This window comes from Billgrantia sp. NRB1, assembly GCF_056921725.1.
This window is the reverse complement of record NZ_CM167783.1, coordinates 1,415,353-1,473,023: the sequence shown is the minus strand read 5'-3', so window position 1 is coordinate 1,473,023 and position 57,671 is coordinate 1,415,353. Positions and strand designations below refer to the sequence as shown.

Annotated in this window: 48 protein-coding genes and 1 pseudogene (2 of these 49 only partly in view); 11 read left to right on the top strand and 38 right to left on the bottom strand. The window is 67.7% G+C overall.

Translation table 11 applies throughout. From position 1 onward, the window contains the following. From fabF to ACZIYR_RS06630, 7 genes are all read right to left on the bottom strand, one after another. Window positions 1-543, bottom strand: partial view of a beta-ketoacyl-ACP synthase II gene (fabF, locus tag ACZIYR_RS06660; protein ID WP_483529055.1) — the beginning only. The gene continues 699 nt to the left of window position 1, outside the view; 543 of the gene's 1,242 nt are visible here — the first part of the coding sequence; it begins with the start codon at window positions 541-543; its stop codon lies beyond the left edge, outside the window. A gap of 187 nt (window positions 544-730) precedes the next feature. Continuing rightward, window positions 731-964: an acyl carrier protein gene (gene acpP, locus ACZIYR_RS06655; protein WP_008956801.1), complete on the bottom strand. Its 234-nt coding sequence runs from the start codon at window positions 962-964 to the stop codon at window positions 731-733. Between the two features lie 123 nt (window positions 965-1,087). Further along, complete coding sequence (gene fabG / locus ACZIYR_RS06650) at window positions 1,088-1,831, bottom strand: 3-oxoacyl-ACP reductase FabG (protein ID WP_473032971.1); 744 nt, start codon at window positions 1,829-1,831, stop codon at window positions 1,088-1,090. Window positions 1,832-1,882: 51 nt separating this feature from the next. Then, entirely contained in the window at window positions 1,883-2,836 is a 954-nt protein-coding gene (gene fabD, locus ACZIYR_RS06645; RefSeq protein ID WP_473032970.1) for an ACP S-malonyltransferase, read from the bottom strand. A gap of 46 nt (window positions 2,837-2,882) precedes the next feature. Next, window positions 2,883-3,902 (bottom strand): phosphate acyltransferase PlsX, encoded by a 1,020-nt coding sequence (gene plsX / locus ACZIYR_RS06640; protein WP_473032968.1) that lies wholly within the window; start codon window positions 3,900-3,902, stop codon window positions 2,883-2,885. Window positions 3,903-3,938: 36 nt separating this feature from the next. Beyond that, complete coding sequence (rpmF, locus tag ACZIYR_RS06635) at window positions 3,939-4,109, bottom strand: 50S ribosomal protein L32 (RefSeq protein WP_021820795.1); 171 nt, start codon at window positions 4,107-4,109, stop codon at window positions 3,939-3,941. A gap of 32 nt (window positions 4,110-4,141) precedes the next feature. Further along, complete coding sequence (locus tag ACZIYR_RS06630; protein WP_483528643.1) at window positions 4,142-4,669, bottom strand: YceD family protein; 528 nt, start codon at window positions 4,667-4,669, stop codon at window positions 4,142-4,144. A gap of 160 nt (window positions 4,670-4,829) precedes the next feature. Between ACZIYR_RS06630 and ACZIYR_RS06625 the strand changes: the two genes are divergently transcribed. After that, a complete protein-coding gene (locus tag ACZIYR_RS06625) occupies window positions 4,830-5,426 on the top strand; it encodes a Maf family protein (RefSeq protein ID WP_483528642.1) in 597 nt (198 codons plus the stop codon). Here ACZIYR_RS06625 and sppA read toward each other — a convergent pair. The 3 genes from sppA to ACZIYR_RS06610 all read right to left on the bottom strand — a co-directional run bounded on the left by sppA (window position 5,414) and on the right by ACZIYR_RS06610 (window position 8,207). Then, window positions 5,414-6,505 (bottom strand): signal peptide peptidase SppA, encoded by a 1,092-nt coding sequence (sppA, locus tag ACZIYR_RS06620; protein ID WP_483528641.1) that lies wholly within the window; start codon window positions 6,503-6,505, stop codon window positions 5,414-5,416. The two genes, ACZIYR_RS06625 and sppA, sit on opposite strands and share 13 nt — an antisense overlap. Before the next feature lie 78 nt (window positions 6,506-6,583). Further along, window positions 6,584-7,234, bottom strand: a complete 651-nt coding sequence (locus ACZIYR_RS06615; RefSeq protein WP_483528640.1) for an HAD-IA family hydrolase — start codon at window positions 7,232-7,234, stop codon at window positions 6,584-6,586. A gap of 25 nt (window positions 7,235-7,259) precedes the next feature. Continuing rightward, entirely contained in the window at window positions 7,260-8,207 is a 948-nt protein-coding gene (locus tag ACZIYR_RS06610; RefSeq protein ID WP_473032967.1) for an RluA family pseudouridine synthase, read from the bottom strand. A 796-nt stretch (window positions 8,208-9,003) separates the two neighbouring features. Here ACZIYR_RS06610 and rne point away from each other — a divergent pair. Then, window positions 9,004-12,219: a ribonuclease E gene (gene rne, locus ACZIYR_RS06605; protein WP_483528639.1), complete on the top strand. Its 3,216-nt coding sequence runs from the start codon at window positions 9,004-9,006 to the stop codon at window positions 12,217-12,219. 79 nt (window positions 12,220-12,298) lie between these two features. Here rne and murB read toward each other — a convergent pair whose 3' ends face one another. The 9 genes from murB to ACZIYR_RS06560 are packed head-to-tail and all read right to left on the bottom strand — an operon-like array spanning window position 12,299 to window position 21,102. Then, window positions 12,299-13,312, bottom strand: a complete 1,014-nt coding sequence (gene murB, locus ACZIYR_RS06600; RefSeq protein ID WP_483528638.1) for a UDP-N-acetylmuramate dehydrogenase — start codon at window positions 13,310-13,312, stop codon at window positions 12,299-12,301. Then, entirely contained in the window at window positions 13,309-13,788 is a 480-nt protein-coding gene (locus ACZIYR_RS06595; protein WP_473032964.1) for a low molecular weight protein-tyrosine-phosphatase, read from the bottom strand. Before ACZIYR_RS06595 ends, murB begins: the two co-directional genes overlap by 4 nt. A gap of 2 nt (window positions 13,789-13,790) precedes the next feature. Next, window positions 13,791-14,612, bottom strand: a complete 822-nt coding sequence (gene kdsB, locus ACZIYR_RS06590; RefSeq protein WP_483528637.1) for a 3-deoxy-manno-octulosonate cytidylyltransferase — start codon at window positions 14,610-14,612, stop codon at window positions 13,791-13,793. Next, window positions 14,609-14,818, bottom strand: a complete 210-nt coding sequence (locus ACZIYR_RS06585) for a Trm112 family protein (RefSeq protein WP_473035005.1) — start codon at window positions 14,816-14,818, stop codon at window positions 14,609-14,611. The genes kdsB and ACZIYR_RS06585 overlap by 4 nt, the downstream gene beginning before the upstream one ends. Before the next feature lie 51 nt (window positions 14,819-14,869). Further along, a complete protein-coding gene (gene lpxK, locus ACZIYR_RS06580) occupies window positions 14,870-15,886 on the bottom strand; it encodes a tetraacyldisaccharide 4'-kinase (protein WP_483528636.1) in 1,017 nt (338 codons plus the stop codon). Further along, window positions 15,886-17,634: a lipid A export permease/ATP-binding protein MsbA gene (gene msbA, locus ACZIYR_RS06575; protein ID WP_483528635.1), complete on the bottom strand. Its 1,749-nt coding sequence runs from the start codon at window positions 17,632-17,634 to the stop codon at window positions 15,886-15,888. Before msbA ends, lpxK begins: the two co-directional genes overlap by 1 nt. Beyond that, window positions 17,631-18,059: an ExbD/TolR family protein gene (locus ACZIYR_RS06570; protein WP_473032962.1), complete on the bottom strand. Its 429-nt coding sequence runs from the start codon at window positions 18,057-18,059 to the stop codon at window positions 17,631-17,633. The genes msbA and ACZIYR_RS06570 overlap by 4 nt, the downstream gene beginning before the upstream one ends. Continuing rightward, entirely contained in the window at window positions 18,056-18,772 is a 717-nt protein-coding gene (locus ACZIYR_RS06565) for a MotA/TolQ/ExbB proton channel family protein (protein WP_473032961.1), read from the bottom strand. The genes ACZIYR_RS06570 and ACZIYR_RS06565 overlap by 4 nt, the downstream gene beginning before the upstream one ends. Before the next feature lie 44 nt (window positions 18,773-18,816). Continuing rightward, window positions 18,817-21,102 (bottom strand): DNA internalization-related competence protein ComEC/Rec2, encoded by a 2,286-nt coding sequence (locus ACZIYR_RS06560; protein WP_483528634.1) that lies wholly within the window; start codon window positions 21,100-21,102, stop codon window positions 18,817-18,819. Window positions 21,103-21,259: 157 nt separating this feature from the next. On the opposite strand from ACZIYR_RS06560, the gene ACZIYR_RS06555 reads away from it, so the two are divergent. Further along, window positions 21,260-21,799: a DUF2062 domain-containing protein gene (locus ACZIYR_RS06555; protein WP_483528633.1), complete on the top strand. Its 540-nt coding sequence runs from the start codon at window positions 21,260-21,262 to the stop codon at window positions 21,797-21,799. A gap of 29 nt (window positions 21,800-21,828) precedes the next feature. On the opposite strand, the gene ACZIYR_RS06550 is transcribed toward ACZIYR_RS06555, so the two are convergent. Together ACZIYR_RS06550 and ACZIYR_RS06545 are read right to left on the bottom strand one after the other, a co-directional pair. Next, a complete protein-coding gene (locus ACZIYR_RS06550; RefSeq protein WP_483528632.1) occupies window positions 21,829-22,542 on the bottom strand; it encodes an ABC transporter ATP-binding protein in 714 nt (237 codons plus the stop codon). A gap of 28 nt (window positions 22,543-22,570) precedes the next feature. Further along, complete coding sequence (locus tag ACZIYR_RS06545) at window positions 22,571-23,812, bottom strand: lipoprotein-releasing ABC transporter permease subunit (protein ID WP_473032958.1); 1,242 nt, start codon at window positions 23,810-23,812, stop codon at window positions 22,571-22,573. 175 nt (window positions 23,813-23,987) lie between these two features. Between ACZIYR_RS06545 and ACZIYR_RS06540 the strand changes: the two genes are divergently transcribed. The 3 genes from ACZIYR_RS06540 (at window position 23,988) to ACZIYR_RS06530 (ending at window position 26,846) form a co-directional block, all read left to right on the top strand. Then, window positions 23,988-24,611: a hypothetical protein gene (locus ACZIYR_RS06540; RefSeq protein WP_483528631.1), complete on the top strand. Its 624-nt coding sequence runs from the start codon at window positions 23,988-23,990 to the stop codon at window positions 24,609-24,611. Between the two features lie 117 nt (window positions 24,612-24,728). Beyond that, window positions 24,729-25,784, top strand: a complete 1,056-nt coding sequence (locus ACZIYR_RS06535; RefSeq protein WP_483528630.1) for an agmatine deiminase family protein — start codon at window positions 24,729-24,731, stop codon at window positions 25,782-25,784. Window positions 25,785-25,943: 159 nt separating this feature from the next. Next, window positions 25,944-26,846: a carbon-nitrogen hydrolase gene (locus ACZIYR_RS06530; RefSeq protein ID WP_483528629.1), complete on the top strand. Its 903-nt coding sequence runs from the start codon at window positions 25,944-25,946 to the stop codon at window positions 26,844-26,846. 119 nt (window positions 26,847-26,965) lie between these two features. Here ACZIYR_RS06530 and ACZIYR_RS06525 read toward each other — a convergent pair whose 3' ends face one another. From ACZIYR_RS06525 to ACZIYR_RS06480, 10 genes and pseudogenes are all read right to left on the bottom strand, one after another. Further along, window positions 26,966-27,589 carry a hypothetical protein gene (locus tag ACZIYR_RS06525; protein WP_473032954.1) on the bottom strand — a complete coding sequence of 208 codons (624 nt, stop codon included), beginning with the start codon at window positions 27,587-27,589 and terminating at the stop codon, window positions 26,966-26,968. Window positions 27,590-27,705: 116 nt separating this feature from the next. Beyond that, on the bottom strand, window positions 27,706-28,095 hold the full coding sequence (locus ACZIYR_RS06520) for a hypothetical protein (RefSeq protein ID WP_473032953.1): 390 nt from the start codon (window positions 28,093-28,095) through the stop codon (window positions 27,706-27,708). A 484-nt stretch (window positions 28,096-28,579) separates the two neighbouring features. Next, on the bottom strand, window positions 28,580-31,213 hold the full coding sequence (locus ACZIYR_RS06515) for an RHS repeat-associated core domain-containing protein (RefSeq protein ID WP_483528628.1): 2,634 nt from the start codon (window positions 31,211-31,213) through the stop codon (window positions 28,580-28,582). A gap of 189 nt (window positions 31,214-31,402) precedes the next feature. Then, window positions 31,403-31,807 carry a hypothetical protein gene (locus ACZIYR_RS06510; protein WP_473032950.1) on the bottom strand — a complete coding sequence of 135 codons (405 nt, stop codon included), beginning with the start codon at window positions 31,805-31,807 and terminating at the stop codon, window positions 31,403-31,405. 1 nt (window position 31,808) lies between these two features. Next, a complete protein-coding gene (locus tag ACZIYR_RS06505; RefSeq protein ID WP_483529054.1) occupies window positions 31,809-35,513 on the bottom strand; it encodes an RHS repeat-associated core domain-containing protein in 3,705 nt (1,234 codons plus the stop codon). An 87-nt stretch (window positions 35,514-35,600) separates the two neighbouring features. Further along, a pseudogene (locus ACZIYR_RS06500) lies at window positions 35,601-37,607 on the bottom strand (type VI secretion system Vgr family protein); the annotation flags it as partial. A gap of 469 nt (window positions 37,608-38,076) precedes the next feature. Continuing rightward, window positions 38,077-39,024, bottom strand: a complete 948-nt coding sequence (locus ACZIYR_RS06495; RefSeq protein ID WP_483528627.1) for a Nudix family hydrolase — start codon at window positions 39,022-39,024, stop codon at window positions 38,077-38,079. 76 nt (window positions 39,025-39,100) lie between these two features. Continuing rightward, on the bottom strand, window positions 39,101-40,330 hold the full coding sequence (gene argJ, locus ACZIYR_RS06490) for a bifunctional glutamate N-acetyltransferase/amino-acid acetyltransferase ArgJ (RefSeq protein ID WP_483528626.1): 1,230 nt from the start codon (window positions 40,328-40,330) through the stop codon (window positions 39,101-39,103). A 39-nt stretch (window positions 40,331-40,369) separates the two neighbouring features. Continuing rightward, window positions 40,370-43,111 (bottom strand): preprotein translocase subunit SecA, encoded by a 2,742-nt coding sequence (gene secA / locus ACZIYR_RS06485; protein WP_483528625.1) that lies wholly within the window; start codon window positions 43,109-43,111, stop codon window positions 40,370-40,372. A gap of 95 nt (window positions 43,112-43,206) precedes the next feature. After that, window positions 43,207-43,575: a hypothetical protein gene (locus tag ACZIYR_RS06480; protein ID WP_483528624.1), complete on the bottom strand. Its 369-nt coding sequence runs from the start codon at window positions 43,573-43,575 to the stop codon at window positions 43,207-43,209. Between the two features lie 181 nt (window positions 43,576-43,756). On the opposite strand from ACZIYR_RS06480, the gene ACZIYR_RS06475 reads away from it, so the two are divergent. Both ACZIYR_RS06475 and ACZIYR_RS06470 read left to right on the top strand, forming a co-directional pair. Continuing rightward, window positions 43,757-44,182, top strand: coding sequence for a DUF721 domain-containing protein (locus ACZIYR_RS06475; RefSeq protein ID WP_483528623.1), 426 nt, complete (start codon window positions 43,757-43,759; stop codon window positions 44,180-44,182). A gap of 4 nt (window positions 44,183-44,186) precedes the next feature. Next, window positions 44,187-45,245, top strand: coding sequence for a lysophospholipase (locus ACZIYR_RS06470; RefSeq protein WP_483528622.1), 1,059 nt, complete (start codon window positions 44,187-44,189; stop codon window positions 45,243-45,245). A 16-nt stretch (window positions 45,246-45,261) separates the two neighbouring features. Here ACZIYR_RS06470 and ACZIYR_RS06465 read toward each other — a convergent pair whose 3' ends face one another. From ACZIYR_RS06465 to ACZIYR_RS06445, 5 genes are all read right to left on the bottom strand, one after another. Next, window positions 45,262-47,274, bottom strand: a complete 2,013-nt coding sequence (locus ACZIYR_RS06465) for a recombinase (protein ID WP_483528621.1) — start codon at window positions 47,272-47,274, stop codon at window positions 45,262-45,264. Window positions 47,275-47,458: 184 nt separating this feature from the next. Beyond that, window positions 47,459-49,270, bottom strand: a complete 1,812-nt coding sequence (locus ACZIYR_RS06460) for an acyl-CoA dehydrogenase C-terminal domain-containing protein (protein WP_483528620.1) — start codon at window positions 49,268-49,270, stop codon at window positions 47,459-47,461. Between the two features lie 426 nt (window positions 49,271-49,696). Continuing rightward, the gene (locus tag ACZIYR_RS06455) at window positions 49,697-50,464 is read right to left on the bottom strand and encodes an SDR family NAD(P)-dependent oxidoreductase (protein WP_473032938.1); all 768 of its coding nucleotides are present in this window, start codon (window positions 50,462-50,464) and stop codon (window positions 49,697-49,699) included. Window positions 50,465-50,484: 20 nt separating this feature from the next. After that, window positions 50,485-52,158, bottom strand: a complete 1,674-nt coding sequence (locus ACZIYR_RS06450) for an AMP-binding protein (protein ID WP_483528619.1) — start codon at window positions 52,156-52,158, stop codon at window positions 50,485-50,487. A gap of 196 nt (window positions 52,159-52,354) precedes the next feature. Continuing rightward, window positions 52,355-52,957: a TetR/AcrR family transcriptional regulator gene (locus tag ACZIYR_RS06445; RefSeq protein WP_483528618.1), complete on the bottom strand. Its 603-nt coding sequence runs from the start codon at window positions 52,955-52,957 to the stop codon at window positions 52,355-52,357. A 185-nt stretch (window positions 52,958-53,142) separates the two neighbouring features. Here ACZIYR_RS06445 and ACZIYR_RS06440 point away from each other — a divergent pair, with 185 nt between their 5' ends. After that, the gene (locus tag ACZIYR_RS06440) at window positions 53,143-54,330 is read left to right on the top strand and encodes an acetyl-CoA C-acyltransferase (protein ID WP_483528617.1); all 1,188 of its coding nucleotides are present in this window, start codon (window positions 53,143-53,145) and stop codon (window positions 54,328-54,330) included. 12 nt (window positions 54,331-54,342) lie between these two features. Further along, window positions 54,343-55,116 (top strand): alpha/beta fold hydrolase, encoded by a 774-nt coding sequence (locus tag ACZIYR_RS06435; protein ID WP_473032935.1) that lies wholly within the window; start codon window positions 54,343-54,345, stop codon window positions 55,114-55,116. Here ACZIYR_RS06435 and ACZIYR_RS06430 read toward each other — a convergent pair whose 3' ends face one another. Next, window positions 55,117-55,920 carry an ABC transporter permease gene (locus ACZIYR_RS06430; protein WP_473032933.1) on the bottom strand — a complete coding sequence of 268 codons (804 nt, stop codon included), beginning with the start codon at window positions 55,918-55,920 and terminating at the stop codon, window positions 55,117-55,119. It lies immediately after the preceding gene. Further along, on the bottom strand, window positions 55,911-56,528 hold the full coding sequence (locus tag ACZIYR_RS06425; RefSeq protein WP_483528616.1) for an ABC transporter ATP-binding protein: 618 nt from the start codon (window positions 56,526-56,528) through the stop codon (window positions 55,911-55,913). Before ACZIYR_RS06425 ends, ACZIYR_RS06430 begins: the two co-directional genes overlap by 10 nt. A 144-nt stretch (window positions 56,529-56,672) precedes the next feature. On the opposite strand from ACZIYR_RS06425, the gene arsB reads away from it, so the two are divergent. Further along, window positions 56,673-57,671: the 5' portion of an ACR3 family arsenite efflux transporter gene (gene arsB / locus ACZIYR_RS06420; protein ID WP_483528615.1), read on the top strand. The gene runs 102 nt beyond the window's last position; only the first 999 of its 1,101 coding nucleotides appear in the window; the start codon lies at window positions 56,673-56,675; its stop codon lies off the right edge, out of view.

Sequence of the window (57,671 nt, the reverse complement as noted above, 5' to 3'; positions counted from 1 at the left end):
GCCATAGGCGATGGTGCGGGCGCTGTAACCGATGTTGTGCGTCCCGGTGGTGCAGGCCGTGGTGATGGCGATGTTGGGCCCGCGAAAACCGTGCTGGATCGCCAGGTTGCCGGAGATCATGTTGATGATCGAGCCGGGCACGAAGAACGGCGATACGCGCCGCGCGCCGCCCTTGTTCAGGGCATTGTGGTTATGCTCGATCATCGGCAGCCCGCCGATGCCGGAGCCGATCGCCACGCCGATGCGCGGGGCGTTCTCCTCGGTGCATTCGATGCCGGCATCGCTGATGGCCTGTGCGCCCGCGGCCACGCCATACTGGATGAACAGGTCCATCTTGCGAGCGTCCTTGGGATTTAGGTAGGGGCTGATATCGAAGCCCTTGACCGACCCCCCGAAGCGGGTATTGAAGCCACTGGCATCGAAATGCTCGATGGGGGCAATACCGCTCTTGCCTGCCAGGATGTTGGCCCAGCTTTCCTTGACGGTGTTGCCCACCGGCGTAACCAGACCCAGCCCGGTCACCACTACTCTACGAGCCATCAGCACTCCTCCAGACAACCTTGGTGACACGACCCGTCAGCGGGGTCGCCATTGCGCGCATTATAACGAACATCGCACCGCTTGGGCATCGGCTGCCCCACAATACGAAAAGCCGTCCTGGTGATCAGGACGGCTTTCCACGGCCCTGAGGTAGGGGCCTCTCACTCAGCAAGCAGTGACTACCACGCCTTTACTGATGGGCGTTGACGTAGTCGATGGCTTCCTGAACGGTGGTGATCTTCTCGGCTTCTTCATCGGGAATCTCGGTGTCGAATTCCTCTTCGAGCGCCATGACCAGCTCGACGGTGTCCAGGGAATCGGCGCCCAGATCTTCGGTGAAGGAGGAGCTGTTCTGGATATCCTCTTCCTTGACGTTCAGGCGCTCGGCCACAACCTTCTTCACGCGCTCTTCGATGGTGCTCATTATGACGTACTCCAGTCGTTCACGTTAGCCGTTCTGATGACCAGCCGGGTGGTCCGCAACCTCAAGCTGCGGGGTAGTTTATAGACGCCCCCCCGTCGGCGCAACCGCCGACAAACAAGGGCTTCAACGCATGTTCATGCCGCCGTTGACCTGCAGGGTCTCGCCGGTAATGTAGCCGGCACTCTCCCCGGTGAGAAAGCCCACCGCGGCCGCAATCTCTTCAGGCTCGCCCAGTCGGGCCAGCGGAATCTGGGTCAGCAGCGCCTTGTGCTGCTCTTCGGGCAGGGCCCGCGTCATGTCGGTGGCGATGAAGCCCGGCGCCACCGCGTTGACGGTGATCGCCCGTGTGGCGACCTCACGGGCCAGCGCGCGGGTGAAACCCTCCATGCCGGCCTTGGCGGCAGCATAGTTGCTCTGCCCCAGATTGCCCATGGTCGCCACCACCGAGCTGATGTTGACGATGCGGCCGAAGCGGGCGCGGGTCATGCCTCGCAGACAGGCCTTGGTGACGCGATAGACCGACTTGAGATTGGTGTCGATCACCGCATCCCATTCGTCTTCCTTCATGCGCATCAGCAGGTTGTCACGCGTGATACCGGCATTGTTGACCAGGATGGTCGGTGCGCCGAACTCCTCGCCAACCGCCTTGACCAGCGCCTCCACGCTGGCCGGATCGGTCACGTCCAGGGCGCGACCGCCCCCCTCGATGCCACTGGCACGCAGGTCCTCGTCGATCCTTTCCGCGCCGGCTTCGGTGGTGGCCGTACCGATCACCACTCGTCCCTGGCGACCCAGTTCATGGGCGATAGCGCGGCCGATGCCGCGACTGGCGCCTGTCACCAGGGCGATTCTGCGTTCGCTCGTCATAGCTGTTCCCGATATCCATGCTGTTTGAACTGGGGCTGTCGCCCCGGCGGCTCACTGCCCGGCCTTCTCGCGGGCCAGCTCCAGAGCAGCCTCCAGGCTGTCGGGGTCATTGACCGCCAACCCCTTGGTGCCGCGCGCAATCCGCTTGCCCAGCCCGGTGAGCACCTTGCCCGGGCCACACTCGATGAAGACCTCGGCGCCGCCTGCGGCCATGGCCTCTACGCAGGCGGTCCAACGCACCGGCTGATAGAGCTGCTCCACCAGGCGGGTACGCAGCGTTGCCAGGTCGGCGTGCGGCTGGGCGTCGACGTTTTGATAGACCGTATAGCGCGGCGGGCGCATGTCGAGGGCGCCCATGGCCGACTCGAGTCGCTCCGCCGCCGGACGCATCAGCGCGCAGTGCGAGGGCACCGACACCGGCAGCGGCATGGCGCGTTTGGCGCCCGCCTCCTGACAGGCCGCCACGGCTCGCTCGACGGCCGCCTTGCTGCCGGCGATCACCACCTGGCCGGGCGCATTATAGTTGACGGCAGAGACCACTTCATCCTGAGCGGCTTCGGCGCAGGCCTTTTCCACCACGGCATCGTCGAGCCCCAGAATCGCCGCCATGGCCCCCTCCCCCTTGGGCACCGCCTGCTGCATGGCCTCGCCACGCAACTTGACCAGACGCACGCCGTCGGCAAAGCCCAGCACGCCGGCACATACCATGGCGCTGTACTCACCGAGACTGTGTCCTGCCATGGCGCCGGGCCGAGGCCCTTCCAACTCCTGCCAGACGCGCCAGATCGCCACACTGGCGGTCAGCAGCGCCGGCTGGGTGCAGGCGGTAGCGTTAAGCGCCTCCTCGGGCCCCTCTTGCACGACCTGCCAGAGGTCATAGCCCAGCGCATCGGCGGCCTCCTCGAAGGTGGTTCGCACCACGCTGTAGCGCTCGGCCAGCTCACGCAGCATGCCAATCTGCTGGGAGCCCTGCCCGGGAAAGACGAGGGCAAGGGGTTGAGTCATGTCATTCACCTTTACTCTTGTTGAGTGCTGTCCTGCCTGCTTCTATCTACCGCCGCTGACCGGCACCGAGCTCGCAGGCCAGTCGTGATGGAAGGTCATGGCTAACCTCGCGAGCGGCCCGCAGCACCGCATAGGAGAAGCCGGTGGCTTCGGCCCCGCCGTGGCTCTTGACCACGATGCCGGCCAGCCCCAGCAGGCTGGCGCCATTGTAGCGCACCGGGTCCAGCTCCCCCTTCAGGCGCCGCAGCGCCGGGCGAGCCAGCAGCCCCACCAGACGGCTGCTCCAGTGGGCCTCGAACGTCGTCTGCACGCGCTCGATCAGCATCCGCGCCAACCCTTCGCTGGCCTTGAGCACAGCGTTGCCGACGAAGCCGTCACAGACGACCACGTCCGCTTCTCCGGCGAAAATGCCGTCTCCCTCGACGAAGCCGCAATAGCGCAGCCCCGGTAACGCCCGCAGCCGGGCATCGGCTTCGCGCACGCTGGCGCTTCCCTTGGTGCCTTCGCTGCCGACGTTGAGCAGCGCCACCCGGGGAGCGGCCAGGCCGTCCACGTGCCGCGCCATCACATCGCCCATGCGGGCGAAGTCGACCAGCCGCTCGGCGCCGACGTCGACGTTGGCCCCCAGATCGAGCAGATAGCAGAGCCCTTCGCCGCGCACGGGAATGGCGGTACTGATCGCCGGGCGCGGAATATCCGCCACCGTGCCCAGCTCGCGCCGGGCCAGAGCCATCAAGGCGCCGGTGTTACCCGAGCTGACGCCGGCCGCGGCCCTTTTATCGGCCAGATGTCCGAGCATCTTCGCCATGCTGCTGCGCTCGCCGCGTCGCAGCGCCTCGGAGGGGCGCTGGTCCTGACGGATCGCCTCGGGGGCATGATGGACGGCCAGATGTGAACCTGCCGCGACAAGGTGCCGCGGCAGGCTTTCAAGCTCGGCTTCCAGCAAGGTACGCGGGCCAAACAGATCGATCGACAGTCCCGGCCATGCCCGCACCGCGGCGGCCGCACCGTGAACCGCTGCGCGCGGACCGGCATCGCCACCCATGGCATCGACGGCAATCCGCACGCTCAGGCACCGCGCCGCTTCGACAGCGCGCCGATATTAGGCGTCGACGACCTTGCGGCCACGGTAGAAGCCGTCGGGAGAGACGTGGTGGCGCAGGTGGGTGGTGCCGGTTTCCTTGTCCTGGGACAGGGTCGGGGCGCTCAGAGCGTCGTGGCTGCGACGCATGCCGCGCTTGGAACGGGTCTTGCGGTTCTGTTGAACTGCCATGAGGTGTCACTCCAGAGTGAATCGAGGGTAGATCAGGTTTTGCCCTTGAGGCGACGCAGCACCTCGAAGGGGCTTGCGGGAGTCGGCTCCGCGGACTCGGCCTCCTCACCGCTGCTCAGCTGGTCGCGCGAAACCCCACACTGGGCCTCGTCGTGGTAAACCACCTGGGGCAGACTGAGAATGAGTTCATCCTCGACCACCGCCAGCAGGTTCAGCTGTTCGTCTTCCACCAGCACCGGCTCGTGGGTGCTCGGCAGCTCGGCGGCCAGCGCATCGCTGGTCACCATTCCCAGCAGGAAATCGCTTTCGACGCACTGCGTCAGCGGCTCGAGGCAGCGCCGACAGGGCAGCTGCAGCTCGGCCTCCAGGCGACCGCGAATCTCGCGGCGCCCCTGGGCGTCGATGGCGAAGGTGAGCCACACCCGGCAGTCGCCGACCTGGGCACCGACGTGCTCGGCCAGGCGCTCGAACTGGTCGAGCGCCATCAGGCCCTCGAGGCGCTCGGCGCGGGCCGCGAGCCGATAGGGCTCGACCCGATGGGGAAGTCGTGAAGTCAACATAGGCGCGCAATGATAGGCACTCCCCCCGTCCCTGTCAAAGCCGCCGTCACGGCGGGTTACAATGGTGACGCCAAGGACCGCAACGCCCCGACCCCGCCGGCTCGACACAGGCGATTCACAGGGCGACGTCCCCACAGCCATACGACACAAGGAGCACCGCATGCCGCGCCTCGTTCTCGCTTCCGGCTCGCGCTGGCGACGCCAGCTAATCGATCGCCTGGGCCTGCCCTACACCTGGGCGAGCCCCGACATTGACGAGACGCCACGCCCGGGGGAATCCCCCGAGGCGCTGGTGCACCGCCTGGCGCTGGCCAAGGCCAACCGCGTCGCCGCGGACCATCCCGACCATCTGATCATCGGCTCCGACCAGGTGGCCCTGTTCAACGGCGAGATTCTCGGCAAACCAGGGAACGCCGCCACCGCGCGCCACAACCTCGAACGCTTCTCGGGTCAGCGGGTTCGCTTTCTTACCGGCCTGGCCCTGGTGGATACCCGCGCCAACCGCCACTGGGTCGGCCACGAGCGCTACGAGGTGGTCTTTCGACGGCTGAGCGAGGGCGAAATCGCCCGCTATGTCGAACGGGAGCAGCCGCTGGACAGCGCCGGCAGCTTTCGCATGGAGGGGCTGGGTATCGCCCTGTTCGAGAGGCTCGAGGGCGACGACCCCAACACCCTGATCGGCCTGCCGCTGATCCGCCTGTGCGCCCTGCTGCGCGAAGCTGGCCTGGACCCGCTGGGCGAGCCTCAGGGTAGCTGATAGCGCACCGGCGAACCGCTCGAGGGGACGCCCAGCCATTCCGCCGCGACCCGGCCGAAGCGACGCGTCAGCCGCTCGAAGGGGTCGAGGCGCGGCGTGTAGTCGTGCAGGCGCACCTCGCCCAGGCGCTGGCGCGAGAGCCCATCGAGGCTATCGAGGGCGTCGACCAGACCCAGCTCGACGGCCTGCTCGCCATTCCACACCAGCCCGGAATAGAGGCGTTCATCCTCGACCAGGCGATCGCCCCTTCCCTGGCGCACCGCCTCGACGAACTGCTGATGGGTGGTGTCGAGCACCGACTGCCAGAACTCACGCTGCTCCGGCGCCACCGAGGAGAAAGGATCGAGGAACGCCTTGTTATCCCCGGCGGCATAGACGCGACGCTCCACGCCGAGCCGCTCGATGGCTTCCTCGAAGCCGAAGCTGGCGAAGATCACGCCGATGGATCCGACCAGGCTGGCCGGCGCCGCGACGATCTCGTCGGCCGCCGCGGCAATGTAATAGGCCCCGCTGGCGCCGACGTCCTCGATCACCGCGATGATCGGCTTGTCGCCCTGCTCGCGCAGCCGGATCAGCTCATCATAGATACGCTGGGACTGGACCGGACTGCCGCCGGGACTGTCGATATGCAGCACCACCGCCGCGGCGCGCTCGGCCTCCCAGGCCCGCCTGACCCCCTCGATGACGCGCTCGGCGCTGGCCGGCGACTCCCCGTCGATCACCCCCCGAACCTTGACCACTCCCAGGTGTTCGCGCTCGGGCTCGCGAGCGGTCTGGGTACCGAAGATGCCGTAGAGCGTGGTGGCCAGCGAGCCCAGAATCAGCAGGGCAAAAAAGAAGCGGAAGAACAGCTTCCAGCGCCGCGTGCGACGCTGCTCGACCAGCACCCCGTCGATCCAGCGATCCAGCATCTGCTGCTGCGCCAATCGCTGACGCTCTCGCAGGGTCTCGGCGCTCTCCGGCTCGTGCTGCGTCGCGGCCGCCTCGGCCTGCTTGGCCCCCCTCGCCTCCTTCGCCTGCTCGGGGCTCAGCTGAGGGCCCTGGGTCCAGCGGTCGTCACGCTTGTCATCATCGCTCATGGGCTTGCTGCACTCCTATGACGGTCCTGTTGTCGACACCCTCTCACCAGCTGAGCGAACCTGCCTTCGCCGACTGGCTCAGCGAGCGAGCCAGTCGAACAGTTCATCCACCTCACCGGCGGTAAACACCGGGCGACTCGCGGCAAGCCGCGCCGGTGCATGCACGCCCCAGGTCACCGCGACTCGATCCATCCCCAGGGCCCGCGCCATCTCCAGGTCGTACTCGGTATCGCCAACCATCACCGCCTCCTCGACGCCAACGCCGAGCTCATCGAGCAGCTCCTCGAGCATCTGGGGGTGCGGCTTCGAGCGGGTTTCATCGGCGGTGCGGCTGGCGTGAAACCAGCTGCCGCTGTCGCTCTCTCGGAACACGCGATCGAGTCCCCGGCGGCTCTTGCCGGTGGCCACCGCCAGGCGCCGTTCCTGGCGCTCCCGCAGTCTCGCCACGCCGGCCTCCACTCCGGGAAAGAAGCGCATGGGCGTGGTATCGCCCTGCACGAAATGGAAGGCATAGCGGCTGCGCAGCAGCTCGGCGCGGCCGGGATCGATGCCGGGACAGAGCCGCTCGATGGCCTCGGGCAACCCCAGGCCAATGATATCCCGTACCGCCTCGTCGGCCAGCTCCCCCCAGTCGGCATCACGCGATGCCGACTGCATGCTGGACACGATACGGGCGGCGGAATCCATCAGGGTGCCGTCCCAGTCAAAGATCATCAATCGATAGCGCATCAGGGCTCCGGTCGGTCGGGTAGGCTTATCGGGTCGTCCGCGCTTGCCCAAGCACGGCTTCCAGGTCCTCGGGCAGCGGGGCGCGAATCTGCACCGGACGGCCGCTGGTCGGCTCAGGGAAGGTCAGCGAGGTGGCATGCAGGAACAGGCGGGACAGCCCCAGCCGCCTGGCGAGACTCTCGCCCTCCCGGGAGCCGTACTTGTCGTCGCCCAGCAGCGGATGACCGGCATGGGCAGCATGCACGCGAATCTGGTGGGTTCGTCCGGTTACCGGCTCGGCCGCCACCAGGGTGACCTTCTCGAAGGTCTCGCGCACCGCAAACCGCGTGCGCGCCACCTTGCCGTCGGCATCCACCCGCACCCGACGCTCCCCGTTGCCGGCGTCATAGCGGTCAAGTCGGGCGCTGACGAAGTCGCGTCGTGCCGGCCAGCGCCCGGCCACCAGCGCCAGATACTGCTTGTCCATCCGGTGCTGCTTGAGCGAGTCATTGAGCGCCAGCAGGGCCGGACGCGACTTGGCCAGCAGCAGGCAGCCCGAAGTGTCGCGATCCAGGCGGTGGACGAGCTCCAGAAAGTCGAGATCCTCGCGCACCTGGCGCAGCGCTTCGATCAGGCCGATCTTGACCCCGCTTCCGCCGTGCACGGCGAGCCCTGCCGGCTTGTTGATCACCAGCCAGTCGCGCCCCTCCACCAGCACGCTGCCGGCCAGCAGGTTGCGCAGGCTGTCACTGACCGCCCTGACCGCCTCACGCGGCGCCAGCTTGAGGGGAGGAATACGCACCAGGTCACCCACCGCCAGACGGGTATCCGCCTTGACACGCTTCTTGTTGACCCGCACCTCGCCCTTGCGCACGATGCGGTAGACGAGGGTTCGCGGCACGCCTTTCAGGCGCGCCATCAGGAAGTTGTCGACGCGCTGGCCAGCCTGCCCGTCGCCCACTTCCACCCACTGCACATCGCGTCCTTCGGTCATGTGACTCCCGCTCGAGAAATCGTTGTGAATCGGCATTCTAACGCACTCCGCGGCCCCCTGCGCCAATTGCCGCTCTCACCCATTACTGCTATATTGCCAGCTCGCTCGGATGGATCCCTTCGGTCCCATGGCGCCTGCCCGACAGACACGCAGGCCGGAGCGACGAAATCGGGCCGCAACGACCCCCATCAGAGGTCCTGCCGCCGACGAGTGACGTAATAGCTGCAAGACTCAGAGTTAGGGAAACGCTGAACAAATCGCCGAGCGGAGTGAAGCGCAAGGCGCATGGAGCGCAGGAACCGGAGCCTATGCGGTATAGGTGAGGATTCCGACGGTCCGACGCTTCGGCACCGCGCAACGCAGCGATTTGCCCGTGCAGGCATTTGTGCAGTGTTTCCTTAGGTGAAAGACAGCTCAGGCCAGTGCAACACGCGCTGCCCCGATACGAACAAGCAGTAACGCCACGCCCGGATCCCGGCTCGCCAGCACACTGCTGGCGGGCGGTGGCCACGGGAATCGTTCAACATCGTGCCGGTGGCCGGCGTTGGCGAATCGATGAATGCCAGGTGTCTGGCGGTGACCGCAGGGCCGGATGGGAGAAGCCCCACCGAGACATGTCCTGCCTCCGCCGCGTACTCAACATGATCATCTCGAGCCGGCGCTCTACCTGGGCCGGCTCGAGCGGGCGCTACCGTGCATCCGCGACATGCGCTGAGCTACAAGCACGCAGCACCCAGAGGTTCGCCTTCGTCGTCGCCTTCGGGCGCCCACCGGCGCGTCCAGTTTGCGAGACAACATGAAACGGATGCTCATCAATGCGACCCAGCCCGAAGAGCTGCGCGTCGCTCTGGTCGATGGACAGCGCCTCTATGACCTGGACATCGAATCGGGTGCCCGGGAGCAGAAGAAGGCCAACATCTACCGCGGCAAGATCACCCGCGTAGAACCCTCCCTCGAGGCCGCCTTCGTCGACTTCGGCGCCGATCGCCACGGCTTCCTGCCGCTCAAGGAGATCTCCCGCGAATACTTCCTGAAAGAGACGTCGGGACGCCCCAGCATCAAGGAGGTGCTCAAGGAGGGCCAGGAAGTCATCGTTCAGGTCGACAAGGAGGAGCGCGGCAACAAAGGCGCGGCGCTGACCACCTTTATCAGCCTGGCCGGCCGCTTCCTGGTGCTGATGCCCAACAACCCGCGGGCCGGCGGTATCTCCCGGCGCATTGAGGGCGAGGAGCGTAGCCAGCTCAAGGAAGCCATGGGCCAGCTCACCGTCCCCGACAAGATGGGCGTGATCGTGCGCACCGCGGGCATTGGCCGCTCCACCGAAGAGCTGCAGTGGGACCTCGACTACCTGGTTCAGGTGTGGGAGTCGATCACCGAAGAGGCCGGCAAGCGCCCTGCCCCCTTCCTGATCTACCGCGAGTCCAACGTCATCATCCGCGCCATGCGCGACTATCTTCGCCAGGACATCGGCGAGGTGCTGATCGACAGCCCCGAGGTTCACCAGGAGGCGCTGGCCTTCATCCGCCAGGTGATGCCCTCCTACCAGCAGAAGATCAAGCTCTACGCCGACGAAGTGCCGCTCTTCTCGCGCTTCCAGATCGAGTCGCAGATCGAGACCGCCTATGAACGCGAAGTGAAACTGCCCTCCGGCGGCTCCATCGTCATCGACCACACCGAGGCGCTGGTGTCCATCGACATCAACTCGGCACGCGCCACCCGCGGCAGCGATATCGAGGAAACGGCGCTCCAGACCAACCTGGAAGCCGCCGACGAAATCGCCCGCCAGCTGCGGCTGCGCGACATCGGCGGCCTGGTGGTGATCGACTTCATCGACATGAGCCCGGCGCGCAACCAGCGCGAGGTCGAGAACCGCATGCGCGACGCCCTCAAGCTGGATCGCGCCCGGGTGCAGATCGGTCGCATCTCACGCTTCGGGCTGATGGAGATGTCGCGCCAGCGTCTGCGCCCCTCGCTGGGCGAAACCAGCGGCGTGGTCTGTCCGCGCTGTAACGGCCAGGGCACCATCCGCGACGTGCGCTCCCTGTCGCTTTCCATCATGCGCCTGATCGAGGAAGAGGCCATGAAGGAGCGCAGCGCCCAGATTCGCGCCATCCTGCCGGTGCCGGTGGCCACCTACCTGCTCAACGAAAAGCGGGCGGTCCTGGCCGAGATCGAACGCCGCCAGGGGGTGCAGGTCATCATGCTGCCCAACCCCGACATGGACACCCCTCACTACGACGTCCAGCGCCTGCGTGACGACCATGTCGAGGAAGAGGGCGGCGTAGAAAAATCCAGCTTCGAGCTCTCGGTCGATACCGAGGTCGGCAAGGAGCCGGACAGCAGCGGCAGCCGACCGGTCCAGCGCGCCGAAGCGGCAGTCAAAACGGTGATCCATAACGAGCCGGCGCCCAGCTCCCTGCAGGAGGAGCCTGCCAGCCCCGCCCCTCCAACAGCGCCGGTGCCGGCTGCCTCTGGCGTGCTCGGCCGGCTGGTCAAGGGCGTAGCCAAGTGGCTCGGCGGCAGCGAAGAAGAAGCCGGCAGCGAGCCGTCGCGCAAGCCGAGTCCGCCTCAGCAGCCGACTCAGCGCAGCACGACGAACGGCGAGGAGCGTGGCGGCAGAGGCCGCAACCGCCGTCAGCGCAGTGAGCGCGCCGACAGCCGTGACGACGGTCGCGGCCAGCCGCGTGGCCAGGGGCGTCAGCAGGAGACCCGCGGCGACACCCGTCAGGACGGCGAGAGCCGCGGCGGTCGCCCAAGCCGTGGCGGCCGCGGCCAGCGCCCGGACAGAAACCAGCAGGAGGATGGCCGTCAGGGTGGTCGCGGCCAGCAGGAGAGCGGAAGCCGTCAGGCCGGCCCGCAGTCCGGCGGCCGCGATACAGCGCCCCGCCGCCAGAAGCCGGAGAGTGCCGACAAGGCGCCGGGAAAAACCACCGAGGCGCCGGGAAAAACCACCGAGAAGGTAGCCGAGGCCGCGGAAAAGCCAGAGAACGGCAAGCCCAAGCGCACCCGCAACAACCCGCGCAACCGCTCGCGCCAGCATGCCCTCAACCCCCAGGCCGAGGCCGAGCAGAAGCGGCTGCAGGCACAAGCCGCCGCGGCTCAGCCAGCAGAGGGGGCTGAGGCGCCCAAGGCCGAGACCAAGGCCGAGCCCAAGCCGGCCGAGAAGGCCGCCGAGGCGCCCAAGGCCGACGCCAAGCCTGACGCCAAGCCGGCCGAGAAGGCTGCCGAAGCGCCCAAGGCCGACGTCAAGCCTGACGCCAAGTCGGCCGAGAAGGCCGCCGAGGCGCCCAAGGCCGAGACCAAGGCTGACGCCAAGCCGGCCGAGAAGGCCGCCGAGGCGCCCAAGGCTGAGACCAAGGCTGACGCCAAGCCGGCCGAGAAGGCCGAGAAGGCCGAGAAGGCCGAGAAGGCCGCCGAGGCGCCCAAGGCCGACGCCAAGCCTGAGCCCAAGCCGGCCGAGAAGGCCGCCGAAGCGCCCAAGGCCGACGCCAAGCCGGCCGAAAAGGCCGCCGAGGCGCCCAAGGCCGACGCCAAGCCCGAGCTTAAACAAGAGCCCAAGCCGGCCGAGAAGGCCGCCGAAGCGCCCAAGGCCGACGCCAAGCCTGAGCCCAAACCGGCCGAGAAGGCCGCCGAAGCGCCCAAGGCCGACGCCAAGCCTGAGCCCAAACCGGCCGAAAAGGCCGCCGAAGCGCCCAAGGCCGACGCCAAGCCTGAGCCCAAGCCGGCCAAAAAGGCCGCCGAGGCGCCCAAGGCCGAGACCAAGGCGGACGCGAAGCCCGAGCCCGAAAAGGCCGCCGAAGCGCCCAAGGCCGAGACCAAAGCTGACGCCAAGCCGGCCGAGAAGGCCGCCGAGGCGCCCAAGGCCGAGGCCGAGACAGCCGCCGCCGGTAGCGATGACAGTGACAAGCCTTCAGCGGCATCCCGGCGCCGTCGGCGCCGCGCCCACAACGACCCGCGGGAAATCCGCCGCCGGGAGCAGGAAGGCAAGGCGCAGGACGGCAAGCAGGGCTAGACCAGCCCCTGCACCATAGCGACGACGCCCGCGCAGATTGCGCGGGCGTCGTCCGTTAGGGCCGGCGGCTTTCTTGGGCTCAGCCGGCCAGCCGCGGCTCACGCTCCAGCGTCACCGCGAAGCGGGCGTATACCCGCGCCGCTACCCCCTCGGCAAAGGCCAGCAGCTCGGCGGCACTGCCGCCGCCGAAGTGCACCAGCACCAGCGCCTGGCGCTCATGCACACCGAAGTGACCAGCCCGCCAGCCCTTGAGGCCGCAGCGGTCGATCAGCCAGCCGGCAGCCAGCTTGACCCGTCCATCGGCCTGCACGAATTGGGGCATCTCGGGGTAGTCGGCCAGCAGCGCTTCGGCCTGTGCCCTCTCTACCACCGGATTCTTGAAAAAGCTGCCGGCGTTGGCAAGCGTTGCCGGGTCGGGAAGCTTCTCGCCACGTATCGCACAAACCGCCTCGGCCACGGCCAGCGGCGTGGGCTCTCCCCTTACCCGACTTGCCAGGTCGCCGTAATCGAGCCGAGGCCGCGGCGCTCTCGACAGCCGTAGCACCAGGCGGGTGATGACCACGCGCCCGGCAAGCTCGCCCTTGAAGATGCTGTCGCGATAGCCGAAGGCACAGTCGGCGGGGGTGAACAGCGCGTCGCGGCCATCCTCCAGGTAGCGCAGATGCACCGCCTCGAGCACATCGTCGAGCTCCACGCCGTAGGCGCCGATGTTCTGGATCGGCGCGGCACCGCAGTGGCCGGGTATCAGTGCCAGGTTCTCGACGCCCCACAGCCCGTGGGCGGCTAGCGTCATCACCAGCGCGTGCCAGTTGACACCGGCCTCGGCGTGAACGCGTACGCTACCGGCATCGCCCTCCTCCAGCCACCAGCCGGCCATCGCCGGCTGCACCACCAGTCCAGGCAGGCGCTGGGGCAGGATCAGGTTACTCCCCCCGCCCAGCAGGGTCAGCGGCCAGCCCCGCCGGGCCGCCAACTGTAGCACCTCGCGAAGCGGAGCGTCGCCGTCGGGCGCCGCGAACCGCTCTGCCATGCAGGGCAGTCCCAGGGTGTTGGCCCGCGTCAGGTCGTGTTCGGCAAGGATCGTCGCGCTCAACGCCGCCCCGCCTCGAGACGCTGACGAATTTCCGCCACCAGCCCCCGGGAGGCCGCCTCGATCAGATCGAGTACTTCTTCGAACCCCTGCTCACCGCCGTAGTAGGGATCGGGCACCGCGCGATCCGGCTCGCCGGCGAAGGCCAGGAAAAGCCCGAGATGGGAGGCACAATCGGGCGGTCGGCGCGTCTCCAGGACCGCCAGGTTGTCGTGATCCATGGCCAGCAGGTAATCGAAATGCTGGAAATCCGCGTCGCTGAGCTGGCGGGCGCGCAGCTGGCCAAGCTCGATACCGCGACGAGCCGCAGCCTGCTGGGCCCGTGAATCCGGCGCCTTGCCCACGTGCCACGACCCGACGCCGCAGGAGTCGACCTCTACCCCGTCGGAGAGCCCCTCCGCCGCCAGCTGGCGGCGAAACACACCCTCGGCGGTGGGCGAGCGGCAAATATTGCCAAGACAGACAAAGAGCACACGCATGGTCAGCCTCCTCGCTTGGTTGTGTCCAGCAGCGCTCGCACGCGCTCCAGGTCCTCCAGCGTATCGACGCCGGCAGGGTTGGGTTCGCGTGCCAGCGCCACCTGGATGGCGTGGCCGTGGTGCAGCGCGCGCAGCTGCTCCAGCTGCTCGCGCTGCTCCAGCGGCGACGGCGGCCAGCGGCGATACTCGGCAAGAAAGCCGGCCCGATAGGCATAGAGCCCAATGTGGCGCAGCCAGGTATCGCCCACCAGGGGGGCGGGCAAGGCCTTGCCACGCCAGCTTCCCGGCTCCCAGGCGGCTCTATCCCAGGGCACCGGGGCCCGGGAGAAGTAGAGGGCCCGGCCGGAGTGGGCCCGGACCACCTTGACCACATTGGGGTTGAACAGCGCCTCGACGTCGTCGATCGGCTCGGCCAGGGTGGCAATCGAGGCCGCCGGGTCATCGAACAGCCGCGCCGCCACCTGGTCGATCAAGCCAGGGGGAATCAGCGGCTCGTCGCCCTGGACATTGACTAGCACCGCCTCGTCGGCCAGCCCCAGCCGGTCGGCCACTTCGGCCAGGCGGTCGGTGCCCGAGGGATGGTCATCTCGGGTCATCACCACTTCGGCGCCCCAGGGCACCAGGGCCTCGCGGATGCGCGGGTCATCGGTGGCGACCACCACCCGCGACGCCGCACTCTCACAGGCCCGCCGCCAGACATGGGCGACCATCGGCGCACCGGCAATGTCGAGCAGCGGCTTGCCCGGCAGCCGCGAGGCACCGTAGCGAGCCGGTATCACCGCGACGAAGTCGTTGTCGTCGGCTGTCACTTGCGTCGCCCTCATGGCTCGCCCGTGCGTCCCGGCGAGGGCGGCAACTTCTCGTCGACGTCCATCTGGCGCGCCTCCTCAGGCAGCATCACCGGGATACCGTCGCGAATCGGATAGGCCAGGCCGTCGAAATGGCAGCACAGCTCTTCACGCTCCCGGTCATATTTCAGCTTGCCCTTGCACAGCGGGCAGACCAGCATCGCCAGCAGTTCCTTGTCCATCATTGCACCTCCACACGGGAAATCATCCGCCGCCGGCCTGGGCCCGCGGGGTCACTCAGAAACCGTTCCGTCACTCTGCAACGCCGCGATGCGCCGGGAAAGCCAGGCGCCAAAGCCTGGCGCGGGCTCCGCCTCCACCTCCAGCACCCAGCCGTTGGCCGCCGCAAAGGTCCGACACTTCTCGGCATCCTTGGCGGTCATCACCACCGGCCGACTATCGCCGAACTCGAGATCGGCGCGGCTGAAGCGGTGATGGTCGGCGAAGGGGTGCCCCACTACCTCCAGACCCAGGCCCTCGAGGGTGGCAAAGAAGCGCCCCGGATTGCCGATGCCGGCCACCGCGTGCACCGGCCCGGCAAATGGCGGCGGCGCCACTCCATGGGCCGAGCCATCGGCCAGGGAGCGCCAGCGCTGCGGCGCCAGGCGAAACGCCCAGGCTCCCTCCGGTGGGGGGAAGGCCGGTTCGCCGTTGATCAGCAGCGCATCGACCTGCGCCAGGCGCGTCAGCGGCTCGCGCAGCGGCCCGGCGGGCAGACAGTGTCCATTACCAAAGCCGCGGGCGCCGTCGACCACCACCAGCTCGATATCGCGCCCCAGCGCCAGGTGCTGCAGGCCGTCGTCACTGATCAGGATATCGCAGCCCAGCTCGCACAGCATCCGCGCCCCGCGCGGCCGGTCCGGGTCCACCACCACCGGCAGGCCGGTCTGGCGGGCCAGCATGCGCGGCTCGTCGCCGCACTGGGCGACCGGGGTGTCGTCCAGCACCCGCAGCGGATAGCCGGCCGCCTTGCCGCCATAGCCCCGGGAGACGATGCCCGGCCGCCACCCCTGCTCGCTGAGGTAGCGACCCAGCCAGGCCACCAGCGGCGACTTGCCGGTGCCGCCCAGGGTGATGTTGCCCACCACGACCACCGGCACCTCGGCCCGCCACACCGGGCGCCGCCCGTCACGGTAGGCAGCGGCACGGCGCGTGATCGCCAGCCGATAGAGCGCCGCCAGGGGGCGCAGCAGTGCCAGCCAGGGAGCGCCGCGATAGGCGGCCTCGAGCCAGCGCTCCCCCAGGCCCATCATGACTCCTGAAACTGCAGCCGATGCAGGGCGGCATAGGCGCCGTCGCGGGCCAGCAGCTCGGCGTGGGAGCCCTGCTCGACGATGCGGCCCTGCTCCATGACGAGGATGCGGTCGGCGCGCTCGATGGTGGAGAGGCGATGGGCGATGACGAAGGTGGTACGACCGCGGCACACCTCCTCTAGGGCCGCCTGGATGTAGCGCTCCGACTCGGTATCCAGGGCCGAGGTGGCCTCGTCGAGAATCAGCAGCGGTGCATCCTTGAAGATGGCCCGGGCGATGGCCAGGCGCTGGCGCTGGCCGCCAGACAGCATCACGCCGTTATCGCCCACCACGGTGGCATAGCCCTCGGGCAGCTGCTCGATGAACTCGTGGGCGTGGGCGGCCCGGGCCGCCGCCTCGACCGCAGCCGGGTCGGCGCCGGGCTCACCGTAGGCGATATTGTCGGCGATGCTGGTATTGAACAGAGTGACCTGCTGGGAGACCAGGGCGATCTGGCGGCGCAGTGGGGCCAGCCGGTAGTCGTCCAGGGGCACCTCGTCGATAAGCAGTCGCCCCTGGGTGGGCCGGTAGAAGCGCGGCAGCAGGCCAACCAGGGTCGACTTGCCGCTGCCCGAACGGCCGACGATGGCCACCATCTCCCCGGCCCGCACGCTCAGATCGATCCCCTTGAGCACCTCCGGCTGATCCTCGCCGTAGCGAAAGCGCACCCCCTTGAACACCACCCGGCCGCTGAGGCGCCCCGGCTCCACGCGGCCCTCATCGGGCTCGGCGGGCACCTCCAGCAGGCCGAACAGCTCGGCGGAGGCGGCGATCCCCTTCTGGATCTCGCTGTTGACCTCGGTGAGCTGGCGCACCGGCTTGGCCATCAGCGATGCCGCGGTGATGAAGGCCACGAACTCCCCGGGCGTCATGTCGGCCATCAGCGCCGGCGACATCGCCAGCCACACCAGCACCGCCAGCGACAGCGCCACCAGCAGCTGGATCACCGGGGTGCTGATCGCCTTGGTCAACGCCTCCTTCATGCTTTGCTGACGGTTGTAGTCGCTGGCCGCGGCGAAGCGGGCCTTTTCGAAGGCCTCGGCGCCGTGGGTGCGCACCACCCGGTAGCCGGTCAGCGCCTCGGAGGCCACATGGGTGACATCGCCCATGGAGTGCTGAATGCGCCGTGAGATACGCCGGAAGCGTTTGCTGGCATAGCGGACCACGCCGCCGATCAGCGGGGTCACCGCCAGGAACAGCAGCGTCAGCATCCAGTTGGTCCACAGCAGGTAGCCCAGCAGCCCCAGCACGAAGAGCCCCTCGCGCAGCACGATGGTCACCGCCTTGGTGGCGGCACCGGTGACCTGCTCCACGTGGTAGGTGACCCGCGAGATGAGATGGCCGCTGGAGTGGGCATCGAAGAAGCGCCCCGGCAGGTGCAGCATATGATCGAAAACATTGCAGCGCAGCGCATGGACCACGTTGCGCGCCACGTTGCTCATGAAGTAGGTGCCCAGGAAGGTGCCGAGTCCCCGGGCGGCGAACATGCCCACCACGAACAGCGGCAGGAACAGCCGGAAACTGGCGGTGGGGTCCTGGATGCCGTCGATCAGACGCTTCATCATCTCCGCCAGGGCGGTGCTGGAGGCGGCATAGATGGCATAGCCGAGGATAGCCAGCAGGAAGGAAACCCAGTGCGGTTTCACATAGCCCAGCAGGCGCCGGTAGAGCGTCCAGCCCGAACGTTGGGTGCCGTCTTGAGTCACGGTGTCTCCGTTGGCAGCGGTGGCGCGGTGGCGTCTCGAGTGGCGATACGGACCCGCTGGATACCCAGCGCCCCTGCCTGGTCGAGGGCTCTAACCACGTCGGCATGGGCGGCACGGGCGTCGGCCTCCACCACCAGGCCGTGCTGCCGGGCCGGCTCGGCCTCCGCCGCCAGGGCCTCGGCGAGCCCCGCCGCGGCGAGGTCGCGGTCACCGAGCCGGTAGCCTCCCTGTTCGGTGACCACCAGGGTCACCGGCGACGACTCCAGGTCGGTGCCGGCGACGCTCTCCGGCAGGGTGAGCTCCAGCGCCTGGCGGGTCTCGAAGGTGGTGGAGACCATGAAGAAGATCAACAGCAGGAAGACGACATCGATCAGCGGCGTGAGGTTGACCTCCACCGGATCGCGGCGCCGGCGCACGAACCTCACGAGCGCTTCACCTCCGGCGCGATGCGCCCGTCGGCCTCGCGCCGATCATCCGCGGCCCGAGCGCCGCCGCGAGGCTCGCTCTCCGGGCCTTCGCTGACGCCGAGTTCCCCCTGATAGTGGGCGAGAAACTCGACGACCTGCCCGGCCTGCTCCTCCATGCGCACGGTGATGTCCTCGACCCGGCGCTGGAAATAGCGGTGGAACATCAGCGCGGGGATGGCCACGGTGAGGCCGGCGGCGGTGGTCACCAGGGCCCGGGAGATCCCGCCCGCCAGGTCGGCGGTACGGCCGACGCCGTCGCCGGCCACGATCACTGCGAACACCTCGATCATGCCCACCACCGTGCCCAGCAGGCCGATCAGCGGGGTGATGGCGGCGATGGTGCCCAGCGGGCTCAGGAAGCGCTCCATGTCGTGGATCACCGCGGTGGCGGCCTCCTGCAGCCGAGCGCGCACCTGCTCATGACCCAGCCGCGCATTGCGCAGCCCGGCGGCCAGCACCCCGCCCAGCGGCGAGTGGGCCTCCAGCCAGTAGAGATTGACCTGGCCGCGCACCACCAGGCCGCAGACTTCCTGGCCCAGGCCATACGGGGCGATGCGCCGGACGCGCAGGGTCCACAGGCGCTCGATAACGATCACCGTGGCCACCAGCGAACAGCCCAGCAGGGGCAGCATCAGCCATCCCCCGGCGACGAGCGCATCCATCACGTCCATCCTCACCTCTCCTCACGCGGCCCGGACGGCATCCGGGCAGGCCATCAGTGGGGCGATTCTACCGCATGGCACCCCCCTTCGACACCGCCGCGGCGCCAGGGAGCCTTGCGCTCGGTCGCCGGTGCCACACCGTCGTCACGGCCAAGCCACAGGGTCACGGCGCCATCCTCGGCGGTGCTCCATTGGCAGCTGCCGGCGCGCCGGAAACGCCGCACCACCTCGGCGTGGGGATGACCGAAGGCACTGTGGCGGCCGGCGCTGTAGATCACGTGCTCGGGCGAGAGCCGCTGGACCAGCTGCGGGCCCGAGCTGGTGCGACTGCCGTGATGGCCGGCGACCAGCACAGTGACCGGCCCCTCGACATCGCGCAGGAATGTGCGCTCCACTCGGCGCCCCGCGTCACCGGTGATCAGCAGCCGATGCTCCCCGACGCTCACGTCGAGCACGCAGGAGCGGTCGTTGCTGGAGAGCGCCTGCGTCTCCTTCGGCGGCCACAGCACCCGGTAGCGTATCCCGTCGCGCTCCCATCGCTGTCCGCGACGGCAGGGCGCAAAGGGCACGCCGATCGCTTCGCCCGGCGGGGCCAGAAACTCGCCCACCCGGTGCTGCTCGGCCAGCAGCGGTACGCCGCCGGCATGGTCCAGGTCGTCATGGCTGACCATCACCGCATCGAAGCGCTGCCCCGGCGGCCAAAGAGCTGCCAGCGGGGTAAAGCCGGAACGGAAACGCGGCCCGGTATCGTAGAGCAGCCGGTAGCCGGCGCTGCGCAGCTCCACCAGCTGCCCCTGCCCCACGTCCTGCACCCGGACCCGCAACGTGCCGGGTTCCGGCTCGGGGGGGGCCAGGGTCAGCATGGCGATCGCCAGTAGCGCGCTGCCCCCGAGGCGCAGCCCCATGGTCAGGGCGGGCAGCGACCAGAGCAGTGCCACCAGCCCCAGCATCAGCGCCAGCGGCAGCACCGTTTCGGGGGCCGGCCACCAGGGCGGCAGCCAGCTCACGGCGAAGGCGAGCAGTGCGATCAGCGCCCGGGCCAGGCGCTCGAAGAGCCACCAGCACAGCGCCGACAGGGGGGGCAAAGGGGTCAGCAGCCAGCCTGCCAGCCCCAGCGGCACCAGCAGCGAGCTGACCAGCGGCACCGCCACCAGGTTGACCAGCGGGGCGGCCGGCGCCAGTCGCGCGAAGGCGAGCAGGACGGCGGCGGCCATCAGCGGTGCCAGCAGCAGCTGGGTGCGCACCAGCGCCCAGACCCAGCCGCGCACGCCTCGAGGCCGCGCACGCCCCTGCCAGATCAGGATCAGCAGCGCCACGGCCACGAAGGAGAGCCACAGCCCCGGGCGCCACACCGACAGCGGGTCGACCAGGACCACCAGCCCCAGCGCCAACCACCAGGCCTGCCAGGGCCCGGGGGCGTGGCGCCCGCTTGCCACCCAGAGCCCCACCAGGGTCATCAGCATGGCGCGCATCGCCGGCGGCTGCAGCCCCGACAGCCAGGCGTAACCAACGGCCGCGGCACCGGCCAGCCACCAGGGCCAGGTCGCCAGGCGCCAGCGACCGGGGGTCATCAGCCGCGCCGCACCGCGTGCCACCAGCAGGGTGAAGGTGGCCACCAGGCCCACGTGCAGCCCCGAAATCACCATCAGATGAGTGGTGCCGCTGGCGTTGAGCAGCGCCCAGTCGTCGCGTTCGAGCCGATCGCCGGCGCCCAGGGTCAGCGCCGCCAGCCAGCGACTCGCCGTCGGCGACAGGTCGCGCTCGTCGAGATGGGCCAGCGCCAGGCGCCGCGGCGAGGGCCCCGGGAGCGCCAGCCGCCGCGGCGCCGGCTCGCTTCGCACATAGCCGGTGGCCTGAATGCCCTCCCGCCATAGCCAGGCGCGGTAATCGAAGGCGCCGGGATTGGCGAAGCCCGCCGGCGGACGCAGCCTCACGGTCAGCGCCCAGCGTTCGCCGGGCTGCATGGCTGGGGCCTGGAAATGGCTGAGTCGAATGCGCCGCAGCTCGTCGCAGGGCAGCCGGCCTGCGGCCAGCGGACGGCAGTCGTCGACGCGCACCAGCAGGCGGGTCAGCGCTCCCTGGGTCGTGACCGACTCGAGCCGCCCCTCCACCGCCAGGTCGGCCCGCAGAAGGCCGTCAGGCAGATCCGCCCCCCGGGCCAGCAGCAGCTGCCCCGCCGTCAGCGCCACCACCGCCCCCAGTCCCACCAGACGCCAGCGCCCCGCCGCGACCAGGCCCAAGAGTGCGATCCCCCAGGCCTCCGCTACGCCCGGCGGCGACAGCCAACCCAGCGCCACACCGCCCAGACTCGCCAGCGCCAGCGGCAACGCCACTCCCATACGCACTCCCTTGCCCAGCGGCCGTCGCCCCGGCGAACGGGGACGACGCGCCTTCCCTGGCCTCGCATGCGCGCCCGACCTATTCACGCCACGGCATAGCGACGCCCTCGCCTTCCATGGATAATAGCCCGGTCATCAAGCAGCGAGCCAAGTCGACATGCCGCGCCGATTCCTGCAGCGCTACATGCCCAAGCCCGAGACGCTCAGTCGCCAGCGCTCCCTGCGCTTCATGAGCCATCTGATCGCCGACCCCGGCCTGTGGATTCTTTCGCGGCGCAGCGTCGCCAACGCCTTCTCGGTGGGACTGTTCAGCGCCATGCTGCCGATCCCCTTCCAGATGGTGGTGGCCGCCTTCGGCGCCTGGGTGCTGCGCTGCAACCTGCCCCTGTCGGTGGGGCTGGTGTGGATCACCAACCCCCTGACCATGCCGCTGATCTTCTACGGCAACTACCGACTCGGCGCCTGGCTGATGCAGGCCCCGGCCCGAGAGGCGCCAGAGCGTGTCTCCACGCGCTGGATCGCCGAGCAGATGGCCGACATCCTGCCGGCACTGGCCGTCGGCTCGATGGCCTCGGCGCTTATCGCGGGCCTGCTCGGCAACGTGGTCATTCGCCTGATCTGGCGCTGGCAGGTGTCGCGCAGCTGGAAGCGGCGCACCCAGAAGCGCCGCGGAAGACGGCGCGAACTAGAAGAGTGATCCCGGCCCGAGCGGGTCGGGGTGAGCGCTCAGGCGCGCTCGGGCTGCTCGCTGAGACGCCCGCCGTCCAGGCGCAGCACGCGGTCCTGATGGGCGGCCAGGGCGGTATCGTGGGTCACCACCACGAAGGCGCAAGCGGTGGTGCGGGCCAAATCATCCATCAGCGCCAGAATGCTCGCCGCAGTGGTCTGGTCCAGGTTGCCGGTGGGCTCGTCCATCAGCACCAGGCTGGGGTCGGTGACCAGCGCCCGGGCGATCGCCACCCGCTGGCGCTCGCCCCCGGAGAGCTCCCCCGGCTTGTGAGCGGCGCGCTCGGCGATGCCCACCTTTTCCAGCAGCTCCCGTGCCCTGGCTTCCGCTGCTTTCTTGCGCTGGCCGCGCACGATCAGCGGCAGCGCGGCGTTCTCCAGGGCGGTGAACTCGGCCAACAGATGATGGAACTGATAGACGAAGCCGATGTGCCGATTGCGAAAGCGGCCCAGCGCGGCCTCGCCGAGTTCCAGCAGGGATTCCCCGGCGATGCGCACCTCCCCCCGGCTGGGCCGATCCAGCCCGCCCAGCAGATTGAGCAGAGTGGTCTTGCCGGAGCCGGAGCTGCCGACGACGGCGACTCGCTCGCCGGCCCGCACCTCCAGGGAGAGGCCGTCCAGCACGGTGACATCCTGGGGCCCCTCGCGATAGATTCGCGTCAAATCGTGGCACGCCAGCATCACCTTGCCGCTGGGGGCTGTCGTCTGGCTCATGCTGCTCTCCTGGTTGCGGGTCGCCATATCATTCATAGCGCAGCACCTCGGCGGGCTGGACCCGCGCCGCCCGCCAGGCCGGATAGAGGGTCGAGAGGAAGGTCAGCCCGAAGGCGGCGGCGACGATGTTGCGCACGTCGTCCCAGTGCAGCCGGGACGGCAGGTCGCTGATGAAGTAGACCCCGGCGTCGAGGAACTGGATGCCGAGCAGCGATTCCACTCCACCGATCAGATCGGAGATGGTCAGCGCCAGCAGCACGCCCAGCCCCACGCCCACCAGGATGCCGATCACCCCGATGGCCATGCCCTGCACCATGAAGATGCCCATGATCGAGCGGGGCGTGGCGCCGATGGTGCGCAGGATGGCGATATCGGCGTGCTTGTCGGTGACCACCATGACCAGGGTCGAGACGATATTGAAGGCCGCCACGGCGATGATCACCGTGAGCAGCAGCCCGATCATGCGCTTCTCCATCTGGATCGCCTGAAAGAGGTTGCCGTGGGAGAAGGTCCAATCCACGCCACGATAGCCCGGCCCCAGCTCGTTGACGATGGCCCGGGTCTCGCTGGCCGCGGCGAAGAGATCGTCGAGCTCCAGTCGCAGCCCACCCACGGCGTCGCCCAGGCGCGCCAGCGTCTGCATATCCTCGATATTGGCATAGGCCAGATTGGCATCGAGATCGGCGCCAACGCTGAAGATCCCGCTGACCGTGAAGCGCTTGAGCCGCGGGAAGACGCCGGCCGGGGTGATCGAGGCCTCCGGCACCAGCAGGGTGACCCGGTCACCGACGCCGACGCCCAGATGCCGAGCCAGCATGGAGCCGAGCACCACGTTCCACTCGCCGGGTACCAGGTCGTCCAGGCTCCCCTGGCGCATGTGGCGACCGATGATCGAGACGCGATCCTCCCACTCGGGATGAATGCCATTGACCATGGCGCCCTCGTTGCGCCCGGCCACCGAGAACATGCCCTGCTGCTGAATATAGGGGGCGGCGCCGATCACCCGCTCGCGCTGGGTGAGCTGCTCGGCCAGCGCTTCCCACTCCACCAGGCCGGTGCGCGACTCGATCTTGGTGTGGGGCACCATGCCCAGAATCCGGGTGCGCAGCTCGTGGTCGAAGCCATTCATCACCGACAGCACCAGAATCAGCACCGCCACGCCCAGCATCAGCCCCAGCATGGAGGTCAGTGAGATGAAAGAAATGAAGTGGTTACGGCGCTTGGCGCGCACATAGCGCAGCCCGATCAGCAGTGGCAGGCGGTCTAGCATCATGGCGTTCCTTGTCAGCGGGGGATCATGGTACGGTTTTTTGCTCCGCGCTGCACCGGGGGCACCGCGCGTTTCCGCGATGCTTGCAACTTTGACGGGCACGGCCGACACGCGCCCTGATAGACTGGGCACCTGCCGAGATCTCACGGCCTACCCAGACCACGCGAGAGCCGAGATGTTTCGCACCCTTGCCATGCTGCGCTCGCTGCAGAGCGCCCACGCCTCCCTGCAGGACACGCGGGAAACCATTCAGCGCGCCTGCGACTATCGCTGGCTGCGCCGGGCCTTTCCCCACGGGGTGCTGACCGCGACGTCCCGCCGCCTGCACGACGGTACCCCCGCGATCGCGGTGGCGCTGCCGTTTGCGGCCACGGCGGAGCGCATGGACGGGGGCAACTGGCCCGCGGCGCCGGCCGAGCGCGAGGGCTGCCGGGTCGACGGTGCCCACGCCTGCCGAGCCGCCGGCGCGCCGGCCTACCGCACCCTGGAGAGTCTCTCCCAGGGGCTGGTGCACGGCGCCGTGGGCGTGCTGCCCGATGCGGCCCGCTTCGACTACCTGCTCAACCAGCGGGCCCTGACTCTGACCTGGCGACGCACCGCGAGCCTGCCCGAGAAGCTGGCCCGGTCGCTGCTGGAAACTCTTGACCCCGAAGCGGCCGAGGTGGCCGAGCGCCGCGGGCTGCTGCTGCTCGAGGTCAGCGTGCCCTGTGCCGATGACCGGATCCAGGCCAGCGGCGAGTGGCTCGACGAGCGGCTCGACCAGTACCGCCGCCTGCTGCCCAGCGCCCCGCGCTCCTGACGCCCGGGGGCGTCGTCTCCTCCAAGGACTTGCATCCTGCTCAGGCGCCGCCTACATTTCGCCAGCGCCGACCGACCGGCCGCGCCCCCCTAGACTCCCGACGTAAGGCTCTGCTCCATGGCCAACCGCCTGCTCCCCGAATGGCACCCCCAGGACGCCGTCCAGCTCACCTGGCCGGCGCCGACCAGCGACTGGGCCCCGCTGCTCGAGCGCATCGAGGCCACCCTGGAGGCCATGGTGGTGGCCATCGCCCGCTATCAGCGGGTGCTGATCAGCGTGCCCGATGGCGCGACCCGGCGCCATCTCGCCCACCGCCTGGCCTGCCTGGGCGTGGCCGCCGACCGGCTGACCCTGGTCGTCGCCGACAGCGACGACACCTGGACCCGGGATCACGGCCCGCTGGCCATTGAGCGCGATGGGGAACTCGTCCTGCTCGACTATGTCTTTACCGGCTGGGGCGGCAAGTTCGAAGCCGCCCGTGACAACACCCTGACCCGGCGCCTGGCCGATACCGACGTCTACGCCTGCCCGGTGATCAGCCACGACCTGGTGCTGGAGGGAGGGGCTATCGAGTGCAACGGCGAAGGGACATTGCTCACCACCGAAGCCTGCCTGCTCAACCCCAACCGCAACCCGACCCTGGACCGTGACGCGGTGGAGAACAGGCTGCGCGACGACCTCGGGGCGAGCCGGGTGCTGTGGCTGGCCAACGGCCATCTGGAAGGCGACGACACCGACAGCCATGTGGACACCCTGGCGCGCTTCTGCGACCCGGCCACCATCGCCTATGTGCGCTGCGACGACGAGGCCGACCCCCACTACCCGGCCCTGGCCGCCATGGAGGCGGAGCTCAAGGCGCTGCGGCAGGCCGACGGCAGCCCCTATCGGCTGATCGCCCTGCCCTGGCCGCGGCCCTGCCACGACCCGGAGGACGGCCACCGCCTGCCGGCCACCTATGCCAACTTCCTGATCATCAACGGTGCGGTGCTGGTGCCCACCTACGGCGACGCCGCCGATACCCTGGCGCTGACTGCCCTGGCGGGCGCCTTCCCGGGGCGCGATATCATTCCCATCGACTGCCTGAGCGTGATCCGCCAGCACGGCAGCCTGCACTGCCTCACCATGCAGCTGCCCCAAGGCAGCCTGGCCATCGAGAAGACGGCCGCCACCTGAATCAAGAGGCGCCGGGGACAGGTCGTCGCGGGGGTCCTTTTCCAGGGATGGAAAAGGTAGCGTACAGGGAGGTATTCACAGCGCCTCCGGAAGGCCGGCCCCGCTCGCAGGCTTGTCGCCAGACAAGCCCCGAGAAACGAATACATAGGAGAGTCGATCATGCCCCGCCATCTGAAAGTCGGCCTGGTCCAGCAGCCCGCCTGGCCCGACAAGGCCCGAAGCCTCGCCGAGAGCGAGGCCGGCATCCGCGAGCTGGCCGCCGCCGGCGCCGAGCTGGTCATGCTGCAGGAGCTGCACGCCACCCACTACTTCTGCCAGTACGAAGACACCGCGCTGTTCGACCTGGCCGAGCCTCTGGACGGTCCCACCGGTACCCGCCTGGCGGCGCTCGCCGCCGAGCTCGATATCGTGCTGGTGGGCTCGCTCTTCGAGCGCCGCGCGCCGGGGCTCTATCACAACACCGCGGTGGTCTACGACCGCCAGCAGGGGGCCGTGGGCCACTATCGCAAGATGCATATCCCCGACGATCCGGGCTTCTACGAGAAGTTCTACTTCACCCCGGGGGATATCGACGCCGCGCGCGGCCAGGGCTTCGAGCCCATCGACACCTCGGTGGGGCGACTCGGGCTGCTGGTGTGCTGGGACCAGTGGTATCCGGAAGGCGCACGGCTGATGGCCCTGGCCGGCGCGGAGCTGCTGCTCTACCCCACCGCCATCGGCTGGGACCCGGCCGACGACGACGCCGAGAAAGCCCGTCAGAAGGACGCCTGGACGCTGATCCAGCGCAGCCACGGCGTCGCCAACGGCCTGCCGGTGATCGTCGCCAACCGGGTCGGCCACGAGCCCGACCACTCGGGGATGGGCCGCGGCATCGACTTCTGGGGAGGCAGCTTCATCTGCGGCCCCCAGGGCGAACTGCTGGCCCACGCCGGGGTGCAGGCCGAGCGGCTGCTGGTGACCCTGGACATGGCCCGCGGCGAGGAGGTGCGGCGAATCTGGCCATACCTGCGCGACCGCCGCATCGACGCCTATGGGGATTTGACCCGGCGCTATCGGGATTGACAGTGGAGGCCTGGCCAGACGAGAAGGCGTAGCGCACTTGGCGTTCGGCCTCCTGGCGCAGGTCATTGGCACGCTGCGCGGCTTCAGCTGTCGACAGTTCGCGCCGTCGTAGCCCAGGGTCAGGCGCTCGCCGTTGGGGCCTCGCGCTCGATCAGGTTGCCGGCGCCGTCATGGCGGTAGCGGCTGCCGTCGAGCTGGCTGAGCCGGTTGCTACTGTTGGCCGCGGGTGGGTTGCCCGCTTGTGCCTCCAGACGATTACCGGCGGCGTCCATCGGGTAGCGGTGGGCGTGGTCGCCGTGCTGGCTGGCGATCAGCCGCCCGGCCGGGTCGTAGCGGTAGGCGATGGTGCTGGCCTGGCCTTGGCCCTGCTGGGTGCGGAAGGTCATCCGCCCCAGGGCGTCGTACTGGTAGTGCTGCTTGCCCTGGGCGCCTCCCGTGCTGCTGAGGCTCAACTGGGCGATCTGGCCGAGCTCGGTATAGCCGCGCTCCAGAATCAACGGTTGGGGACTGCCATTGGCGTCCGGTGCGCTGAGGTGGAAACGCCGCCGGGTCTCGCGATGCAGGGCATCGGGCTCCAGGGCGATCTCCAGGCCGAGCTCGCTGGCCAGCAGGCCATGCAGGTGGCCGCTGCCGTAGGTCAGCCAACTGAGCTCGGGCAGGTCGCCGAACTGGCTGGCCTGGGGGGCGCCGGTGGCGGTCAGGGTGTGCTGGTGTTGCCACTGCCAGCCGCTATCTCCTTCCAAGCCGGCATGCCGCTGCTGTTCGCCGCTTGGACGCCCCGCCCCCCAGTGTCAGGATGACTGTCGTGCCCTCTGATACCCTGTTCCTATAAACCGATCAGGGGGGCGAAAGGAGACACTCATGCCTCGTTACTCAGAGGAGCGCCGGCAAGCCAGCGGGGTTGGCCGTTGGGGCCGAGTAGCTGCAGCGGGGTGCCCAGGGCGTCGGTGACGTAGGCGCTAAGGCGGCGCGCTGGCTCACCATCGTGCTGCGTTTCATCGATTCTGAGCATGGGCACGAAGGTGCCCGGTTCGTAGACCACGGTGGTGCGCTGGCGATCGGTTTCCTCATGGACCAGGCGGTCGCCGTCCCAGCCGTAGTGGTGGGTGGCGGTGGTGCCGTTGGTGTGGCGCACGCGCTTGCCGATGCGCCGGCCCAGGGCGTCGTAGCGGTAGTGGGCCTCTCGAGTATGACCGTACGCGCTGGTGTGGGTGAGCGTGACCAGGCCTGCCTGCTGGTCAGCGGGCACTCGGCCACGCTACCGCCAGGGAAGGCAGCGAGGTGCCTTCCCTGGCGGGTAGTGCATGGGTGCAACGTCCGTGTTGCATTTATTGGTTGAGTTCAGGTCAAAGGGTCACACTAATTAAAAAACTCCGGCACACAGCACAAGCAACTGAGAGAAGAAGAACATAACCGAGCTTTGCGCCCAGGCCATCCTGTTTTTAAAGTTTTTCTCCAAAACTATAAAAAAGTCAAAAAGAAAAACACAGGAAGCGAGCACCATATGACAATGACCAAGGCCAGCCTTGGCATTCTCTCAAGCAAGAGTGGCCGGTTTATAAACATGACCCTATATAATGGCGAAAACAGGAAAAACCCAACTGCGAAAAGCAATAGCCTTGGCATCATGGGAAGACCAATGATGCCTATCACATACAAGACATAGAGCGGAAGCATAGTTAAGCCTTCCACCCATTTATTCCTCCAATAAATCGATGAACCCTGCAAATGCATTAATTTCTCCCAGGAACACACATACCCAAACTGTAATACTGATCAGACAAACCATCGCCATCCATATCGTAAAACCTTGACTGCATAACACTTATACTATTAGGTGAGGCAACCCCAAACACAAACACGAAAAGGGGATGGCCTTTAATAAACGCACCTGTGCCAGGATCAATCTTAAGTGTACCACCGGTAACACTCCCGAGCCTGTTGCCTAATGCTGCGTTAGTCAGTCGTTCAAGCGTAGATCTTGGAGCAGGACCTTGTGAAGTAATGGGGGGGCCGGTACGTCCCCGACGTCCTGATTGATCAATATCCCCTGGGCGATTAAACAACCCCAACGGATCCACCATGCCGGTGGGGTTGGTCACATAGCCATACAAGTTCATCCCGCCGTTCAGGCCAATCGGGTCCTGGCTGATGTAGCGGCCCTGCTGCGGGTCGTAGTAGCGGTGGCGGTTGTAGTAGAGGCCCGATTCCTCGTCGTGCCACTGGCCCTGGAAGCGGATGGGTTGGGTGACGTTGCGCTCGGCGCGCTGCTTCTTGACCGCGGCCCAGTCGTCGGGGTCGGCTAGCCAGCGGGGTTGGCCGTTGGGGCCGAGTAGCTGCAGCGGGGTGCCCAGGGCGTCGGTGACGTAGGCGCTAAGGCGGCGCGCTGGCTCACCATCGTGTTGCGTTTCATCGATTCTGAGCATGGGCACGAAGGTGCCCGGTTCGTAGACTACGGTGGTGCGCTGGCGATCGGTTTCCTCATGGACCAGGCGGTCGCCGTCCCAGCCGTAGTGGTGGGTGGCGGTGGTGCCGTTGGCCTGGCGCACGGTCTTGCCGATGCGCCGGCCCAGGGCATCGTAGCGGTAGTGGGCCTCGCGGGTATGGCCGTAGGCGCTGGTGTGGGTCAGCCGGACCAGGCGGTTGGCGCCATCGTAGCCCAGCGTTAAGCGTTCGCCGTTTTGTTGCTCGCGCTCGATCATGTTGCCGGCGCCGTCGTGGCGGTAGCGGTTGCCGTCAAGCTGGGTGAGGCGGTTGTCGGCTTTCACACTGGCGGTGCCGTCCAGACGATTACCGGCGGCGTCCATCGGGTAGCGGTGGGCGTGGTCGCCGTGCTGGCTGGCGATCAGGCGCCCGACCGGGTCGTAGCGGTAGGCGATGGTGCTGGCCTGGCCGTGGGCCTGTTGGGTGCGGAAAGTCATCCGCCCCAGGGCGTCGTACTGGTAGTGCTGCTTGCCCTGGGCGCCGCCCGTGCTGCTGAGGCTCAACTGGGCGATCTGGCCGAGGGCGGTATAGCCGCGCTCCAGAATCAGCGGTTGGGCGTGATCGGCGCTATGCAGGCTACGCCGGGTCTCGCGGTGCAGGGCATCCGGTTCCAGGGCGATCTCCAGGGCGATCTCCAGGCCGAGCTCGCTGGCCAGCAGGCCATGCAGGTGGCCACTGCCGTAGGTGAGCCAGTTGAGCTCGGGCAGGTCGCCGAACTGGCTGGCCTGGGGGGCGCCGGTGGCGGTCAGGGTGTGCTGGTGTTGCCAGCTCCAACCGCTATCTCCTTCCAAGCCGGCATGCCGCTGGCGTTCGCCGCTCGGCCGTCCCGTCTCGTCGAAGACGAACATGACCTCGCCATGGGCATTCTCGGCGCCGGCCAGCTGGCCATCGGCACGCCAGTGGTAGCGTTCGGTGCTGGCCGGGGCGGCATCGGTCTCGGGTAGGTGACGGGCAATCAGCCGGCCGTTGGCGTCGTAATCAAAACGGGTGACCAGCGGCTGGCCATCGGGGCCCGGGCGGTTGACTTCCCTGCGTTCGATCAGCTGGCCGGCGGCATCATAGGCGTAGCGCTGTTCGCGACCGTCGGGGCCGGTCTCGCTGATCAGGCGATCCATCACGTCATAGGCGAAGCGGTAGACCGCGCCGTTGCCCAGGGTCAGCTCGCCGAGGCGCCCGGCCTCATCATAGGCCAGGGTGGTGTGGCTGCCGTCGGCATCGATCCGCTGGGCGGGGCGGCCGTAGTCGTCATGGAAGAGCTGCTGACGGTAACCCTGGGGACCCTCCTGTTCCACCGGGCGCCCCTGGGCGTCGTGGTGGTGGTGCCAGTGGCTGCCGTCGGGCAACTGGGTGGACTGGCGCCGGCCCATGACGTCATGGGTGGTGCGGGTGGTCTCACCCAGGGCATTGGTGACGCTGGCCAGGTGGCCGCGGGCGTCATGGGCGTAGGTGGTGCACCGCTCGGAGCAGTCGGTCTCCGCCGCCAGCTGGCCCAGGGCGTTCCATTCCCGCCGATGGGTCGCCCCTCCTGCATCGGTGACGGCGGTGGGCCGGTCGGGCAGGCGTTCGTCCTCGTAGGCCAGGGTGGTGGTGCCCTCGGGGCCGGTAATTTCAACCGGGTGACCAAGGGGGTTGCGCTGGATCTGCCAGTGCAGGCCTTCGGGGCCTTCGATACGAATGGGCTGCCCCAGGGCGTCGCGCTCGATGGCCCAGCGGCTGCCGTCCGGGGCGGTCTGGGCGATGATCTGGCCCTGGTCATCCCGCTCCATCACGGTCTCGCGGCCCAGCGGGTCGAGGGTGGCGATCTGGCGTCCGGCGCGGTCGTAGCGGAACTCGATCACCGAGCCGTCGGCGCGGGTATGCGCGGTCCAGCGCTGGCCGATCACCTGCCGCCGCAGTCCACGGCGTGACCGGTGGCGAGCAGGAAACAAGGATAAGAAAGACGCATCATGTCCTCAAGGCGTTGGAGGGTCGGCCGTTCTGCCACGCTACCGCCAGGGAAGGCAGCGAGGTGCCTTCCCTGGCGGGTGGTACATGAGTGCGATGTTTTTTATTGCTTGAATCCAGGGGGCATATTAAGCATTGCTCCTAGCATTCAGATTTTTTAAAACCATAGCAACCACCCCTCCTATACTTCCTAGCACTGCTCCGTTTGCCAGCATAAAAATAACCCCTACACTGTCACCAACTGTCATTCCTGTGACAAAATAAATATCAAGGGCTACTCCGGCCATGGCTGCTAGGCAAGAATGGACAATGATTTTTCTTTTTGCCAAAAAACCCATCAACACTCCGCACAAGAACATTAAAAAATACGCAAAATAAACCATAACCACAAGAGTTACCGTCCTGCCCGATATAATATTATTGGACAGAAGGTTGGCAATAGCCTGCCATACATCCTTCGCAAAACGGTATGAGGTTATACAGACCAGATAATGGAATATGATTAACCTTACTTCTGCCTCTATGTTTCTCATGCTATCGCCCTGCATTTTGACACATTTCAATGCCTAGCTCTGGAGTTGCTTCATTCTGCATGAAGCATTCAAACTTGCTCATTCCTCCACAGCTTCTTGCATGTGAAGCGGCCTCCCCAAGCTCAAAAAGAGTGTCTACTAAGTGTGCGTCGGGGTTAGGCCCTCCACTTGAGCAAATTTCATTAATACAGAATGGCCTCGTTTGAAAATATTTGGCTGATATAGACATCCTTTCTCCGTGCTGATCCTCACAAATAGCATGCACATCTTTATAGTCTGCCCAGAGTTTTTCTATCCGTCCTTCTGGCTCAAACACTTCCCAACCTGCGAACTCCCACTCGGATGGAGGTTTAGCTACTGCTTCTCTTAGCACGTTCATATTTTCTCCATGCGCCCCTCGAGCTGCTGGTCCAAATGCAGCGCTTAGGTTGCTTAGCCCCACACCACTCAACCCCAGCGGATCCACCATGCCCGTCGGGTTGGTCACGTAGCCGTACAGGTTGGTGCCGCCGTTGAGGCCAATCGGGTCCTGGCTGATATAGCGGCCCTGCTGCGGGTCGTAGTAGCGGTGGCGGTTGTAGTAGAGGCCCGATTCCTCGTCGTGCCACTGGCCCTGGAAGCGGATGGGTTGGGTGACGTTGCGCTCGGCGCGCTGATTCTTGACCGCGGCCCAGTCGTCGGGGTCGGCGAGCCAGCGGGGTTGGCCGTTGGGGCCGAGTAGCTGCAGCGGGGTGCCCAGGGCGTCGGTGACGTAGGCGCCGATCCGTTTCGTTGCGCCATCGCCGGCTTGGTCGATTCTGAGCATGGGCACGAAGGTGCCCGGTTCGTAGATCACGGTGGTGCGTTGGCGGTCGGTTTCCTCATGCACCAGGCGGTCGCCGTCCCAGCCGTAGTGGTGGGTGGCGGTGGTGCCGTTGGCCTGACGCACGGTCTTGGCGATGCGCCGGCCCAGGGCGTCGTAGCGGTAGTGAGCCTCGCGGGTATGGCCGTAGGCGCTGGTGTGGGTGAGCCGGACCAGGCGGTTGGCGCCGTCGTAGCCGAGGCTCAGGCGCTCACCGTTGGGGGCCTCGCGCTCGATCAGGTTGCCGGCGCCGTCATGGCGGTAGCGGGTGCCGTTGAGCCGGCTGATCTGGTTATCGGCCTGGGCGGAGGCCTGGCCTTCGAGGCGATTGCCGGCGGCGTCCATCGGGTAGCGGTGGGCGTGGTCGCCGTGCTGGCTGGCGATCAGCCGCCCGGCCGGGTCGTAGCGGTAGGCGATGGTGCTGGCCTGGCCCTGGGCCTGCTGGGTGCGGAAGGTCATCCGCCCCAGGGCATCGTACTGGTAGTGCTGCTCGGCACTATGGCCTGAGCCGCCCAGGCTGAGATGGGCGATCTGGCCGAGGGCGGTATAGCCGCGCTCGAGGATCAGCGGTTGGGCGTGATCGGCACTATGCAGACGGCGCCGGGTTTCACGGTGCAGGGCATCGGGCTCCAGGGCGATCTCCAGGCCCAGCTCGCTGGCCAGCAGGCCATGCAGGTGGCCGCTGCCGTAGGTGAGCCAGTTGAGCTCGGGCAGGTCGCCGAACTGGCTGGCCTGGGGTGCGCCGGTGGCGGTCAGGGTGTGCTGGTGCTGCCAGCTCCAACCGCTATCTCCTTCCAAGCCGGCATGCCGCTGCTGTTCACCGCTTGGCCGCCCCGCCTTATCGAAGGCGAACGTGACCTCGCCATGGGCATTCTCGGCGCCGGCCAGCTGGCCATCGGTGCGCCAGTGGTAGCGCTCCGTCGTGGCCGGGGCGGCGTCGGTCTCGGGCAGATGACGGGCGATCAGCCGGCCGTTGGCGTCGTAATCAAAACGGGTGACCAGCGGCTGGCCATCGGGGCCCGCGCGGTTGACTTCCGTGCGTTCGATCAACTGGCCGGCGGCATCATAGGCATAGCGCTGTTCGCGGCCGTCGGGGCCGGTCTCACTGATCAGGCGGTCCATGGCGTCGTAGGCGAAGCGGTAGACCGCGCCATTGCCCAGGGTCAGCTCGCCGAGGCGCCCGGCCTCGTCATAGGCCAGGGTGGTGTGGCTGCCGTCGGCATCGATCCGCTGGGCGGGGCGGCCGTGCTCGTCATAGAAGAGCTGCTGACGGTAACCCTGGGGACCCTCGACCTCCATCAGACGCCCCTGGGCGTCGTGGTGGTGGTGCCAGTGGCTGCCGTCGGGCAACTGGGTGGACTGGCGCCGGCCCATGACGTCATGGGGGGTGCGGGTGGTCTCACCCAAGGCGTTGGTGACGCTGGCCAGATGGCCGCGGGCGTCATGGGCGTAGCTGGTGCGCCGCTCGGAGCAGTCGGTCTCCGCCGCCAGTTGGCCCAGGGCGTTCCATTCGAGGCGCCGGGTGGCGCCCTGCGCATCGGTGACGGCGGTGGGGCGGTCGGGCAGGCGTTCGTCCTCGTAGGCCAGGGTGGTGGTGCCCTCGGGGCCGCTGATCGCCACGGGATGACCGCGCTCGTTTCGCTCGATCTGCCAGTGCAGGCCTTCGGGGCCTTCGACGCGAATGGGCTGCCCCAGGGCGTCGCGCGCGATGGCCCAGCGGCTGCCGTCCGGGGCGGTCTGGGCGATCACCTGGCCCTGGTCATCCCGCTCCATCGCGGTCTCGCGGCCCAGCGGGTCGAGGGTGGCGATCTGGCGTCCGGCGCGGTCGTAGCGGAACTCGATGCGTGAGCCGTCGGCGCGGGTATGGGCGGTCCAGCGCTGGCCGGGGCCGGCGCCGACGAAGTGGTAGCGCTCCTCGCGGCCGAGGCTATCGGTGACGCGGGTGTGATCGGGATGGTAGGCGTAGGCGCGCGCCAGGCCACCGGCCTCCTGCTGGCCGATCACCCGGCCATCGGGGGCGTGGCGGTCCCAGGTGTAGTGGGCCTCGAGGCCGCCGGGCACGCGGTGGGCGACGAGCATATGGTCCTGCCACTCGAACTCGCGGACCACCTCGCCATGGCGATGGCGCACGGCGATCAGGTCGCCGGCGGGGCTATAGGAGTAGCGCACCAGCCAGTCGTCCTGGGCGCTGCCGTCGTGTTCCTGGGTCAGCTTGACGCCCATCAGGCGCTGGCCGCGGTCTGCGTCGCTTTCAGGCAGCAGCGCGTCATAGTCGAAGCGGTAGTGGCGCCCGGCACTGTCCTCGACCCACACCAGCAGGTCGGCCTCCCAGTGGAACGTGGTGGTGTAGCCGTTACGGTCCCGCTCTTGAATCAGCTGCCACTTGCTGGAGGGCGTGTCTTCCCTGCCGCTATGGCTACTGTCCTCGTCATGCGGCGCGAAGACATAGGTCAGGCCACTGGCGTCCTTCAGCAAAATGCGCTGCTGATTCTCGCGAAGCGATTCGGGCACGCTGTCCCAACGCACGTCGTCTTGGGCAGCCGTTGGCTCGGCAGCTTCCTCCGGCAGGCTACCCCCACGTCGCAGCCAGAGCTGCTCGGTGGGCGAGTGGCGCGCCTGGCCCGGGGCCAGGGGGCCGAAGGTGATATCGCGGCCCTGGGCGTCGTGGATCACGCAGGCGTCGTCGCGCAGGCTGAGCGACAGGCCCTCGCCGGGCACCGACCAGCCCTGGCCCAGTACGCCGATGCGCGCATTGCAGGAGAGATACCCGCGGCTGAACACGAAGGGCCGCGGCGCCGGCAGGGCGATGTCGGTCTCGGCGGGCAGCAGCTTGGCGCCGAGCAGCGGGTTGACCGGGCTGCCCACGGCGGGCGCGCAGGCGCTGCAGCGGTCGGCCAGGCCGTCGGCGATATCCACCGCGTCCAGGTCCAGCGGCGTGGCGGCGACGATCTCGCTTTCCAACAATGGCGTCTGGTGAGGCGCGAGGGTCACGTCCTCGCTGGTCTCCGGGGTGGCCTCGCCGGGCAGGCGCGGCAGCACCACGGCCTGGCCGCGGCCCCGCCCGGGGCTGCCGCCGGAGTTGATGCGCACCTGGCTGCCGACGATGGTCACCCCGGCGCCGTCGAGCTTGATAAAGCTGCCGCCGGCGGCCAGGGTCAGTTCGGCGCCGGCCTCCACCACCACCTGGGTACCGGCCTGGTGGTGGACCTCCTGGCCGGCCTCCACCCGCTGGGCCGTGCCATAGTGCTCGTGGCGGGTCTGGTCGACTCGCAGGTGGTCATCGCCCTTCACCTGGGTGTGGCGCTGGCCGTGCACGGTGAGGTGGTCGTCGCCGTGGATCTCGCCGAGGCGGTGGCGCTCGACGGCGAGGTGGCTGTCGCGGCGGGTGGTCTCGGTGCGGTCGTTGAGGGTCAGCAGTTCCAGGTCCTTCTGGGCGTGGAGCCAGATCTGCTCGGCGTCGGTCGCATCCTCGAAGCGCAGCTCGTTGAAGCCTTCCGCCTTGTGACTCTGGGTGCGCAGCACGGTGCGGGTCTTGTGCGCGGGCAGCGCATAGGGCGGGGTGTTGACCGCGTGGTAGGTGCGCCCGGTGATGATCGGCTGGTCCGGGTCGCCCTCCAGGAAGGAGACGATCACCTCGTGGCCGATGCGCGGAATGGCCATGGCGCCGTAGCCGCCGCCGGCCCAGCCCTGGCTGACCCGAATCCAGGCACTGGCGGTGTCGTCAGGCTCGGCGTAGCGGTCCCAGGGGAACTGCACCTTGACCCGGCCGTGTTCGTCGCAGTGAATCTCCTCGCCCTCGGGCCCCACCACGAAGGCCACCTGGGGGCCGTCGACCCGGGGTCGCCGCGGCGGCTCGGGGCGCCAGGCGCGGTCGGCGGGGGCCAGCACCAGCTCGTTATAATAGCGGGTCATCTGGCTCAGGCCGGCCGCCTCCCCCTGGGCGACGCCATCCTCCTCCAGGGCCTGGGGCTGCTCGCCGTGATGCACCACCTCGACCACCTGCCAGTCGCGGTTGAGGGCGTCGATATCGTGGTCGGTGAGGGTGAAGCACATTCCCGGGGCCAGCTCCGGCAGGTCGCTCTCGGCCTCGGCGATATTGGCCTCGCTGCGCAGCGCCTCCAGCCGCACCCGGGTGAAGGGCACCCCCGAGGCATCGGCCTTGTAGCGGCCCGGGTAGTCGAAGTGCTCGTAGTCGTCCCGTTGCGCATGTTCCGCCAGCCCCTCTGCAGCCTGCTCATGAAGCTGGTCATAGGCCGGCTGCTTGAAGGTGTAGTCCTTGAGCGTCACCGCCGCCGGGCGTACCCGCGAGACCTGGGTGAGCTTGCGCAGATGGCGGCGCGGCGGGGTGCCGCCGGCGCGGCCGTGGTAGGTGCGCTCGCCCAGGTGGGGCAGCAGCACCGGCGCGTCGGCGAAGATCAGCCGGTGGGCGCCGCCGACCGCGGGCTCGAACTCATGGAAGTAGAAGAGCCCCTCCTCGGCGGCCAGGCGCTCGACGAAGGCCAGGTCGCTCTCGCGGTACTGCACGCAGTACTCGCGCTCCTCGGGCTCGCGGGTCAGGGCGAAGGCCACGTCCGTCAGGCCGCGCTCGTCGCACAGGGTGGCGAGGATGTCCTGGGGCGGGACGTCCTGGAAGATCCGCGAGTTGTGGCGCAGGTCGAGGCGCCACAGCGCCGGGCGGATGACCAGGGTGTAGAAGGTGCGGCGGTGGCCGCGGTCGCCGCGGCCGAACTCGCTGACCACGCCGTGGAGGTGGCGCAGCGGCTCGCCGTCCTCCCAGACGATCAGGGTGGCGTTGCGCTCGAGCACCTCGGCGGGGCTGAGGTCGGGGTCGCGGCTGGCCAGGGTGACCCTGAGCTCGAAGGGGGCGGAGAGCCGCTCGCGATGGGTGAAGTCGACCACCGCCAGGTCGGGGATGCCGGCGAGGCTCAGGGTGAACTGGAGTCCGGTGGCATTGGCCATGTCGCCTCCCTGCGACTGGAGAAGAACGCGATATAAGTGGGAACTGGCAAGCGCAAGCCATCGCGCATTATCGGGCGGTCAAAATACCAGCCATGGGAGTGCATATCTGTGACATTTCACGGACAGCCGTGTAGGAAATCGCCAACAAAGGCGGCCAGCCCCATTCCCTCGGCGACAGTTGCGGCACGGTACCCCCGGCCCATTGTCCGTCGTCCGGCACACGGATAAGCTGCGGGGCCAAGGTCACGACAAGGAGCCCCCTGCCCGATGAAAACCATCGGCATGCTGGGCAGCATGAGCTGGGAGTCCACCGCCAGCGACTATCGGGCGCTATGAGATTGACAGAGACGAGGGACGAAAAATGCCACCCGCGCTTGCGCGGTCAAGCAAGCGCGGGTGGCATCTACTTAGGCACGGCTGCCCGTCAGTGAGCGGCTTGCCCCTCGTTCCCAGTTCCTCTGCCCTGCCCTTATTTCCAGAAATCGCGAATCGAGGCGATGCCCTGGGCGCCCACGGCGCGGGCGTGGTTGGCGTCGAAGCGGGTCATGCCGCCCAGCGCGAAGACCGGCATGGCGGCTCGCTCTACCAGCTGCTGGAAGTCGTGCCAGCCCATCGGCGCCACTTCGGGGTGCGACGGCGTGGTGCGCAGCGGCGACAGGGTGACGAAGTCGCAGCCGATGCGCCCGGCCTGGGTCAGCTGCTGGGAGTCGTGGGTCGATGCCGACAGCCACTTGTCCTCGGCGATGGGCCGACGCTCCAGCGCCGCGAGTCGTTCGCTGGTCAGGTGGATACCATCGGCCTCTACCTTGTCCAGCAGCTCGGGCTCGCCATTCAGCAGCAGTCGCGCCCCATGCTCGCGGCACAGCGCCAGCGCCCGCTCGGCACGGGCCAGGTAAGCCGTCTCATCCAACCCCTTGGCACGCAGCTGCACCAGTCGCACGCCATCCTCACTCAGCGCCCGCGACAGGCGGGCATCGAAGCGCGCCTCGTCCGCCTCTTCCCCGGTGATCAGGTACTCGGTGGGCAGCATCACCGCCCGCAGGATCGGCAGGTTGGCCGCCGGAAAGGGATAGTTGACCAGCTCGTTCATGGGCACCCAGCGCACCGCCTGCCCCTCGCGACCGAAGGGCTCGCCGCTGAACTCATGCACCTGCCAGACATCGAGCAGGATATGCTTGTCGGGATATTCATGATGGATGCGGATCAGCGGCTGGGCGCGATGTATTTCCACGCCCAGCTCCTCATGCAGCTCCCGCTTGAGACCCTCGAGGCCGGTTTCGTAGGGTGCCAGCTTGCCGCCGGGAAATTCCCACAGGCCGCCATGGTCGACGTTGGACGGCCGTCGGGCGAGCAGCACCTCGCGCCCGTCGCTGCTGATGATGGCGGCGGCCGCCACATGCACCCTTCTTTTCACCATTGCGTTCATTCACCCTTTACCCGCTTGGCCCGCGCCGCTCGCTCGACACGGGCGTGTTGGTCTGCCGATACCGCCCTCAGCTGCGGTAATCGGCGTTGATGCTGACATAGTCATGGGAGAGGTCGGAGGTCCACACCGTGGCGCTCTCGCCGCCGCGCCCCAGCGCAATGCGGATGGTGATCTCCTCACGAGCCATCACCGCACTGCCGGCCTCCTCGGTATAGCCCGGCGCGCGACCGCCATGCTCGACCAGGCGCACATCTTCCAGGTCGATGACCACCCGGTCGACGTCAAAATCGGCAAGCGGAGCGCGTCCCACCGCGGCCAGGATGCGCCCCCAGTTGGCGTCCGACGCGTAGAGCGCCGTCTTGACCAGCGGCGAGTGCGCCACGGTAAAGGCCACATCCAGCGCCTCCTCGCGGCTCACCGCCCCGTTCACCTGTAGCGTCACGAACTTGGTGGCCCCCTCGCCGTCGCGGATGACCGCTTGCGCCAGCTCGGTCATCACCCGCTGCAGGCCGTTGCGAAATATCGCGATCTGCTCATCACTGACCACGGCGGCACCGCGGCCGGTGCTGACCAGCATGCAGGCATCGTTGGTAGAGGTATCGCCGTCCACGGTGATGCAGTTGAAGGAGCGATCCACCGCCTCGCGCAGCAGCGTGTCGAGCAGGGGCTGCTCGATGGCGGCATCGGTGACGACGAAAGCCAGCATGGTGGCCATATTGGGCTTGATCATGCCCGAGCCCTTGCTGATGCCGTTGATGGTCACCGTGCGCTCGCCCATCTCGAGGGTCACACTGGCCCCCTTGGGGCGGGTGTCGGTGGTCAGAATCCCTTCGCCGGCCTGATGCCAGGCCTCGCCCCCCTCCTGCAGCGCATTGAGCGCCGGCGGCAGCCCCCCCAGCAGCCGCTCCATGGGCAGCGGCTCGCCGATCACCCCGGTAGAGAACGGCAGCACGCTGTCCTCGGGCACGCCGGTCAGCCGCGCCAGCTCGGCGCAGGTGGCATAGGCGTCACGCAGGCCGACCTCGCCGGTGCCGGCGTTGGCGTTGCCGGTATTGATCACCAGGAAGCGAGGCGCCTCCCCGCGTGACACACAGGCCGCCAGATGCGCCTTGGCCACCGTCACCGGCGCCGCGCAGAAGGCATTGCGAGTGAAGCTGCCCGCCACCCGAGCCCCCGGCGGAATCTCGATCACCACCAGGTCGCGACGTCCGGGCTTCTTGATCCCCGCCTCGGCGGTGCCCAGGCGCAGCCCCTCTATCACCGGCATCGCCGGAAAGCTCACGTCACCCACTGCCATCTTCAGCCCTCCTGTCATTGAATCGCGATCAAGCGGCGATCAGCTCAGCTTGCCGCAGCACTGCTTATACTTCTTCCCCGACCCACAGGGGCAGGGATCGTTGCGCCCGACCTTGGGGCCCTCGCGACGCATCGGGCGGCCGTCGGCGCCTGGCGGCAGCGGTGCCTGCTCCTGGCCTTCCGCCGCGGCGGGGCCAGGGGTGTCGTGGCGGCTGGCCGCCGCGGCCTTCTCACGCTCCAGGGCCTCGCGACGCTGACGCTCCAGCTCATCCACCTCCTCGGGCTGGCGAACCTGCACGTGGCTGGTGATGCGGGTGATATCCGACTTGATGTTGGTCAGCAGGGTCTGGAACAGCTCGAAGGACTCGCGCTTGTACTCCTGCTTGGGGTTCTTCTGAGCATAGCCGCGCAGATGAATCCCGCGGCGCAGGTGGTCCATTGACTGCAAGTGCTCCTTCCAGCGGGTATCGAGCACCTGCAGCATGATCTGCTTCTCGAAGCGGCGCATCAGCGCCTCGCCGGCCACCTCGTTCTTCTTCTGGTAAGTCTCGCGATGCATCTCCTGCAGACGCTCGCGCAGCTGCTCCTCGTGGAAACGCTCGTCCTGCTCGGCCCACTCGACGACCGGTGCCTCCAGGTTGAACTCGGTCTTGAGGTGCTCCTGCAGGCCCGCCAGGTCCCACTGCTCGGGCAGACTCTGAGGCGGCACGAACTCGCTGATGGCCTGATCGAGCACCTCCTCGCGAATGCCCAGCACGTTCTGGGAGACGTCCTCGGAGGCGAGGATCTCGTTGCGCTGCTCGTAGATCACCCGACGCTGGTCGTTGGCCACGTCGTCGTATTCGAGCAGCTGCTTGCGGATATCGAAGTTGCGGCTCTCGACCTTCTTCTGGGCGCGCTCCACCGCGTTGGAGACCATCTTGTGCTCGATTGCCTCGCCGCGCTCCAGTCCCAGCGCCTTCATCATGCGCTGCACCCGGTCGGAGCCGAACAGGCGCATCAGGCTGTCTTCCAAAGAGAGGAAGAAGCGGGTCGAGCCCGGGTCACCCTGGCGCCCGGCACGGCCGCGCAGCTGGTTGTCGATGCGCCGCGACTCGTGGCGCTCGGAGCCGATGACGTGCAGGCCCCCGGCCTCCAGCACCGCCTCGTGACGCGCCCGCCACTCCTCGCGCAGCGTCTCGATCTGCGCCTCGCTGGGGTTCTCCAGCTTGGCCGCCTCGGCCTCCCAGTTGCCGCCGAGTACGATATCGGTACCGCGACCGGCCATGTTGGTGGCAATGGTCACCGCGCCCGGGCGGCCCGCCTGGGCGATGATCTCGGCCTCGCTCTGGTGCTGCTTGGCGTTGAGCACGTTGAAGGCGATGCCGGCCTGCTTCATCAGGTCCGCCAGGTACTCGGAGGTCTCGATGGAGGCGGTCCCCACCAGCACCGGGCGTCCGGCCTCGGTCTCGGCCTGAACGTCCTTGATGATCGCCTCGTACTTCTCCTCGGCGGTCAGATAGACCAGGTCGTTGAGATCCTTGCGGATCAGCGGCCGGTTGGTAGGGATGACGATCACATCCAGGCCGTAGATCTGACGGAACTCGAAGGCCTCGGTATCGGCGGTACCGGTCATCCCGGCCAGCTTCTCGTAGAGGCGAAAGTAGTTCTGGAAGGTGGTGGAGGCCAGCGTCTGGCTTTCGCGCTGAACGGTAACGCCCTCCTTGGCCTCCACCGCCTGGTGCAGGCCTTCCGACCAGCGCCGTCCCGGCATGGTGCGGCCGGTGTGCTCGTCCACGATCACCACCTGGCCCTCGTTGACGATATAGTCGACGTCGCGGTGGTAGAGATGGCGGGCGCGCAGCGCCGAGTGCATATGCTGCAGCAGGTTGAGGTTCTGGGCGGCATACAGCGAGTCGTGCTCGCCCAGCAGGCCCTCGCCGCGCATCAGCTCCTCGACCTTGTTGTGGCCGGCCTCGGTGATCTCGACCTGCTTTTGCTTCTCATCGAGCAGGAAGTCGCCCTCGACCGGCACCTCCGGGTCTTCGGAGACCTCGCCCTTGACCAGGTGCACGGCCAGGCGGTCGACCACCTTGTAGAGCTCGGTATTCTCGTCCACCGCCCCGGAGATGATCAGCGGCGTTCTCGCCTCATCGATCAGGATGGAGTCGACCTCGTCGACGATGGCGTAGTGCAGCCCGCGCTGCACCTTGTCCTCCAGCGAGAAGGCCATGTTGTCGCGCAGGTAGTCGAAGCCGTACTCGTTGTTGGTGCCGTAGGTAATGTCGCAGCCGTAGGCGGCGCGCTTCTCCTCGGCGGTCTGGCCGGCGTAGATGGTCCCCACCGAGAGGCCGAGGAATTCATACAGCGGGCGCATCCACTCGGCGTCGCGGCGGGCCAGGTAGTCGTTGACCGTGACCACGTGCACGCCCTTGCCGGGCAGCGCATTGAGATAGACCGCCAGGGTCGCCACCAGGGTCTTGCCCTCGCCGGTCTTCATCTCGGCGATACGCCCCCGGTGCAGGGTGATGCCGCCGACCATCTGCACGTCGAAGTGGCGCATGCCCATCACCCGCTTGCTGGCCTCGCGCACCGTGGCGAAGGCGTCGGGGAGCAGCGCATCCAGGCTCTCGCCGCCGGCCAGGCGCTCGCGCAGCTCGTCGGTGCGCGCCTTGATGGCGGCATCATCGGCCGACTCGAGCTGCGGTTCCAGGACGCCGATCTGAGCGACCTGGCGCTGCATGCGCTTGACTTCGCGGTCGTTCTTGGAACCGACGACCTTGCGTAACAAAGAGTTGATCATGAAACGTCCAGTATCTGCGTGTGGCAATCGACCGGCGGCTAGGCGCTATGAGAGGGAGAACCCCCCGCCGGCAGCTGTCGAAGTGTTGCTTGGCACTACCGCCGGCCAGGGGGGCCACGACGCGTCAGGACATCATGGGCAGCGGTCCAGCGCCGCCGGGAGATCGCAAGGAAGGGAAGCCGGTGAACACGGCCCGGTACCGAGCGGGAGCGCGGCGGCCAGTGACGCAGCGCTCGACGACGCGCCACACAGCGACAGCGGGCACGCATCAGTGCCGGCGCCAGGATGCAGACCTGGACGATCCGCTCGGTCAGCCTGAGTGTTTCGACCTGGCTCAGCCCCGCCGGCAGCAGACAGCCGACCAGCAGCCCCGCCAGCCACCAGCGAGAGCCCAGCCGGCGACGCGACGCCCCCGCGGTGGGCGAAGGCGTGGCAGAAGGCGCTTGGGCGGCGGCGGCAGGCATGCTGTAGACGATCTCCCGAGCGTGCTAGGCTCTTGCTGAAACACGGACAATCCGCGGCTGTCGGTGGTAGTGGCCTCGACACCAGGCTCTGCGGGCATCGAAACCGCCGGGCGGACGCCGGCCCGCCGCCCCGAGAATTAAGCTCATGAGTATAAAGGTTAAGCGCTCACGCGCACAGCCCATGTCGAGACTGCTCGGCGGCAGCGGCGAGCTGGCACCGCTGATGCGCACGGCCAGGGTGATCGATCGCGCCCAGCAGCACCTGCGCGAGCACCTGCCGGAAGAGGTTGGCGAGCACGTCTTCGTGGGCGGCTTTCGCCAGGGCAAGCTGACCCTGATCACCGACCGCGCCGTGTGGCTGACCTGGCTGCGCTACGAGCAGCCGCGCCTGCTCGAGCTGCTGCATCAGCTGCCGGAGCTGGCCGCGGTCAGCGGCTTCACCCTCAAGGTGCGCCCCGTGCGACCGGTCAAGGCACCGCCGCGCACGGTGCGCCAGCTTTCGGCCCCGGCCGGACGGGAACTGGAAGAGTGCGCCGCCGATACCGAGGACCCGCGGCTCAAGCGTGCCCTGGAGCGTCTGGCCGCCCATGCTCACCGGTCGGAGTAAGTGCATGGCCGGCTGGTTGAATCGCCACAGGCTGCTGATCAAAACGCTGGGCCGACTGGCGGCCGCCACTCTCCTGCTGACGCTTGCCGGCTGTACGAGCCGGGCCAGCCTGCAGTCCCCCGGCCCTGGCACGGCACATCCCTACCTCACCCCCTTCCACGTCATCGCCGAAGATGGCTACCGCCTGCCGCTGCGCCACTGGTCCGCCGACGGTGACCCGCGGGCGGTGGCCCTCGCGGTGCACGGCTTCAACGACCACGGCGGCAGCTTCAAGGTGCTGGCCAAGGCCCTGGCCCCCCATGGCATCCGCGTCTATGCCCACGACCAGCGCGGCTTCGGCACCACCGCACAGCGCCGGCTCTGGCCCGGCCACGAGCGACTGGTGCAGGATGTGGAGCTGCTCGTCGAGCTTCTGCAGGAGCGCTACCCGGACACCCCGCTCTACCTGATCGGCAAGAGCATGGGAGCCGCCGTGGTGATCCTGACGATGACCGGCGACACCCCGCCGTCGGTCGCCGGCAGTGTGCTGATCGCCCCGGCGACCTGGGGTCAGACCGCCATGCCCTGGTACCAGCGGCTCGGCCTGTGGCTGGGGGTACGGCTGTTCCCCTCGGTATCGTTCTCGGTTCAGACGGCACGTCAACTGGGCATCGAGCCCACCGACGATCCCGAGATCCGCCAAATGCTGGCCGAGGACCCGCTGATCCTGCGCCGGGCGCGCATGGACACCCTGCACGGGGTCACCGACACCATGGATCGGGCGCTACAGGCCGCGCCAAACCTGCCCGGGCCCGCGCTGATCCTCTACGGCGATGCGGACGAGGTCATCCCGCCGGAGGCCTTCTGCGCACTGCTCGAGCGGCTTCCCGACACCCAGTCCCCAGAGGAAAGGCCGCCCTGGCGCCTGACACTCTACCCCGGCGGCTACCATATGCTGACCCGCTACAGTGGACGGGAACAGGTCGAGGCGGACATCGCCGCCTGGCTGCAGGATCCTCACGCCGAGCTGCCCTCCGGGCACGAGACGCGCCGCGGCGCGGCCCAGGATGCACTCTGCCGGTAGGCACTGCGCGGCAGGATCACGACCGCGACCGGCGAGACTCCCCAGGACGGTTCTGGCCGCCGGTGACCACCCCCGGCAGGAAGAACCGCAGCGGATCGCGGCGAAACTCCTCCTTGACGCCGCTCAACAGGGTGGACGGCTCGACCCGGCAGCCCCGGGATCTCAGCGCCACCATCAGTGCCAGGGCAAAGCTCACCCACAGGTTGACGAAGCCGATCATCATCACGAACAGCAGCCCGACCAGAAAACACGCCCAGCCCTGGAAATCGCTGAAGCTGGCAAAGCCCAGGTTGGCCGATGAGAAGGCCACATGGCGAATGTCCAGCGGCAGGCCCAGCAGATAGCCCAGATACCCGGTCATGCCGAGCAGCACGCCGAACAGGAAGTTGCCGGCCAGGGCGCCGTAGTTATGGTGAAGATAGTGTGCCAACCGCGCCCGCCGGGCCGGCGACAGCCGCTGCAGGGCGGGATGTCCGACCAGCCGCCTCTCCAGTCGGATATGATCGGCCCGGTTATCGAAGAACCCCGCCATGATCCCAGAGCAGAATAGCCAGACGCCGGCGATGGCCGCATAGAACAGCGCCAGGCTATGGATCGGCGAAATCGCCCGGAGCTGGTAATCGATCTGCTCGCTTGCCAGCAGCGCCTGGCCGCTGACTGCCAGCGCCAGCGTCGTGATGACGAAAGCAGTGGCCAGCGCAGCCGCCACATTGCCCCAGACGGCCCCCCACTGGGAGCGATTCACGTCGCGCAGCAGCCTCGCCAGCTTGCGCTCCATGGCCTTGCCGTGTCGATTGCGCTCCACCTCGGCGGCAAAGCTGGCGGCGGTCATGGCAGGCTGCTTGGTGGCGATGGTGAAGTGCAACAGGTGCACCAGCACGAACCCCAGGCCGTAATTGAGGCTGACCAGCACGGCCTGGGGCAGCGGCGCCAGCCCCCAGGACTCGATGGTGATCTTGAGCAGCGCCATCACCGCGATGATCACGCCGGCACCGGCCGCGGAGACCACCAGCCGAAGGTAGCCTGTCAGGTCGCGGGAAATGTAGTGCTCGCCGTGGTCGCTCTTGTTCTGGGTCACGCTGCGCGACACCATCCGCGTGCTCTTCCTCCAGACGGCGCGAATGCTGCGCTTTTCGACCGTAGCCAGCAGCAACTCCTGCCAGAGCCGCAGCGCGGCCCTCGGTCCGGAGACCCGGTAGGGCGGACGACTCAGCACGATCAGCCGCTCGATGCGCTTGAGCGTATCCTCCAGCCGTTCGATCAGGTGGGAGGCATTGGCGGAAGAGCCCAGGCTTCCGGCACCGCGCCGCCGGAAACGCGCCACCTGCTCGTTGCACTGATCCAACATCACCCAGAGGTGGTCGATCCCGGCGTCGCCATCATCGCCGCGGAGGGTACCACCGCGCGCCTCCACGAAGGCGTGGACCTCCCGCTGCAGGGCAATCAGCGGGGAGTCGATGCGGGTCAGCCGCTCGTCGATGCGCATCAGCTCCGGGTCGAGCTCTTCCGCCGCCACCCAGATGGCCAGCATTTCCAGCGCATAGAGACACTCCTCCTCCAGGTGCAGACGGGCCTGTCGGCGGGTCTCGGGATCGAGGGCGTCCAGCAGCACTCGGCCCAGCCGCAGCCAGGCAATGGCGGGCAGGGCTTCGAGCCAGGGCTTGTCGTGGCGAGTCAGCAGGCTGGCGAGCAAATCGCTGGAATCCTCCCGATCCACGGGCGGTGGGTTCAGCCGATCGTAGAGCCGCGTGGTGATCTCACGCACCAGCCCCTCCCGCGAGAGAATCCCCAGCCGCACCAACGCCGGGTAGATCTCCAGCCGGGCAAAACGTCCGAAAATGCCTTCCGCTAGCCGACGGGCATGCTGCGGCTCGTCTTGCAGATAGCCCACCAGCGCCTCCATCCGCTCGGCGACACGCTCGGGGTTGCCGCTGCGCAGCCAGCGAAACAGGGCAGCCAGACAGGCCTCGAAACCTGCCCCTTCGGCAAGGCCGGCAAGGGCGTCTTCAGGGTGGGAAATGGCGGTCATGTGGGCGCGAGGTCCATGCTGAGTCGTCCCCCGCTGGGCCAACGGCCCGTGCGGGAATGAGATCGGGCGACCATAATGCCTCCCGGCCCAGGATGGGGCCAGCCACACCATAGAGAAAAAGCGGCGGGCAAAGCCCGCCGCAAACCGATCAGAACAGCACTGACCGAGAGAGATGCCTGGTCAATCAGAGCTCGAAGCCGCGACCGAAGTCCTCGCTGGAAAGCGCCATCAGCGACTCGGCGCCGGCTTCGATGGCCTGCTTGTGGGCGCGGGTGCGCGGCAGCAGGCGCTGGTAGAAGAAGCGCGCGGTGTTGAGTTTGGCGCGATAGAAGGCGGCATCGTCGCTGCCCTCTGCCAGGGTCGCCTGAGCCTGCCTGGCAGCCCGAGCGAACAGGTAGGCCAGGGTCACGTAGCCGGAGTACATGAGGTAGTCGACGCTGGCTGCCCCCACTTCCTCGCGGTCATTCATGGCTTTCATACCGACGCCCATGGTCAGCTCGCCCCACTCGGCGTTGAGCTTGGCCAGAGGCCGCACGAATTCGGCCAGTGCCGCGTTGCCCTCCTCCGCCTGACAGAACTTGTGGATCTCCTTGGTGAAGACCTTGAGGCTCTCGCCCTGGCTCATCAGCACCTTGCGGCCCAGCAGGTCGAGGGCCTGGATGCCGGTGGTACCCTCATAGAGGCGAGTGATGCGCGCATCGCGCACCAACTGCTCCATGCCCCACTCCTGGATGAAGCCGTGACCGCCGAAAACCTGCACGCCCTCGTTGGTCGCCTCGAAGCCCACCTCGGTGAGAAACGCCTTGACGATGGGCGTCAGCAGGCCCAGCAGGGTCTCGGCCTGCTCGCGCTCGGCGGCATCGGTACCGTGCTCGACGATATCGATCATCTGCGCCGTGTAGAGAACCAGCATCCGGCCGCCCTCGGCGAAGGCCTTCTGGGTCAGCAGCATGCGCCGCACGTCCGGATGGACGATGATCGGGTCGGCGGCCTTCTCGGGGGCCTTGGCGCCCGCCAGTGAACGCATCTGCAAGCGGTCGCGGGCGTAGGCCAGGGCGTTCTGGAAGCTCGCCTCGGTCAGGCCCAGGCCCTGGATACCGACGCCGATGCGGGCGGCGTTCATCATGGTGAACATGCAGGCCAGGCCCTTATTGGGCGCGCCCACCAGGAACCCCTTGGCGCCGTCGAAGTTCATGACGCAGGTAGCGTTACCGTGGATCCCCATCTTGTGCTCCAGCGACCCGCATACCACGCCGTTGCGCTCTCCCGGCTCGCCCTGCTCGGTGGGCAGATATTTCGGCACCACGAAGAGCGAAATGCCCTTGGAGCCCTCCGGTGCATCCGGCAGCTTGGCCAGCACCAGGTGGACGATATTCTCGGCCAGGTCGTGCTCGCCGGCGGAGATAAAGATCTTGGTGCCGGTGATGTCGTAGGCGCCATCATCGGTGGGCACGGCACGGGTCTTGATCAGGCCCAGGTCGGTACCGCAGTGAGGCTCGGTCAGGCACATGGTGCCGGTCCAGGTGCCCTCCACCAGCTTGGTCAGGTAGGTGGCCTGCTGCGCCTCGGTGCCGTGGTGCCGCAGGGCATCGGCAGCGCCATGGGAGAGCCCCGGATACATGCCCCAGGCCAGGTTCGTGGCGCACACCATCTCGTTGAGCACCATGGCAAGCGAGTGCGGCAGGCCCTGACCGCCATGGGCCGGGTCCGCGGCCAGGCTCGGCCAGCCGCCCTCCACGTACTGGGCATAGGCCGCCTTGAAGCCCTTGGGCGCCTTCACCTCGCCGCCCTCCAGCAGACAGCCCTCCTGATCGCCGCTCTGGTTCAGCGGCAGCAGCACCTCGCGGGCGAAGCGGGCGCCCTCCTCCAGAATAGCGGCCACCACATCCGGCGTGGCCTCTTCGCCGCCCGGCAGCCGGGCGTAGTGGGCCGGATAGTCCAGCAGCTCGTCCATGACGAAACGAAGATCGCGCAGGGGGGCCTGATAGTCGGGCATCTCGAACTCTCCAAATCCACGGCCGTGCCAAAGTTGGCACCGGCTTATAGGGACGCGAAGGCGGCGGCCGCCGCTTTCAAACATGTGTTTGAAATTAGCCGCCACCGCGCCGAGAGTCAAGCGTTCGTTTCAAAGCGAGACACTGGAAAGCCGCATCCGCGTCTCCACCCCATGAAAAAGGTTCTTCGCAGACTGGCGTGAACAGGCTATGTGGGAGGGAGCTTCAGCTCGCGAAGTAGCGCGCAGCGCTACCCATGGGGCGCCTGCGGCGCCTTCGCCCGGCAGAGCCGGCCTCCCACCATAAAACCTGCCAAACATGTTCACGCTAAAGTGCGATGAACCATGAAAAACACCCCCGCAGCATGGCCACGAGGGTGTTGTCTTCAAGCTTGGAGCTTATGCCTTAAAGCTCCCGGCGACGCCGGGTCATTGCATCCGAATACCGCCGTCGAGGCGGATCGTCTCGCCGTTGAGCATGGCATTGATGATGATCTGCTCGGCCAGGCGAGCGAACTCGTCGGGCTTGCCTAGCCGCTTGGGGAAGGGCACCGAGGCGGCCAGCGCCGCGGCGGCTTCATCGGGGATCTCGCTCATCATCGGCGTCTCGAACACGCCCGGGGCGATGGCCATGACGCGGATGCCGTGGCGCGAGAGTTCACGCGCCGCCGGCAGGCTCATGCCCACCACCCCGGCCTTGGAGGCGCTGTAGGCGCACTGTCCTACCTGGCCGTCGAAGGCGGCCACCGAGGCGGTGTTGATGATCACCCCGCGCTCGCCGTCCTCGCCCGGGGCATTCTTGGCCATGGCGGCGGCGGCCAGGCGCATGACGTTGAAGGTGCCCACCAGGTTGATGCTGACGGTGCGCGCGTAGGCATCCAGGTCCGCCGGATTGCCCTCGCGATCGACCAGCTTGGCCACGCTGACGATGCCCGCACAATGCACCACGCCGGCCAGGCCCCTGTCCCCGCTCAGCGCCTGCGCGGCGTCGACGGCGGCCTGCATATCGTCGGCCGAGGTGACATCCCCCCGGGACGCCCGAGCCGCCTCGCCGAGGCGCTCGGCATGGGCGTCCACCGCATCGCTGAGATCGCACAGCACCACGCGGCCACCGCCGGCGACGATGCGATCGGCAGTGGCCGCCCCCAGCCCGGAGGCGGCACCGGTGATCAGAAACGTATTGTCCTTCAGTTGCATCTAGCCTGTCTCCACAGTGTTCATTTGGCGGCTTCCGTCTCGGCCTTCTCGCTGGCATCGGCGCGCAGCTTGAAGCGCTGGATCTTGCCGCTGGGTGTCTTGGGCAGCGTCTCGACGAACTCTATCACCCGCGGAAAGGCGTGGGTGGAGAGCCGTTCGCGCACCTGCTGACGAATCTCGTCGGCCAGCGCATCGCTGGCCTCGAAACCCTCGCGCAGCACGATATAGGACTTGATGATCTCACCGCGGATCTCATCGGGCTGCCCCACGGCGGCGGACTCGGCCACGGCCGGATGGGTCAGCACGCTGTTCTCCACGTCGGTGGGCCCGACCCGGTAGCCGGCGGTGGTGATGATGTCGTCGTCACGGCCGGCGAACTGGAAGGTGCCGTCCTCGTTGCGAATTACCACGTCGCCGGTCAGGTAGTAGCCGTTGGCGAAGGGGTGCTTCTCCTGCCAAGTGTAGCCGGCGAAGAAGTGCGCCGGGGAGTTCTCGATGTCGACCGCCAGCACGCCGGGCTCGCCCGGGGGCAGCTCATGGTACTCGGCGTCGAGGATCGCCAGCCGGTAGCCCGGCATCGGCACGCCCATGGCGCCGACGTGCTTGGGGTGCGCCAGCGCATGGTGGTTGCAGCAGGTCATGCCGGTCTCGGTCTGGCCGTAGTGGTCCATCACCTGGCAGCCCAGCGAGCGCTCCACCCAGCTGACCACTTCGGTATTGAGCGGCTCGCCGGCGGAGCTCGCCACCCGCAGTTCGAGGGTCTCATGGGCGCTGTCGAACAGCCCCGAGGCTTTCATCAGCCGGTAAGCGGTGGGCGCGGCGGCGAAGTTGGTGATGCGATGGCGCTTCATGAAGGCCATGGCCCCCTCGGCGCTGAAACCGGCCTCGCAGAAGTGCGTGGTCACGCCCAGCAGCAGGGGCCCGGCGATGGCGTAATAGAGGCCGTAGGCCCAGCCGGGGTCGGCCATGTTCCAGAAACGATCGCTCTCGCGCAGGTCGATGGCCAGCTCCATGTAGATGGCGAAGGCCGGCATGCCGGAAAGCGGCACCGCCACGCCCTTGGGCTTGCCCACGGTGCCGGACGTGAACATCTGCAGGAAGGGAGCCTCCGGCGACAGACGCGGCGGCTTGCCGGTCATGGCCGCATGTCCCAGGGCCTCGGCCCAGTCCAGATCATCGCCGTGCTCGGCATCGGGGCCCCCCACCGCTAGCACCGGCGGGCACTGGGAGAGGCCGTCGAACTTGAAGCGGTTGGCGTGATCGGTGATCACCAGCTTGGTGTCGGCACGTCCCAGTCGGTAGTCGACGGCATCCGGCCCGAAGGCGGTGAACAGCGGCTGATAGACCGCACCGATTCGCCAGGTGGCCAGCACCGCCACCAGCAGCTGGGGCGAGCGCGGCAGCATGCAGGCGATGCGATCCCCCACGCCCAGGCCGCGGGACTGAAACCAGCCGGCAAGCCGGGCGCTTTCGGCGTCCAGCTCAGCATAGGTCAGGGTGTTGACGTTGCCCTGGAGATCCTCATGCACCAGCGCCTGGACATCGCCGCGGCCGGCCCGCAGGTGGGTGCCGCAGCAGGACTCGTAGGCATTGAAGCTGCCGTCCTGATGATCGTCGAGGCGAGCGATCACCTGGTCGACGGAAAAGCCTTCGAGATAGGTCGCGTAGTCGGGAAGCGTCGCTTGCGTGCTCATGAACTGCCCTCTCTGCCTGTTTGTGCTTGTTGTGAGTGGTTCACCGTAGCCGACCGGCGCCGCTCAAGGGTCACTCGCGGCGCGATCGTTCTGATCTGGCTTAGTAGCAGTTGACGTAAGCGTCAACCTAACAAGCGCTAGGTACAAGCTAGAAGCAAAGCCGGCCGGGGGCAACCCCCGCACCGGCTTTCATAGGCTATACCTTGGTAGACTGCGCGGCGTCGGAGGTGGCAGGCGCCATCATGGCGATGAGTTCACGGGCCAGGTCCTCGGGCTTGCGCGGGCCCTCGGGGTCGTACCAGCGTACGGTCCAGTTGAGCGCCCCCATCACGAAGCGCGAGACCAGAAAGCGGTCGCCGCGGATCAGGTCGGCCTCCAGCGCCTCATCGATGACCTGCTCCCATAGCGCTTCGTAGGCGTCACGCAGGTGGCTCAGGTGGTCGCGGGCCTCGGCATCCAGGCGCCGCCATTCGTAGAGCGCCACCACATGGGCGTTGCGGTCGGTGAGCAGGGTCTCCAGATGGGCCCGCGCCATGGCGTGCAGCCGTGCCTCCGCAGAATCCGCACAGCTCTCCAGCGCCTGGCGGGCGATGCTCAAGGCGTTCTGGGTGCCCTCCTCGATCACCGCGGCGAGAATCTCTTGCTTGTCGCGGAAATGATGAAAGAGACTGCCGGACTTGATACCCATCTCCTGGGCGAGCATGCGCACCGTTGTCCGATCGAAGCCCTCCTGCACGAACAACTGGGCGGCCAGGCGGGTCAATTCCTTACGGCGGGGGGACTCGTTAACGACATTCATCGGGTTTACACTAGCGCTTGCTTGGTTGATCTTGAGAGAAACACAGCCCCGTCGACAGGTCAACGCAAGGTGCGCCGAGGCCGCCCTGTCACCCTTGGGAGTCAGAACCGGCCGGGCCGGGCCACAATCACAATAGCAGGGCGGCCATCCGCCACCCACTCAATGTCCTACCGGGAGATCACGTAATGAGCAGCCCCAACGATATCGTCTTTCTGTCCGCTACACGCACGCCCATGGGCGGTATGCTGGGCAGTCTCTCCAGCCTGACCGCGCCGGAACTGGCCGCCGTGGCCATCCGCGCCGCCATCGAACGCGCCGGCATCGAGGCCTCGGCCATCGACGAAGGCATCATGGGCTGCGTGCTGCCCGGCGGCGTCAAGCAAGGCCCGGCTCGCCAGGCAATGCGTCAGGCCGGCATTCCCGACGGCATCGGCGCTACCACCATCAACAAGCTGTGCGGCTCGGGCATGAAGGCCACCATGCTGGCCCACGACCTGATCCGCGCCGGCAGCGGCGAGGTGATGCTGGCCGGCGGCATGGAGTCCATGTCCAACGCGCCCCATGTGCTGACCAAGGCCCGGACGGGGTATCGCCTCGGCCACGGCGAGCTCAAAGACCACATGTTCCTCGACGGTCTGGAGGACGCCGAGACCGGCAAGCTGATGGGGGTATTCGCCCAGGACGTCGCCGGCCAGCGCGACTACAGCCGGGAGCGCCTCGACGACTTCGCCATCGCCTCGCTGGAGCGCGCCATGGCGGCCACCAACGACGGCCACCTCCAGGCCGAGATGGCGCCAGTCACCGTGACCAGCCGCAAGGGCGAAACGGTGGTCGAGCATGACGAGCAGCCCTTCCAGGCCAATCTCGAGAAGATCCGTTCGCTGCGCCCCGCCTTCGCCAAGGAGGGCACCATCACCGCCGCCAACTCGAGCTCGATTTCCGACGGTGCCTCGGCGCTGATCCTGGCCAGCCAAGGCGCGGCAGACCGCCTGGGCGCCAAGCCCCTGGCGCGCATGCTGGGGCACAGCACCCACTCCCAGCACCCCAGCGAGTTCACCATCGCGCCGGTGGGGGCCATCGACAAGCTGCTGAAAAAACTCGACTGGAGCGTCGCCGACGTCGACCTGTTCGAGATCAACGAGGCCTTCGCGGTGGTTACCCTGCTGGCCATGGACGGGCTCGACATCCCCCACGACAAGGTCAACGTCTACGGCGGCGCCTGCGCCCAGGGCCACCCCATCGGCTCCACCGGCTCGCGGATCATCGCCACCCTGATCCACGCCCTGCGCTCCAAGGGCGGCAAGCGCGGCATCGCCAGCCTGTGCATTGGTGGCGGCGAAGCCACCGCGGTGGCGGTCGAGCTGATCGACTGAGCGGGCCGGGCGATGGACACCTTCACCCTCGACACCCCGGCGGGCGGCGTTTTCGCCGCCCGCTGGCGGCCCGACACCGACACCCTTGCCGGCAGCCCCATCGTGCTGATGCACGATTCGCTGGGCTGCGTGGCCCTGTGGCGAGACTTTCCGGCGCGGCTGGCCAAGGCCGCAGGCCGCGAGGTGATCGCCTACGACCGTCTCGGCTACGGGCGCTCGGCGCCCTTCCCGGGGCCACAGCCGCACAGCTTTATCGCCGACGAGGCCACGGGCACCTTTGCCACCGTTCGCGACCAGCTGGCGTTGGCGCGTTTCGTGCTGCTCGGCCATAGCGTGGGCGGCAGCATGGCCGCCTATGCGGCCGGCCTGCACCGTGACGGCTGCGAGGCGCTGATCACCGTGGCGGCTCAGGCCTTCACCGAACCCCGAACCCTGGCCGGGATTGGCGAGGCGGAACAGGCCTTGGTGGCACCGGGTAGCCTGTCGCGCCTGGCCAAATATCATGGGGACAAGGCTGAGTGGGCGCTGCGCAGCTGGGTCGACAACTGGCACTCCGAGGCCTTCGCCGATTGGACGCTGGATGCCGCCTTGGCGCGGGTCACCTGCCCCACCCTGGCGATCCACGGCGAACAGGATGAGTACGGGTCCCTGGACCAGCCCCGGCGCATCGCCGAATTGACGCCCGGCCCGCGGGAACCGCACATCCTGCCCTGCGGCCATGTGCCCCACCGGGAGTGCCCCGAGCGGCTCGCCATACTGGTGGCCGAGTTTCTCATCCAAGCCTGATCAGCGTTGCGGCGCAAGCAGCCGGTCCAGGCGAAGCCGCTCCCGGGAGTCGAACAGCCGCCGGCTGCCCGCGGCCACCGCGGCCAGGGTCCCGAAGCCGGTGCCCAGAGTGATCGCGAACATGATCAGGATCTGATACTTCACCGCTAGCCCCGGGGCGGTGCCGGCCAGTATCTGGCCGGTCATCATGCCCGGCAGACTCACTACCCCGGCGGCGGCCATGGCGTTGATCATCGGCATCAGGCCACTGCGCATCGCCTCGCGGCGAATGTCGCCGATCGCCTGATGCCAGGGCTGCCCCAGCATCAGGCGATTCTCGATCACCGCCCGCTGGCGCCAGGCGCTGTCGGTCAGCCGATCCAGCGCCAGGGCGACCCCGGTCATGGTATTGCCGAGCAGCATGCCCAGCAGGGGGATGGCGTACTGGGGGAGATACCAGGGCTCGGGACCGATGATCACCGTCAGGGTCAGGACGGTGACGGTGAAGGAGGACAGAAACATCGCCAGGGTGCCGATGCCGAAGGCCCAGCCGCCGCGCAGGCGCCGCTTCTGGCGGGCCATCACCTCGCGTCCGGCGATCAGCAGCATGGCCAGCGCCATCAGCACCACCCACAGCAGCCGCTCTGCGGCGAACAGCGCCTCGAGCACCAGGCCGATCAGCGCCAGTTGAATCACCGTGCGGGCCGCGGCGATCAACAGGCTTTGCGTCATGCCAAGCCGTGCCCAGGCCGTGCAGCCGGCCAGCGCCACCACCAGCAACGCAGCGGCGGCCAGCTGCCACCAGCCGAGTTCGATCACGTCCATGCGGCGGTGCCCTCCGTCAGTCGACCCTGCTCGATGCGACAGTGGCGATCCGCCACGCGCCGAATCTGCGCCATGTCGTGGGCCACCCACAGCACCGGCCAGCCGCGCTGGCGAACCCACTGGCGGAGCCAGGCCTCGACCCGTCGCGCCGTGGCGTCGTCCAGGTTCGCCGTGGGCTCATCGAGCAACAGCGCCGCCGGCTCTCGGGTGATGGCCCGCAGCAGCGCCAGACGCTGCTTCTCGCCGGAGGAGAGCCGGGCCACCGACCAGTCGAGCACGGTGCGCTCGAACCCCAGCGCCGCGAGATCGGCCGTCTCGGGATCGTACAGGTGCTCACCCACGCGCTCCGCCCACCAGTGGCTCTCCGCCGGCACCAGCATGACCTGCGCTCGCCACGCATGAGCCAAGGTAGCCGACTGGGCCGCTCCGCCCAGCCACACCTCGCCACCGTGCGGCTCCAGATCGGCCACGGCACGCAGCAGCCGGCTCTTGCCGCAGCCGCTCACCCCGGAAAGGCAGACAATCTCGCCCGGGGCAATGACCAGATTCACCGGCGCCACATCACCGATGGCCAGGCCCTCGAGTCGCAGGGTATCAGTAACGGACACGGGGTCTCCTCATAACCGATCGAACAACCACATGATAACCGGCCTAGGCGATGGCGACCCTAGGCGGTTCCCCGTATCATATATGGAGATTCATATATTCGACTGACGTCCCGATACCAGCCGTTGCGATACAAGGAGTGCTGCATGACCGCACACCAGGATACCCCGGCCCCCAGCACCACCGAGGGCATGGGCTTTTTCGAACGCTTTCTCTCCGTATGGGTGGCGCTGGCCATCGTCGCCGGGGTGCTGCTCGGCCAGTTCGCCCCGGCGGTGCCGGAAGCTCTTTCGCGCTTCGAGGTCGCCCAGGTGTCGATTCCGGTGGCGATCCTGATCTGGGCGATGATCTTTCCGATGATGGCGCAGATCGACTTCGCCGCCGTGCTCGGCGTGCGCCGCCAGCCCAAGGGGCTGGTCATCACCACCTCGGTGAACTGGCTAATCAAGCCCTTCACCATGTTCGCCATCGCCTGGCTGTTCCTGATGGTGCTGTTCCGCCCCTTCATTCCCGAGGAGCTGGCCAGCCAATACCTGGCCGGTGCCATCCTGCTCGGCGCCGCCCCCTGCACCGCCATGGTCTTCGTCTGGAGCTACCTGACCCGGGGCGACGCCGCCTACACCCTGGTGCAGGTGTCGCTCAACGACCTGATCATGCTGTTCGCCTTCGCCCCCATCGTGGTCTTCCTGCTCGGCATCTCGAACATTCAGGTGCCCTGGGACACGGTCGCGCTGTCGGTCTTTCTCTATATCGTGATTCCGCTGGCCGCCGGCTATCTGACCCGACGCGCCCTGATCGCCCGCCGCGGCGCCGAGTGGTACGACAATGTCTTTATGAAGCGTATCGGCCCGGTGACGCCGATCGGGCTGATCGTGACCCTGGTGCTGCTGTTCGCCTTCCAGGGTGACGTGATACTGGCCAACCCACTGCACATCGTGCTGATTGCCATCCCGCTGATCATCCAGACGGTGCTGATCTTCTTCATCGCCTACGGCTGGGCCAAGGCGTGGAAGGTGCCCCATAGCGTCGCCGCCCCCGGGGCGATGATCGGCGCCAGCAACTTCTTCGAGCTGGCCGTGGCCGCCGCCATCGCCCTGTTCGGGCTGCAGTCCGGCGCGGCGCTGGCCACGGTGGTGGGGGTGCTG

Coding starts and splice junctions, on each gene's coding strand:
- acpP (WP_008956801.1), bottom strand. CDS start 964: ATGAGCACCATCGAAGAGCGCGTGAAGAAGGTTGTGGCCGAGCGCCTG.
- fabG (WP_473032971.1), bottom strand. CDS start 1,831: ATGACGAGCGAACGCAGAATCGCCCTGGTGACAGGCGCCAGTCGCGGC.
- fabD (WP_473032970.1), bottom strand. CDS start 2,836: ATGACTCAACCCCTTGCCCTCGTCTTTCCCGGGCAGGGCTCCCAGCAG.
- rpmF (WP_021820795.1), bottom strand. CDS start 4,109: ATGGCAGTTCAACAGAACCGCAAGACCCGTTCCAAGCGCGGCATGCGT.
- ACZIYR_RS06630 (WP_483528643.1), bottom strand. CDS start 4,669: ATGTTGACTTCACGACTTCCCCATCGGGTCGAGCCCTATCGGCTCGCG.
- ACZIYR_RS06625 (WP_483528642.1), top strand. CDS start 4,830: ATGCCGCGCCTCGTTCTCGCTTCCGGCTCGCGCTGGCGACGCCAGCTA.
- sppA (WP_483528641.1), bottom strand. CDS start 6,505: ATGAGCGATGATGACAAGCGTGACGACCGCTGGACCCAGGGCCCTCAG.
- ACZIYR_RS06615 (WP_483528640.1), bottom strand. CDS start 7,234: ATGCGCTATCGATTGATGATCTTTGACTGGGACGGCACCCTGATGGAT.
- ACZIYR_RS06610 (WP_473032967.1), bottom strand. CDS start 8,207: ATGACCGAAGGACGCGATGTGCAGTGGGTGGAAGTGGGCGACGGGCAG.
- rne (WP_483528639.1), top strand. CDS start 9,004: ATGAAACGGATGCTCATCAATGCGACCCAGCCCGAAGAGCTGCGCGTC.
- ACZIYR_RS06595 (WP_473032964.1), bottom strand. CDS start 13,788: ATGCGTGTGCTCTTTGTCTGTCTTGGCAATATTTGCCGCTCGCCCACC.
- kdsB (WP_483528637.1), bottom strand. CDS start 14,612: ATGAGGGCGACGCAAGTGACAGCCGACGACAACGACTTCGTCGCGGTG.
- ACZIYR_RS06585 (WP_473035005.1), bottom strand. CDS start 14,818: ATGGACAAGGAACTGCTGGCGATGCTGGTCTGCCCGCTGTGCAAGGGC.
- lpxK (WP_483528636.1), bottom strand. CDS start 15,886: ATGGGCCTGGGGGAGCGCTGGCTCGAGGCCGCCTATCGCGGCGCTCCC.
- ACZIYR_RS06565 (WP_473032961.1), bottom strand. CDS start 18,772: ATGGACGTGATGGATGCGCTCGTCGCCGGGGGATGGCTGATGCTGCCC.
- ACZIYR_RS06560 (WP_483528634.1), bottom strand. CDS start 21,102: ATGGGAGTGGCGTTGCCGCTGGCGCTGGCGAGTCTGGGCGGTGTGGCG.
- ACZIYR_RS06555 (WP_483528633.1), top strand. CDS start 21,260: ATGCCGCGCCGATTCCTGCAGCGCTACATGCCCAAGCCCGAGACGCTC.
- ACZIYR_RS06550 (WP_483528632.1), bottom strand. CDS start 22,542: ATGAGCCAGACGACAGCCCCCAGCGGCAAGGTGATGCTGGCGTGCCAC.
- ACZIYR_RS06545 (WP_473032958.1), bottom strand. CDS start 23,812: ATGCTAGACCGCCTGCCACTGCTGATCGGGCTGCGCTATGTGCGCGCC.
- ACZIYR_RS06540 (WP_483528631.1), top strand. CDS start 23,988: ATGTTTCGCACCCTTGCCATGCTGCGCTCGCTGCAGAGCGCCCACGCC.
- ACZIYR_RS06535 (WP_483528630.1), top strand. CDS start 24,729: ATGGCCAACCGCCTGCTCCCCGAATGGCACCCCCAGGACGCCGTCCAG.
- ACZIYR_RS06530 (WP_483528629.1), top strand. CDS start 25,944: ATGCCCCGCCATCTGAAAGTCGGCCTGGTCCAGCAGCCCGCCTGGCCC.
- ACZIYR_RS06510 (WP_473032950.1), bottom strand. CDS start 31,807: ATGAGAAACATAGAGGCAGAAGTAAGGTTAATCATATTCCATTATCTG.
- ACZIYR_RS06495 (WP_483528627.1), bottom strand. CDS start 39,024: ATGGTGAAAAGAAGGGTGCATGTGGCGGCCGCCGCCATCATCAGCAGC.
- argJ (WP_483528626.1), bottom strand. CDS start 40,330: ATGGCAGTGGGTGACGTGAGCTTTCCGGCGATGCCGGTGATAGAGGGG.
- secA (WP_483528625.1), bottom strand. CDS start 43,111: ATGATCAACTCTTTGTTACGCAAGGTCGTCGGTTCCAAGAACGACCGC.
- ACZIYR_RS06480 (WP_483528624.1), bottom strand. CDS start 43,575: ATGCCTGCCGCCGCCGCCCAAGCGCCTTCTGCCACGCCTTCGCCCACC.
- ACZIYR_RS06475 (WP_483528623.1), top strand. CDS start 43,757: ATGTCGAGACTGCTCGGCGGCAGCGGCGAGCTGGCACCGCTGATGCGC.
- ACZIYR_RS06470 (WP_483528622.1), top strand. CDS start 44,187: ATGGCCGGCTGGTTGAATCGCCACAGGCTGCTGATCAAAACGCTGGGC.
- ACZIYR_RS06465 (WP_483528621.1), bottom strand. CDS start 47,274: ATGACCGCCATTTCCCACCCTGAAGACGCCCTTGCCGGCCTTGCCGAA.
- ACZIYR_RS06460 (WP_483528620.1), bottom strand. CDS start 49,270: ATGCCCGACTATCAGGCCCCCCTGCGCGATCTTCGTTTCGTCATGGAC.
- ACZIYR_RS06455 (WP_473032938.1), bottom strand. CDS start 50,464: ATGCAACTGAAGGACAATACGTTTCTGATCACCGGTGCCGCCTCCGGG.
- ACZIYR_RS06450 (WP_483528619.1), bottom strand. CDS start 52,158: ATGAGCACGCAAGCGACGCTTCCCGACTACGCGACCTATCTCGAAGGC.
- ACZIYR_RS06445 (WP_483528618.1), bottom strand. CDS start 52,957: ATGAATGTCGTTAACGAGTCCCCCCGCCGTAAGGAATTGACCCGCCTG.
- ACZIYR_RS06440 (WP_483528617.1), top strand. CDS start 53,143: ATGAGCAGCCCCAACGATATCGTCTTTCTGTCCGCTACACGCACGCCC.
- ACZIYR_RS06435 (WP_473032935.1), top strand. CDS start 54,343: ATGGACACCTTCACCCTCGACACCCCGGCGGGCGGCGTTTTCGCCGCC.
- ACZIYR_RS06430 (WP_473032933.1), bottom strand. CDS start 55,920: ATGGACGTGATCGAACTCGGCTGGTGGCAGCTGGCCGCCGCTGCGTTG.